General features: G+C 34.9%; 45 protein-coding genes and 1 pseudogene. 29 read left to right on the plus strand and 17 right to left on the minus strand.

Annotated features, from left to right (window positions below):
• Positions 1 to 3,075, plus strand: a 3,075-nt coding sequence (locus tag ACKI44_RS06260) for an Ig-like domain repeat protein (RefSeq protein ID WP_407422613.1), incomplete at its 5' end; no start/stop codon positions are given.
• 343 nt (positions 3,076 to 3,418) lie between these two features.
• On the plus strand, positions 3,419 to 4,393 hold the full coding sequence (locus ACKI44_RS06265; protein WP_407422615.1) for an ABC transporter substrate-binding protein: 975 nt from the start codon (positions 3,419 to 3,421) through the stop codon (positions 4,391 to 4,393).
• A 29-nt stretch (positions 4,394 to 4,422) separates the two neighbouring features.
• On the opposite strand, the gene ACKI44_RS06270 is transcribed toward ACKI44_RS06265, so the two are convergent.
• Both ACKI44_RS06270 and acs read right to left on the minus strand, forming a co-directional pair.
• On the minus strand, positions 4,423 to 5,049 hold the full coding sequence (locus ACKI44_RS06270) for a DUF447 domain-containing protein (RefSeq protein WP_407422617.1): 627 nt from the start codon (positions 5,047 to 5,049) through the stop codon (positions 4,423 to 4,425).
• A 165-nt stretch (positions 5,050 to 5,214) separates the two neighbouring features.
• Positions 5,215 to 7,311, minus strand: a complete 2,097-nt coding sequence (gene acs, locus ACKI44_RS06275) for an acetate--CoA ligase alpha subunit (RefSeq protein ID WP_407422619.1) — start codon at positions 7,309 to 7,311, stop codon at positions 5,215 to 5,217.
• Between the two features lie 253 nt (positions 7,312 to 7,564).
• Here acs and ACKI44_RS06280 point away from each other — a divergent pair, with 253 nt between their 5' ends.
• Positions 7,565 to 8,479 (plus strand): DUF2121 domain-containing protein, encoded by a 915-nt coding sequence (locus tag ACKI44_RS06280; RefSeq protein ID WP_407422621.1) that lies wholly within the window; start codon positions 7,565 to 7,567, stop codon positions 8,477 to 8,479.
• A gap of 10 nt (positions 8,480 to 8,489) precedes the next feature.
• A complete protein-coding gene (locus ACKI44_RS06285; protein ID WP_407422623.1) occupies positions 8,490 to 9,419 on the plus strand; it encodes an MBL fold metallo-hydrolase in 930 nt (309 codons plus the stop codon).
• On the opposite strand, the gene aroC is transcribed toward ACKI44_RS06285, so the two are convergent.
• Complete coding sequence (aroC, locus tag ACKI44_RS06290) at positions 9,416 to 10,510, minus strand: chorismate synthase (protein WP_407422625.1); 1,095 nt, start codon at positions 10,508 to 10,510, stop codon at positions 9,416 to 9,418. The genes ACKI44_RS06285 and aroC overlap by 4 nt on opposite strands.
• A 38-nt stretch (positions 10,511 to 10,548) precedes the next feature.
• On the opposite strand from aroC, the gene ACKI44_RS06295 reads away from it, so the two are divergent.
• Genes ACKI44_RS06295 through ACKI44_RS06305 form a run of 3 tightly spaced genes read left to right on the plus strand, consistent with a single transcriptional unit; the run spans position 10,549 to position 13,140 of the window.
• Positions 10,549 to 11,244, plus strand: a complete 696-nt coding sequence (locus tag ACKI44_RS06295; RefSeq protein WP_407422627.1) for an endonuclease III domain-containing protein — start codon at positions 10,549 to 10,551, stop codon at positions 11,242 to 11,244.
• Between the two features lie 19 nt (positions 11,245 to 11,263).
• A complete protein-coding gene (gene hemB / locus ACKI44_RS06300) occupies positions 11,264 to 12,268 on the plus strand; it encodes a porphobilinogen synthase (RefSeq protein WP_407422629.1) in 1,005 nt (334 codons plus the stop codon).
• A complete protein-coding gene (locus ACKI44_RS06305) occupies positions 12,265 to 13,140 on the plus strand; it encodes a triphosphoribosyl-dephospho-CoA synthase (RefSeq protein WP_407422631.1) in 876 nt (291 codons plus the stop codon). The genes hemB and ACKI44_RS06305 overlap by 4 nt, the downstream gene beginning before the upstream one ends.
• Positions 13,141 to 13,174: 34 nt before the next feature.
• Here the strand turns inward: ACKI44_RS06305 and ACKI44_RS06310 are convergent, their stop codons facing one another.
• Positions 13,175 to 13,396 carry a hypothetical protein gene (locus ACKI44_RS06310; protein ID WP_407422633.1) on the minus strand — a complete coding sequence of 74 codons (222 nt, stop codon included), beginning with the start codon at positions 13,394 to 13,396 and terminating at the stop codon, positions 13,175 to 13,177.
• A 108-nt stretch (positions 13,397 to 13,504) separates the two neighbouring features.
• Between ACKI44_RS06310 and ACKI44_RS06315 the strand changes: the two are divergent.
• Positions 13,505 to 13,615 (plus strand): annotated as a pseudogene (locus ACKI44_RS06315) (triphosphoribosyl-dephospho-CoA synthase); the annotation flags it as partial.
• Between the two features lie 34 nt (positions 13,616 to 13,649).
• Here ACKI44_RS06315 and ACKI44_RS06320 read toward each other — a convergent pair.
• The 3 genes from ACKI44_RS06320 to ACKI44_RS06330 all read right to left on the minus strand — a co-directional run bounded on the left by ACKI44_RS06320 (position 13,650) and on the right by ACKI44_RS06330 (position 17,047).
• Positions 13,650 to 14,597 (minus strand): coiled-coil domain-containing protein, encoded by a 948-nt coding sequence (locus tag ACKI44_RS06320; protein WP_407422635.1) that lies wholly within the window; start codon positions 14,595 to 14,597, stop codon positions 13,650 to 13,652.
• Between the two features lie 228 nt (positions 14,598 to 14,825).
• The gene (locus ACKI44_RS06325) at positions 14,826 to 15,620 is read right to left on the minus strand and encodes a hypothetical protein (protein ID WP_407422637.1); all 795 of its coding nucleotides are present in this window, start codon (positions 15,618 to 15,620) and stop codon (positions 14,826 to 14,828) included.
• A gap of 65 nt (positions 15,621 to 15,685) precedes the next feature.
• Positions 15,686 to 17,047, minus strand: a complete 1,362-nt coding sequence (locus tag ACKI44_RS06330) for an MATE family efflux transporter (protein ID WP_407422639.1) — start codon at positions 17,045 to 17,047, stop codon at positions 15,686 to 15,688.
• 131 nt (positions 17,048 to 17,178) lie between these two features.
• Between ACKI44_RS06330 and ACKI44_RS06335 the strand changes: the two genes are divergently transcribed.
• The 4 genes from ACKI44_RS06335 to ACKI44_RS06350 all read left to right on the plus strand — a co-directional run bounded on the left by ACKI44_RS06335 (position 17,179) and on the right by ACKI44_RS06350 (position 20,703).
• The gene (locus ACKI44_RS06335) at positions 17,179 to 17,469 is read left to right on the plus strand and encodes a hypothetical protein (RefSeq protein ID WP_407422641.1); all 291 of its coding nucleotides are present in this window, start codon (positions 17,179 to 17,181) and stop codon (positions 17,467 to 17,469) included.
• Between the two features lie 204 nt (positions 17,470 to 17,673).
• Positions 17,674 to 19,215, plus strand: a complete 1,542-nt coding sequence (locus tag ACKI44_RS06340; protein ID WP_407422643.1) for a phenylalanine--tRNA ligase subunit alpha — start codon at positions 17,674 to 17,676, stop codon at positions 19,213 to 19,215.
• Positions 19,215 to 20,012 carry an exodeoxyribonuclease III gene (locus tag ACKI44_RS06345; protein WP_407422645.1) on the plus strand — a complete coding sequence of 266 codons (798 nt, stop codon included), beginning with the start codon at positions 19,215 to 19,217 and terminating at the stop codon, positions 20,010 to 20,012. The genes ACKI44_RS06340 and ACKI44_RS06345 overlap by 1 nt, the downstream gene beginning before the upstream one ends.
• The gene (locus tag ACKI44_RS06350; RefSeq protein ID WP_407422647.1) at positions 19,999 to 20,703 is read left to right on the plus strand and encodes a TIGR02253 family HAD-type hydrolase; all 705 of its coding nucleotides are present in this window, start codon (positions 19,999 to 20,001) and stop codon (positions 20,701 to 20,703) included. The genes ACKI44_RS06345 and ACKI44_RS06350 overlap by 14 nt, the downstream gene beginning before the upstream one ends.
• Here the strand turns inward: ACKI44_RS06350 and ACKI44_RS06355 are convergent, their stop codons facing one another.
• Positions 20,704 to 21,387: a DNA polymerase domain-containing protein gene (locus ACKI44_RS06355; RefSeq protein ID WP_407422698.1), complete on the minus strand. Its 684-nt coding sequence runs from the start codon at positions 21,385 to 21,387 to the stop codon at positions 20,704 to 20,706.
• A gap of 182 nt (positions 21,388 to 21,569) precedes the next feature.
• On the opposite strand from ACKI44_RS06355, the gene ACKI44_RS06360 reads away from it, so the two are divergent.
• The 8 genes from ACKI44_RS06360 (at position 21,570) to ACKI44_RS06395 (ending at position 27,755) form a co-directional block, all read left to right on the plus strand.
• Entirely contained in the window at positions 21,570 to 21,914 is a 345-nt protein-coding gene (locus ACKI44_RS06360; RefSeq protein WP_407422649.1) for a hypothetical protein, read from the plus strand.
• 8 nt (positions 21,915 to 21,922) lie between these two features.
• Positions 21,923 to 22,189, plus strand: a complete 267-nt coding sequence (locus tag ACKI44_RS06365; RefSeq protein WP_407422651.1) for a hypothetical protein — start codon at positions 21,923 to 21,925, stop codon at positions 22,187 to 22,189.
• Positions 22,190 to 22,217: 28 nt separating this feature from the next.
• Positions 22,218 to 22,574 carry a hypothetical protein gene (locus tag ACKI44_RS06370; protein WP_407422653.1) on the plus strand — a complete coding sequence of 119 codons (357 nt, stop codon included), beginning with the start codon at positions 22,218 to 22,220 and terminating at the stop codon, positions 22,572 to 22,574.
• A gap of 173 nt (positions 22,575 to 22,747) precedes the next feature.
• Positions 22,748 to 23,125 carry a 30S ribosomal protein S8e gene (locus ACKI44_RS06375; RefSeq protein WP_303735954.1) on the plus strand — a complete coding sequence of 126 codons (378 nt, stop codon included), beginning with the start codon at positions 22,748 to 22,750 and terminating at the stop codon, positions 23,123 to 23,125.
• A gap of 282 nt (positions 23,126 to 23,407) precedes the next feature.
• Positions 23,408 to 25,486, plus strand: a complete 2,079-nt coding sequence (locus ACKI44_RS06380; protein ID WP_407422655.1) for a hypothetical protein — start codon at positions 23,408 to 23,410, stop codon at positions 25,484 to 25,486.
• 186 nt (positions 25,487 to 25,672) lie between these two features.
• The gene (hypE, locus tag ACKI44_RS06385) at positions 25,673 to 26,692 is read left to right on the plus strand and encodes a hydrogenase expression/formation protein HypE (RefSeq protein ID WP_407422657.1); all 1,020 of its coding nucleotides are present in this window, start codon (positions 25,673 to 25,675) and stop codon (positions 26,690 to 26,692) included.
• Between the two features lie 10 nt (positions 26,693 to 26,702).
• Positions 26,703 to 27,104, plus strand: coding sequence for an RDD family protein (locus ACKI44_RS06390; protein WP_407422659.1), 402 nt, complete (start codon positions 26,703 to 26,705; stop codon positions 27,102 to 27,104).
• A 9-nt stretch (positions 27,105 to 27,113) separates the two neighbouring features.
• Complete coding sequence (locus tag ACKI44_RS06395) at positions 27,114 to 27,755, plus strand: hypothetical protein (RefSeq protein WP_407422661.1); 642 nt, start codon at positions 27,114 to 27,116, stop codon at positions 27,753 to 27,755.
• 9 nt (positions 27,756 to 27,764) lie between these two features.
• On the opposite strand, the gene ACKI44_RS06400 is transcribed toward ACKI44_RS06395, so the two are convergent.
• The gene (locus ACKI44_RS06400; RefSeq protein WP_407422663.1) at positions 27,765 to 28,448 is read right to left on the minus strand and encodes a PD-(D/E)XK nuclease family protein; all 684 of its coding nucleotides are present in this window, start codon (positions 28,446 to 28,448) and stop codon (positions 27,765 to 27,767) included.
• 12 nt (positions 28,449 to 28,460) lie between these two features.
• Positions 28,461 to 29,045, minus strand: a complete 585-nt coding sequence (locus ACKI44_RS06405) for a hypothetical protein (RefSeq protein WP_407422665.1) — start codon at positions 29,043 to 29,045, stop codon at positions 28,461 to 28,463.
• 77 nt (positions 29,046 to 29,122) lie between these two features.
• Here ACKI44_RS06405 and ACKI44_RS06410 point away from each other — a divergent pair, with 77 nt between their 5' ends.
• The gene (locus ACKI44_RS06410; RefSeq protein WP_407422667.1) at positions 29,123 to 30,394 is read left to right on the plus strand and encodes a DEAD/DEAH box helicase; all 1,272 of its coding nucleotides are present in this window, start codon (positions 29,123 to 29,125) and stop codon (positions 30,392 to 30,394) included.
• Here ACKI44_RS06410 and ACKI44_RS06415 read toward each other — a convergent pair whose 3' ends face one another.
• Genes ACKI44_RS06415 through ACKI44_RS06440 form a run of 6 tightly spaced genes read right to left on the minus strand, consistent with a single transcriptional unit; the run spans position 30,395 to position 36,089 of the window.
• The gene (locus ACKI44_RS06415) at positions 30,395 to 31,198 is read right to left on the minus strand and encodes a winged helix-turn-helix transcriptional regulator (RefSeq protein ID WP_303735946.1); all 804 of its coding nucleotides are present in this window, start codon (positions 31,196 to 31,198) and stop codon (positions 30,395 to 30,397) included.
• Between the two features lie 49 nt (positions 31,199 to 31,247).
• Positions 31,248 to 32,849: a DHHA1 domain-containing protein gene (locus tag ACKI44_RS06420; RefSeq protein ID WP_407422670.1), complete on the minus strand. Its 1,602-nt coding sequence runs from the start codon at positions 32,847 to 32,849 to the stop codon at positions 31,248 to 31,250.
• Between the two features lie 5 nt (positions 32,850 to 32,854).
• Positions 32,855 to 33,124: a signal recognition particle subunit SRP19/SEC65 family protein gene (locus ACKI44_RS06425; protein WP_407422672.1), complete on the minus strand. Its 270-nt coding sequence runs from the start codon at positions 33,122 to 33,124 to the stop codon at positions 32,855 to 32,857.
• Positions 33,124 to 34,218 (minus strand): UDP-galactopyranose mutase, encoded by a 1,095-nt coding sequence (gene glf, locus ACKI44_RS06430; protein ID WP_407422674.1) that lies wholly within the window; start codon positions 34,216 to 34,218, stop codon positions 33,124 to 33,126. The genes ACKI44_RS06425 and glf overlap by 1 nt, the downstream gene beginning before the upstream one ends.
• 4 nt (positions 34,219 to 34,222) lie before the next feature.
• Complete coding sequence (locus tag ACKI44_RS06435; RefSeq protein ID WP_407422676.1) at positions 34,223 to 35,326, minus strand: glycosyltransferase; 1,104 nt, start codon at positions 35,324 to 35,326, stop codon at positions 34,223 to 34,225.
• Positions 35,316 to 36,089, minus strand: coding sequence for a uroporphyrinogen-III synthase (locus ACKI44_RS06440; RefSeq protein ID WP_407422678.1), 774 nt, complete (start codon positions 36,087 to 36,089; stop codon positions 35,316 to 35,318). Before ACKI44_RS06440 ends, ACKI44_RS06435 begins: the two co-directional genes overlap by 11 nt.
• 423 nt (positions 36,090 to 36,512) lie before the next feature.
• Between ACKI44_RS06440 and ACKI44_RS06445 the strand changes: the two genes are divergently transcribed.
• Together ACKI44_RS06445 and ACKI44_RS06450 are read left to right on the plus strand one after the other, a co-directional pair.
• Positions 36,513 to 36,980: a flavodoxin gene (locus ACKI44_RS06445; protein WP_407422680.1), complete on the plus strand. Its 468-nt coding sequence runs from the start codon at positions 36,513 to 36,515 to the stop codon at positions 36,978 to 36,980.
• Position 36,981: 1 nt separating this feature from the next.
• Positions 36,982 to 37,497: a flavodoxin family protein gene (locus ACKI44_RS06450; protein WP_407422682.1), complete on the plus strand. Its 516-nt coding sequence runs from the start codon at positions 36,982 to 36,984 to the stop codon at positions 37,495 to 37,497.
• Positions 37,498 to 37,542: 45 nt separating this feature from the next.
• Here ACKI44_RS06450 and ACKI44_RS06455 read toward each other — a convergent pair whose 3' ends face one another.
• On the minus strand, positions 37,543 to 38,973 hold the full coding sequence (locus tag ACKI44_RS06455) for a hypothetical protein (protein WP_407422684.1): 1,431 nt from the start codon (positions 38,971 to 38,973) through the stop codon (positions 37,543 to 37,545).
• Positions 38,974 to 39,208: 235 nt separating this feature from the next.
• On the opposite strand from ACKI44_RS06455, the gene ACKI44_RS06460 reads away from it, so the two are divergent.
• From ACKI44_RS06460 to ACKI44_RS06485, 6 genes are all read left to right on the plus strand, one after another.
• A complete protein-coding gene (locus tag ACKI44_RS06460) occupies positions 39,209 to 39,400 on the plus strand; it encodes a hypothetical protein (protein WP_407422686.1) in 192 nt (63 codons plus the stop codon).
• A gap of 2 nt (positions 39,401 to 39,402) precedes the next feature.
• Positions 39,403 to 39,543: a hypothetical protein gene (locus ACKI44_RS06465; RefSeq protein ID WP_407422688.1), complete on the plus strand. Its 141-nt coding sequence runs from the start codon at positions 39,403 to 39,405 to the stop codon at positions 39,541 to 39,543.
• Positions 39,544 to 39,746: 203 nt separating this feature from the next.
• The gene (locus tag ACKI44_RS06470) at positions 39,747 to 39,914 is read left to right on the plus strand and encodes a hypothetical protein (RefSeq protein ID WP_407422690.1); all 168 of its coding nucleotides are present in this window, start codon (positions 39,747 to 39,749) and stop codon (positions 39,912 to 39,914) included.
• A gap of 33 nt (positions 39,915 to 39,947) precedes the next feature.
• Positions 39,948 to 40,352 (plus strand): hypothetical protein, encoded by a 405-nt coding sequence (locus ACKI44_RS06475; protein WP_407422692.1) that lies wholly within the window; start codon positions 39,948 to 39,950, stop codon positions 40,350 to 40,352.
• Between the two features lie 55 nt (positions 40,353 to 40,407).
• Positions 40,408 to 43,938, plus strand: coding sequence for an SNF2-related protein (locus ACKI44_RS06480; protein ID WP_407422694.1), 3,531 nt, complete (start codon positions 40,408 to 40,410; stop codon positions 43,936 to 43,938).
• A 141-nt stretch (positions 43,939 to 44,079) separates the two neighbouring features.
• The coding region (locus tag ACKI44_RS06485) for a TIGR04255 family protein (protein ID WP_407422696.1) at positions 44,080 to 44,722 on the plus strand (643 nt) is incomplete at its 3' end.

A 44,722-nucleotide genomic window follows, 5' to 3' on the forward strand; every position in this document is an offset into this window, starting at 1 on the left:
CCTGCTTCAGATTCAACTACTGTGGATGTTCCTAAGATCGATGATTATTCAATTACTATTGATTTAGATGGTGATGATGAGATTGTTGTTGAATTGCCTGAGGATGCTACCGGTAATGTAACAGTTTCCATTGACGGTAAAGAGCAGGTTGTTCCTGTTGAAGACGGTAAGGCTGTTGTTGATCTTTCCGGTTTAGAACCTGGTAAACATGCTGTTGAAGTTACCTATTCTGGTGATGATAAATACGCTAAAGCTTCCAACGCTACTGTCGTTGAAATTCCTAAAGTTGATGATTATGAAATCACTGTTGATGCTGTGGTTGACGGTAATTCAGTTGATATTACTGTAACTTTACCTGGTGATATTACTGGTCCGGTTCTTATTGATGTTGATGGTGTTGGTTATTATGCTAATGCTACTGGCGGTCAGGCTAAATTGCACTTGGATGACTTATCCAAAGGAGACTACAATGTTGTTGTGACTTATCCTGGTGATGATAAATACACATCTAACGGAAATACTACTTCATTCACTATAGATGAGAAAGAGACTCCTGTAAACATTGAAATTGGTGATGATGAGATTGTCATTGAATTGCCTGAGGATGCTACCGGTAACGTAACAGTTTCCATTGACGGTAAAAACCAAACTGTACCTGTCAAAGGAGGTAAGGCTGTTGTGGACATTTCCGGTTTAGAACCTGGTCAGCACACTGTTGATGTAAAATACTCTGGTGATGACAATTATGGTCCTGCTTCCAATTCAACTGTCTTTGAAGTTCCTAAGATTGATGATTATCCAGTTACTATTGATTTAAATGGTGACGATTTAGTTGTAAATGTTCCTGAGGATGCTACTGGTGATGTAATAGTTACTATTGACGGTAAGGAGCAGGTTGTTCCTGTTAAAGACGGTAAAGCTGTTGTGGACATTTCCGGATTAGAACCTGGTAATCACACTGTTGAAGTGACTTACACTGGTGATGATAAATACGCTAAAGCTTCCAACGCTACAATCGTTGAAATTCCTAAGATTCCTGATTATCCATTTGATGTAAACGCTGAAGACATTAAGGTTGGGGATAGAACCAACATAACTATCAACTTGCCTGAAGACATTAACGGTCCTGTATTAGTAGACATTGATGGAATCGGATACTACGTGAACGTAACTGACGGTGTTGCTCATGTAGACTTACCAATTAATTTAAAACCAGGATCTTATGATGTTGTTGTAACATTCCCTGGAAACGACAAATACGAATCAAAAACAGTTAAAGACACATTCATTGTCTATGAAAAAGAAACTCCAATTAGTATTGAAGTTGGTGATGATGAGATTGTCATTGAATTGCCTGAAGATGCTACAGGTGATGTAAAAGTATCCATTGACGGCAAAGAGCAAACAGTTCCTGTTAAAGACGGTAAGGCTGTTGTGGACATTTCCGGTTTAGAACCTGGTAATCACACTGTTGTTGTAAACTATCCTGGAGATAGCCAATATCCTCCAGCATCCAATTCAACTACATTCGAAGTTCCTAAGATTGATGATTATTCAATTGACATTAATAAAGATGGAAACAATTTAGTCGTTACAGTTCCTGGTGATGCTACTGGTGACGTGGTTGTAAATATTGCCGGTAAAGATTACACTGTTCCTATTAAGGATGGTAAGGCTGTTGTGGATATTTCCGGTTTAGAACCTGGTGATTATCCTGTTGTTGTCAATTATGCTGGTGACGACAAGTATGCTCCTGCATCAAATTCAACTACTGTGAATGTTCCTAAGATTGATGATTATTCAATCAACGTTACTGAAGACGGAAACAATTTAGTGGTTAATGTTCCTAGTGATGCTACTGGTGATGTAATTGTAAATATTGGTGGTAAAGATTACACTGTTCCTATTAAGGAGGGTAAGGCTGTTGTGGATATTTCCGGATTGCCTACTGGAAGCTATGATGCTAAAGTTACCTATCCGGGTAATGACAAATATGCTTCAAAAACCATTGATGCTATAATCAACAAGACTAGATCTCTTGTAATAACTGCTCCTGATGTAATTAAATATTACAGCGGACCTGAAAGATTCATAGTCTATTTAAGAGATGACAGCGGCAATAACCTTAGTGGTTTGGAAATAAAAATAACTATCAACGGTGTAACATACACCAGAACCAGTCAGGACGGTAGAACTTCAATGGCTCTTAATCTGGAAAGCGGCAATTACACAGTTAAAGTAGAATTTGCAGGCGACAGTGAGTTTAAACCTCAAACATTAACTTCTCATGTTGAAATACTGCCTACAATATATGCAAATGACGTACTTAAAGTATTCAGAAACGGAACTCAGTACTATGCATTGTTCCTAGACGGTGAAGGTAATCCGTTAAAAGATACTGATGTCAGCTTCAACATTCACGGAGTATTCTACACAAGAACTACAAATGCAACCGGTTGGGCTAAACTCAATATTAACCTTGAACAAGGAGAATACATATTGACTGCAACCAATCCTGTAACCGGTGAAATGAAATCAAATAAAATCACTGTATTTACCTTAATCGAATCCAGTGATTTAACCAAACATTTCAGAAATGATTCACAGTTCATAATTCGTGTACGTGGAGCAGACGGTAACTGGGCTAAAGCAGGTGAAGAAGTAACCTTTAACATACATGGTGTATTCTACACAAGAACAACAAATGAAACAGGACATGTCAAATTGAATATTAACATTGAACCTGGTGAATACATCATTACAACTTACTACAAGGACTGTGCTGAAAGTAATATTATTAAAGTGCTTCCTAGATTGGTTACTTCCGATTTGGTCATGAAGTATGGTGACGGATCCGCATTTGTTGCAAAAACTTTAGATGAACAAGGAAATCCTTATCCTCATCAGGAAGTTTCATTCAATCTCTTCGGAATATTGTACACACGTACAACAAATGATCAGGCTGAAGCAAGAATCAATATAAACTTGCCTGTGGGTGATTATTCAATCACATCTTACTATGACTTTGGAAATGGCGTTGAAACCGAATCAAACAAAATTAAAATAGAAGCTTAATGCTTCTATATTTTTACTTTTTTTAAAAAATTAACTAATTCATCTACATATATTAAAAGCTTTTTTATCTTTTATCAACTTCTTTTAAAATAATTATTTCTCCGATTAATTATTCGTTACTTTTATCTTCTAATTACTTAAATTATTATTGCTTTCTTGCAGTATATTGATTTAAAATTTCACTCTGTTTCTTGATGAATTTTAAATTCACTAACTTTATATATGGTAATATTAAATAACTATGATTAGAATTATAAAAAATTCTTGTTTTTTTCATATCTTTACCTCAATTGGTTAAGGATTGAAAAAAATATAACTATTGTTATAAATATATGGTGATTTAATGAATAAAAAGATAGGCGTTATTTTGGCTGTAGCTTTAATCGCTTTACTTGCAATGGGAACCGTCAGTGCTGGATGGTTCGACTTTTTAGGCGGAGGAAGCTCAGACAATAAAGTAACTATTGGTTATTTACCTTCAGATCATGATGCTGCATTGTTTGTAGCAGATCAGCAAGGTTTATATAAGGCTAAAGGTATTGAAACTGAACTCGTACAATTTAATAATGGTGGAGACTTAATGACTGCTATGGCAAGTGGAAAAGTCGATGTTGGATATGTCGGAATTTCTCCTGTATTGTCATCAGTGGAAAAAGGTGTTCCTGTAAAAGTTATTTCAGCTGCTCAAAATGAAGGTAGTGGAATCATAATTTCCAACAATTCCGGAATTTCTGCTGCTTCCGATTTAAACGGTAAAAATGTTGCAACTCCTGGAGAAGCATCTATTCAATATGTTTTATTAAACTTATACTTGAAAAACAACGGTTTATCAATGGATAAAGTTAATGCATCAGCAATGAAAACTCCTTCAATCAACGATGCAATCAACACCAATACAATTGATGCCGGTGTAACTTTCCAACCGTTCGTAAGTACTTCTGAAGCAAACGGTAACAAAGTTTTAGCAACTTCCAGTGATATATTGGCTGGTCACCCATGCTGTGTTGTTGTAGCATCCCAGGACTTGATTGATAAAAAACCTGATACCGTAAAAGATATCGTAGCAATCCATGAAAACGCTACCAAATTTATCAATGACAATGTCAAAGAAAACGCAAGTGCTGTTGTAGACTTATTACCTTCAGACATTGTTTCTAATAAAACTGTTGAAGCAAGTTCATTAGCTAGTTTCCCATTCCTTTCAGGATTAAATGACACTTACAAAGCTAATGTTGATGCTTTCATGCAATTAGAAGTAGATTTAGGTATTTTAAACAATACCATTCCACATGAAAAATTATTCTGGGAAGGAAAATAATTCCTCCCAAAAATTATTTTTTTTAAAAATCAGTATTTTTCATACTCTTTGGTGAGTATATCCATTGCCTTTTTAGTATTTTCGTCTGAAACCTTTTCAATAATTCTCTTGTTTTCTTCAAGACGGTCTTTATAGTACTTTTTCTTTTCGCCATCGACTATCTTGTAGCGGCTGCAGTTAACCAGGGATTCAATAAGTCCGGAAAATCCTCTGTTGAATGCCTGTGCGGTTTTATCTTTAACAACAAAGTCTTTAATTGTCCCGGTTATGAAATAGATGTTTGTATCGTTTTTAATCGGGAAGTCTTCAGGTGTTTTCATTTCTATTTCATCAACATCAATGACCAGATATGCGCCTGCATCTTTTAAAATGGCAATATCTTCATCATCGGTATAATATTCGTCTGAAAGCCTGTCGATTGTTGAAAGAGTAAATATCAATGGGTCCTGTGTAATGTTAACAACGTACTTTTTTGTTTCCTGAATGTTTTTTAGGCTTTTTGATCCTTCAAAGATTCTGCACATTACTTTGTCTTCACCTAGGTAAATGAAGGCAAATGCTGCAGAATTTTTTTCTCCTTTGGAGTTAATTGTTGTAGTAATGCATTCATATTGCAAGTTCATATGTATGCCAACACTTGTCAAATCATATTTCATATCATCACACCATTATTCTTATAATTCTCATAATTTATTTTGCATGTTTTATATATAAATTATATTTTAATTAAGCATATTTTCGTTTAAACTGTGGTCTGAAAAATTTCTAGAATTTGAAAAAATGATAAAAATAAAAAAAGAGTTAATTTCTCGTTAGAGAAATTATAATTTGATTTTAATATCTAATGCACTTGAACCTTCTTCGTAAACGAATATTGGGTTAATGTCAAGTTCGGATATTTCTGGGAAGTCTAAAGTTAATCTTGCTACTCTTTTAATAGCTTCTTTTACTTCTTCAACGTCACATGGAGCTTCTCCTCTGTAACCTGCAAGTAATTGTGAAACTTTGGTTGAATCAATCTGCTCATCGATTTCTTCAGAGGATAAACCTTTAGCCAATTTGAATGATACGTCTTCAATGAGGTTAACGTATATTCCACCCATACCGAACGCAATCATTGGTCCGAACTGTTTGTCTCTGATCATACCTACAATGACTTCTTCACCGGAATCCATCATTTTCTGTACTTCCACACCGTCAGGGACAATGTCTGGGTGAGCAGCTTTTGCATTAGCTATGATTTCTTCATAGGTTTCTTTAGCTTCTTCAGCGCTTGCGATTCCAACTTTTACTCCGCCGATATCTGACTTGTGTAAAATCTTGTCTGATGCAATTTTGAGCACAACCGGGAATTCCATTTCTTCAGCCAATTCAGCAGCTTCTTCAGCGCTTGTTGATAATTTGATTGGTGCTGCGGAAATTCCATATGCTTCTGCAACAGCGTAAGCTTCACTTCCGAGCAATGTGTCTCTTCCGTCTGCTTTCACTTTATCGAATATTGCTTTAACTGCATCTTTGTCAACATCTGAAATCTTTTCAACAACATCGTCATATTGTTTATCGCCTAATTTAGCAAATTTGGTCATTGCAGCAAGTGCATCAACTGCGGTTTCAGGGAAAACATATGTTGGAATGTGGTTTTCTCTTAAGAGTTCATTTGCGTCTTCAAATGTTGGACCGCCCATGTTAACAACAATAATCGGTTTTTTGGAGTCTTTTCTTCCATCTAAAATTGCCTGTGCAATTCCGTCAGGGTCTGCTGAAGCGGTAGGACAAACCATAACGATTAAACTGTCAACTCTGTCATCGTGCAATACGATGTCGAGTGATTCCTGATATCTTTGTACCGGTGCATCACCCAATACGTCAATAGGGTTGTTTGCACTACCTTCGTCAGGAATACATTCTTTCAATTTGGCAGTGGTTTCTTCATCGAATTTAACAAGGTCTAATCCTGCTTTTTCCATAGCGTCTACGGTTAAAACTCCTCCTCCACCTGCATTGGTAATGATAGCCACATTACTTCCTTCCGGGAGAGGTGCTTTGGAGAATGCTAAACCTAAATCGAATAATTCTGCCATGGTTTCTACACGCATAATTCCGGATTGACCGAATGCTGTGTCAAATGCCAAATCACTTCCGGCAAGAGCACCGGTGTGTGAAGATGCAGCTTCTGCTCCAGCACTGCTTGATCCGGATTTAAGAACGATAATCGGTTTTTTGACTGCGGTTTCTCTCATGGTTCTTACGAAGTCATCGTCATCTGAAATAGATTCTAAGTAACAGATAATAACATTGGTTTCATCATCTTCAGCCAAATATTGTAATAATTCTATTTCGTTTACTCCGGCTTTGTTTCCAAGACTGATTACTTTACTGAATCCAATTCCTGAAGTTATACTCCAATCGATAATTGCTACCATCATTGCTCCACTTTGTGAGATGAATGCAATGTTTCCTTTTGGTGGCATCATTTGTGAAAATGAACCGTTTAACGGTGTGTGTGAGTCAGTAATTCCTAAACTGTTTGGTCCAATTATGTTAATACCATATTTTTCACCAAGTGCAGTTAATTCTGCTTCTAATTTAGCTCCTTCTTCACCAACTTCTTTAAAACCGGCTGTAATTACAACCATGTTTTCTACACCAACTTCACCACAGTCTTTTACTGTATCATTTACAAAGACTGATGGAATTGTGATTATTGCTAAATCTACTTTTTCAGGGATGTCTTTTATGCTTGCGTATGCTTTTTTACCTAAAATCTCTCCACCTTTCGGATTTACAGGGTAAATTGCACCTTCAAATCCGTCATTAATCAAGTTGTCGACAATGATGTATCCAACTTTTCCTGGGGTGTTTGAGGCACCAATAACTGCCACAGATTCAGGTTTAAACATCTTATTGAGATCTTTCATAAAATTTTCTCCTTTGTGTTTAACATTATTTATAATGATAAATAATTAACAATTATTTATGTTGTTATATTTCGATTTATTATTATATAAACATATTGTTGAATAATTAATTTCAATGCTTTATATTTCATTTTAATTATTTTTAAAGGATTTTTTTATTAAAAATATTGGCCAATTATGAAAATGATTTAATATTAGAATTAATATATCTATATATAAATATTTTATAAATTTGATAAAAGTGAGGAGGATTATGAGTTTAATCATAGCATATGTAGGTAAAAAAGGTTGTGTCATGGCTAGTGACAAAAGGCGCATTGCTTATTTTGGCAACAATAGACAGGCCTTGGAAGACGAATTATATAACGGAAATATTACAACAGATGAAGAACTATATGAAAAATCAAGAGAGCTTGACGTTCCAATTAAATTAACTGATGACGCTGATAAATTAAGGATTGTCGGAAATACCGTTAGGGGTGAAGTTAGTACTAAAGGGACTCATGAAACAAAACGTAAAAGGATTTACGGAACAACTAATGGTTATCAAATTGTAGAATTAATCGGTTCAGAAGTCAAATCACGTCAGGCTGGTGAAAAAGGCATTATCTTATTTGGAAATGACTTTGCTAAAAAACAAGCTGAAATTTTAATTAAAAGAAGATGGAAAGCTTCACACAGTTTAAGGCTGATGGGAGATATCTTTGAGGAAATATTGTCAGATATCGCTAAAAAAACCCCTACCATAGGTAAGGACTTTGACGTTTTAATCCAGCAGCCTAAATTCGATAAGTCTGAAGCTCAAAAACATCTTAACATTACAATTGATGCTGATATTAAAGTTTTAACAAAATATCGCCAGCAGTTAACAGAAGAAATGATTCAAAAAACTAGGGAAATCGAACTGGCTAATAAAATCATTGATGACGGACCAATAGGCAATGTTGAATCAATTGACGGAAAAATGATTGAGGTTAAATTAAACAATAAGACTCAGGCATTTAATTTCAACTGGAAACCTTTGGCAGGTCCTAACGATAACGTAATAATGTTCTGTGATACTGAAGATATAAAAATCGGCGATAAAGTCGTTATTAAAGATGAGGTTTTGTGTCTTAAGAAAAATAGTTCCCCTCTGACATGTAATATTATCCTATGTTCATTATGAGGAATATTAAATGAAGATTATATTCTTGGGTACAGGCGGAGGACGATTTTCCGCCATAAACCAAAGAAGAATGACCGGTGGATTTAGGATTGATAATCTAGGCGGAAAGAATTATCACATAGACCCTGGACCTGGTGCTTTAGTTAGAACATATCAGTTCGGTCTTGATCCGAGAAATATTGATGGAGTATTTGTTTCTCATGCACATACGGACCATTATAATGATGCTGAAATATTGATTGAATCCATGACTAAGGGAATGACCACCAATTACGGTCATATTATGGGTGCAAAAAGTGTTATTTCAGGTTATGAATCCTGGGGACCATGCATTTCATCATATCATCAAAGCAAATCTAAGGTTTTTGCTCTTGAAGAGGGTGATGTCAGATATTTTGACAACTGCTTAATTAAGGCAACACCTACACTTCATGGTGACCCGAAGGGTGTCGGTTTTCAGATTGAATTCAGGGATTTCAAAATATCCTATACGTCCGACACTTCTTATTTTCCGGAACTGTCCAAAGCTCATGAGGGTGCAGACGTGTTCATAGCCAGCGTGTTGCGTCCGGGCGGTAAGGCCATAAAGGGACATTTGTGCTCTTCAGGTTTCATCAGATTATTGAAAGAAATCAAGCCTAAATTGGCTATAATGACTCATTTGGGTCTTAAAATGATTTCAAATAATCCTATAGGTGAGGCTAAAAGAATTACCAAACTGACTGGTGTAAAGACTTTGGCCGCATTTGACGGTATGTCACTTGACATTAACTTCAACAATCCTGCCAAGGCACGTATTGTCTCACTGAAGGATGTTGATGCACCGTATCACGGTTCAAATCCTAATTTGTCTGGTTTTGAAAGAAGAAATACAAATAAGCTTGCAATGAAGCATGGGGAAACTGACGAATTTGTTAAAATGAGAAAACACAGGTATTAGTCATCCAAATTGCTTGGATGAATAAATCCTGAACGAATCATATGGTCTGCAAGAACGATTGCGGTTGATGACTCGGCCACAACAGTTACTCTTGGACATATGCAGGGGTCATGTCTTCCCTTTATTTCTATTTTTTTATTTTCCATTCTTTCCAAATCTATGGTATTTTGACATTTGGAAATGGATGGGGTAGGTTTTATAGCAATTCTGGATACTATAGGCATTCCATTGCTCATGCCACCAATAATGCCTCCTGAATTGTTTGTTTTTGTTTTGACAACATTGTCTTCAATTAAATATTCATCGTTAATTTCAGAGCCCGTTTTTTCTGCTGCTTCAAATCCCAAGCCGATTTCAACACCTTTAACGGCACCGATGTTCATTAAAATTCTTGCCAAATCACCATCAAGGCGTTCAAAGACAGGTTCGCCCAATCCTGCAGGTACATTAACTGCAACTGTTTCAACGATTCCTCCAACGGAATCTCCTTCAGCTTTTTTGGCCAAAATCAGCTCTTCCATTTCTTTTGCAGCTTCCAAATCAGCGCAGCGAACCGGATTTTTTTCTATATTTTCTTTTATTTCATCAAAAGAAAGTTTTGCTGCTTTAACGTTGCCAATTTGGATTACATGAGAAATAATTTCAATATCTTTTGTCTTCAATAGTTTTTTGGCAACCGCTCCGCCAATGACATGGCCGATAGTTACTCTTCCGCTTCCACGGCCTCCTCCGTTGTAGTCGTAGTTTCCGTATTTTGTCATCCATCCGAAATCTCCATGTGAAGGACGTGGCGTTGACTTGAACATTGAATAATCTTTGGAATGCTGGTTTTTATTAAAGACAATACCCGTTATTGGTGTTCCGTCTGTTTTTCCCTCAAAAATCCCTGACAAAATCTGGACCTCATCGGATTCCTTTCTAGGTGTGGTAACACTGCTTGTACCAGGTTTTCTTTTATCCAACTCTTTTTGAATATCTTCTGCGCTTAATTCAAGATTTGCAGGACATCCGTCTATAACGGCACCTACGGCAGTTCCGTGGCTGGAACCGAAACTTGTAATTTGAAATTTTTCCCCAATTCTATTTGACATAATAATCTATATTTAATTTAAACTATTAATACTTAAATATGGCTTTTAATGAAATTTTTAAAAAATTGCTGGATGCCTATTCATATCAGGGCTGGTGGCCAATTACAGATTACGAAGGAGAAAACCCGACAAAAACAGGTTCAACTCAAGGCTATCATCCGAAAGATTACTCTTTTCCAAGAAATTCATCCGAACAGTTTGAAATAATTGTCGGGGCAGTTTTAACCCAGAACACTTCATGGCCTCAGGTTGAAAAGTCAATAGTCAATCTTAAAAAGCTAATTAACCTAAATCCTTTAGAAATCCTTGATTTGGATGAAGATGAATTCAAGGCAGCCATCAGGCCTTCAGGTTATTTCAATCAGAAATATGAGTATTTGAGAAATATTTCTGAGTTTTACATATCCCTTGAAGGTCAGGTTCCCGAAAGAAAAGACCTGCTTTCAGTTAAGGGTGTGGGTCCAGAAACCGCCGATTCAATACTTCTTTACGCCTACAGTGAAAAGGAGTTTGTCGTTGACGCATATGCCCGCAGAATTTTTTCCTATTTGGGATTGATTAATGAAAAGGATTCCTATAACAAAATAAAAAAGCTGTTTGAGGATAATTTTGACGGGGATGTTAATGACTATCAGGAATATCATGCGCTGATTGTAGAGCATGCCAAAAATCATTATTTCAAAAAACCCTATGGAGCAAATGATAATATTTTAAATAATTTCAAAGTGAAATGATAATACAAGGTGAAATAAGATGCAGTTTCCAATTACTAGAATGAGACGATTGAGGAAAAATTCAAAAATTCGAGATATTGTACGTGAAACAAAACTTCAAAAGGAAGATTTAATCTATCCGATTTATTTTAAACAGGATTTGAAAGGAGATGAAAAAGAAGAAATCTCATCTCTTCCCGGAGAGTTCAGATACTCTTTAAAAAGCGGTGTGGAATTTGCTAAAAAACTTGAAGCAAAAGGATTAAAATCAATCATTGTCTTTGGAATTCCTCCTGAAGATGAAAAGGATGAAATAGCAACTCCGGATTATGCTGACACAGGTATTGTTCAAAAGGCAATCCGTGAACTTAAAAAAGAGACCAATCTTGTTGTTATCAGTGATGTCTGCCTATGTCAATACACATCCCACGGCCATTGCGGTTTGATTGAGGAAAATGCCGATACCGATGACGGAATCGAAATATTGAATGACGAGTCACTTGAATATATTGCCAAAGTGGCGCTGTCACATGCCCGTGCGGGAGCAGATATTGTAGCGCCCTCAGACATGATGGATGGAAGAGTTGGTGCTATAAGACAGGCTTTGGATGAAAATGGATATTATAATGTAATGATAATGTCTTATTCGGCCAAATATGCGTCCGCATTTTATGAACCATTCCGTCAGGCAGCCTGCTCATCACCTCATAAGGGAGACAGAAAAAGTTATCAGATGGATCCTGCAAATGCCGTTGAGGCAATACGTGAATGCGAACTTGATGTGATTGAAGGCTGTGACTTTTTAATGGTAAAACCTGCTCTGCCTTACCTGGATGTTGTAAGGTCAGTTAGGGATGAATTCATGTTGCCGTTAGTCGCCTATAATGTAAGCGGTGAATATGCAATGATTATGGCAGCTATTGAAAAAGGATACTTGACTGAAAGGGCAATAATGGAAAGTTTGCTTTCAATCAAAAGGGCAGGAGCCGACTTAATAATTACGAACTTTGCACCTAAGGTGCTTTTGGAGGACATGATAGAATGAACGCTGAAGAAATTGCAAAAATAGCTCAAATCGCATCAGCACTTGAAGTCAGCGGATATCCAAAACCAGGTAATGTCCACAGGACCCGTGACTATGATGACATGGTATTTGAAGACTTTGTCATTAGTGGAATTGTAATTGGAGACACCATCCGTGAAGCATGCAGTGATGTTGATGTTGAAAACCCTCTATTGGGTAAATACATCCTCCAGGCAGTTGCTGAAACTGACAGGTGGATTAAAAATAATACTAACTTGGGTATCGTGATGATGACAACCCCGATTGCTGTTGCAGCAGCCATCAGTGATAATTTTGATGAAATCCGTCAGAATGTGGTCAAGTTAATGGCCAATACATCAGTCGATGACGCATGCGATTTATATGATGCAATTAACATTGCAGATGCAGGAGGAATGGGAGATCAGGATGAATACGATGTCGCATCAGACAATGCAAAACAGGAACTGAGGGACAATAATCAGACAATGTATGATGTTTTAAAAATATCAGCCCCTTGGGACATGCTTGCCCGTGAAATGACATCAGACATGCCTGCAGTTTTTGAATTGGGATATCCTACATACCATGAACTAAAAGAGGAAAAATCTTTAAATGATGCCTGTGTATTAACATTTTTGACAATCTTATCACAAGTGCCGGATACTCTTATTTCAAGAAAATACGGCTCAGATGAAGCTTTAAAAATATCCATGATGACAAGGGATTTGCTTAAGCTAAATGATTCCGATGATTTTTCAGAAAAGCTTCAGGAATTTGATGATTATTTATATGATAATGGTTATAACCCTGGAACGACTGCTGATTTAACTGCAGCATCAATTTTTGTAAGTAATTTAAAATCTAATTTTTAAATGGTTTTTGAAATAGAATATTGGTGATAATATTCTATTTTCCATTTGCTTTTTCTTTCAATATTTGAATTTCCGCTTCAAGGTCAGCAATTTTTCCATTTGCTTTTTCTAGTTCATTGTTTTGTTCTTCTATGGTGTTATTTGCGGCTGCCAAATTTTCTTCCATTTGTTCTTTCATATATTTAATGTCTTCCAATAGGTATTCTTCTAAACCAAATTTTTCTTTACTTTCTTTGAATGTATTGTCGTTCATCATGTTTATCAGCTAATTGTATTTATTTTCATCGTCAAAATATGCATCAATCATAATTGTAATAACAGAATATAAAATATATTCTATTAAGGTTCCGATGATTTTATAGTAATGCTTCAGGAATTTGATGATTATTTATATGATAATGGTTATAATCCTGGAACGACTGCTGATTTAACTGCGGCATCAATTTTTGTAAGTAATTTAAAATCTAATTTTTAAATGGTTTTTGAAATAGAATATTGGTGATAATATTCTATTTTCCATTTGCTTTTTCTTTCAATATTTGAATTTCCGCTTCAAGGTCAGCAATTTTCCCATTTGCTTTTTCTAGTTCATTATTTTGTTCTTCTATTTTATTGTTTTGTTTTTCTAGTTCATTGTTTTGTTCTTCTATGGTGTTATTTGCGGCTGCCAAATTTTCTTCCATATGTTCTTTCATATAATTAATGTCTTCCAATAGGTATTCTTCTAAACCAAATTTTTCTTTACTTTCTTTGGAGGTATTGTCGTTCATCATGTTTATCAGCTCATTGTATTTATTTTCATCGTCAAAATAGGCATCAATCATAATCGTAATTACTGAATATAAAATATATTCTATTTTAAATTCCAATTTTGCAGAAACTTTTAAATAAAGATTTACCACTTTTTCAATATTTTCATAAGCTTGGGTGCGTTGTGTGTAGAGTACAATTATGCCCAGATTCAAAGCATCTTCTATATTTAAGTGTTGGTTACTATTGATTTTTCTACTAAGACTATTTAATCTTTTTGAAATGTTTTCTTCACCTAAGTCCAGAAAATATGGCTTTGTAATGTCTGATGGTAATCTTTTAAGTAGATTTTTTGATTTTTCTTCGTTTAGGTGTGATGCGATAACTATGAATGTAGGTAAGTTCTCATCAGCTACAAGTTGAATGTCATAATCACCAATTTTTGATAGTTTTGAATCGTTAATGGGGGTTGACTGGTGTTCTAGTGCTGTTGCAACTCTTTCAAAAAGTATTTTGTCATCAGGATCAGCTATATACGCTGAATCCATTTTGCCGGTGCTACCATTTTTTAAATGCACTCTTTGATTAATTCTTTTTACATATTCCCCCGGAACTCCAAGTGCTTTGGTATATTGCGATGGATATGCGTTGAACATTAAACTGTGGGCTAAATCAAAGTGTTTTGCGAATTTTCTTTTCCTAATCATAATATTCACCTTTTTTTCAAAAATCTTCTGTTCAAGTACTCCATGTTTTTAACAGAATTTTGTATTAGTCACTAATGATTAGGTTTTGGGAGTATAAAAAAACTTTTAAAGTGCGACAAAGCACAAAAGCACAAAAGCACAAAAGCACAGAAGCACAGAAGCACAGAAGCACAAAAGCACACTTGCAAAAGCTTTAAATACTAGGTTAAAAAATCAGTTAAAATAACTTTAATCTTTATTATTTTTTTCAATAAGTTCTTTTAATTCATCTATTTTTTTATCATATTCCTCTAATCTTTTAGAGAAGTATCTTATTAGAATTCCTGCAGCTAATGTGGCTGTAGCTACTCCGGATAACAGATAACCTCCCCAAACTAAAACCAATGAGTTTAGTTTTCCGGCAACACTTTTACCTAAAACGGCATATCCGTTACTGGTAAATGCATTTGACACCATGACTATGGAATCTAGAGGATTAACATTTTCAACAATCTGGGTTATGAAAAAACTAATGAATATTATTGAAAATAATAAGATTACAGCTATTCCGAGCCCATTTGATTTGGTATACTCTCTAAATTTGTTGTAATAGACTTTCATGAAGTACATGAATACGGGGATATGAATTAGGTCAATCAAACCACTAAGTGTATCGCCGAACACGATGTAGGTTAGAGACCCATATGGAACCAATAATATCAATAGGATTTTGTTTTTAAGTGAACTTTTGTCTAATGTGATTGCAAGATACAGGGAGATTATAATATCAAATAGCGCAAGATGAACCATGTCTCTATGGATTAGTGTATATATTATGATTATAAAGAACAATCCCATCATTATCAGGAAATATATCTGTCTTAGGGAGTGCAATTCCTCTTCGGGGAAATATTCCTGGGGATTTAATATTTTAATATCGTTTGTTTTAAGTTTATCATGGATAAATCTTCCCACAAACATTAAAACTATGAAAAGTATTATTTCAAGTATAAACTGTGAAATCCTAATTAACTCCATATCCATTTCTTTACACCATTATATATTATTAATTTCAAGCTTAAAATAACTATTCATGCTATTGAATAATTTCAATTAAAATAATCCCTGTGCTTTTTAAGATAATAATTGAGGTAGAAGTATGAAACAACAGAACCTACGGCCATTCCGCACACCAAACCTGCATATATTCCAATATCTTTCAATCCAAATACAAATCCGAATAGTCCTGCAAAGATTATTTCAAGAAGAAGTGCCCTCAATATTGTGAAGATTAATGCTATTGTTCCTTTTCCCATACTTTGGAATAGGTTTCCGGCTATTATTCCAAATGGCATTAACAGTAAAAAGAAACATAGGATTTGGATTGCTTCCGTTATCCTTTGGGATAGTACAACGCTATTGGCTGAATATGCAAATATGTGGGATAAAGGCTCTGCAAAGACAAAGCAGAGTAAACAGATTGCCACGGATGAGATTAAACCCACTTTGATTCCATAATTTTCAGCGGTTTTCATGTTTTCGTAATTTTTAGCTCCGTAAGCCGCTCCGGCCACAGTCAGTGATGCCACTCCAATACCGATTAACGGTGCAAATCCGACTGAAAGCAGTCTCCATGTTGCGGTATATGACGCCACGGCTATTGTTCCTGAAAGCAATGTTAACCAGTAATTCATTAAAATTGATACAAAAGAGAGGACGAACTGTTCCAGACTGGCAGGAACACCTACAACCAGAATGTCCTTATAAATGTTCAAATCTCTTTTATACTCCTTCATTTTAATTTTTAAAAAGACATCCCTTTTGATAAACATCCAGTAAATCATTTGAAAGAGAGGTATTGTTGCTGCTATTACAGTAGCTATTGCAGCGCCGGTAATGCCTAGATTCAAGACATAAATAAAGATAGGGTCCAAAATCATGTTGATGATGGCAGTATACATTAATGGATATGATGCGTATTTGATTTTTCCCTGTGCTCTGAATATTGCAGATAACATTGCAGGCAAGAAAAGGGAATATGATCCGGCCATTACTATATATCCGTAGTTGGAAGCATCCGTTATTACTTCTCCCGCTCCCATCTGGTATAATAATGGCTTTAAAACAATTAAAATAATTATTGTGGTTATTATGGTAACGATAATGCTTAGCATGATTGAATGGATCGCACCGTTTCCCGCCGATTCATATTTTTCGGCCCCGATGTGTCTTGCAATCAAACTGTTGGAACCTGCTCCAAGACCGTTTGCAAAACCGACCAGCGTTAAAAATAGTGGGGTTACAAATCCTATTGCAGCCAATGGACCGGCTCCAAGTCCGGCAACCCAGATTCCATCAATAATGTTATTCAATATCATAAATAGGTTACTTATGATAATTGGAATAGCCAGTTTGTTTATTGCCTTTTTCGGATGATTTACAATCAAATCAATATCTTCATTCGCTTCCATAACAATCAAACCTATTTTTATATTAAAAAATATTTAAGTATTATTAAGAGTAATATTTAAATAATTAACCTTATTCCATTTTGAAGTTACTTCTTGTATTTTAAAGGTTTATAAATTTTTGGGGTGATATATTGTATGGTCCTAGATTAATGGAATTTGTTCGGTCTATGGAACCTGCTAAAGAAATGTTTACAGCCGAAATTTTGGAGTTTGCTAAACAATATGATTTTTTAGGTGAGATGACTATTGACGAAATGCCTGATTTGGAAACTTTGGATTATCTATATACTTTTGAAGTTTTGAATGGTACTTCTAAAGAAAAAGTTGATTCAACATTAGTTGAAATATATGATCATATGGAATATTTTACAAAGGAAAATGGTATTTATGGATTCTTTTTCAATATGGCTATTTTTTTGTAGGTTTTTCAAAAACCTTTAAAAGCTCTCAATTAAAGAAAATGAGTTTGCGGAAAAAATTTTTTAATCTAGAAAAAATTACCTCATCATTATAATATTTCCTTGAAAAAGTAAATTTTCCATTTTTCAGCTAGTTTTAGCATATCTTTATTAATTAATTAAAATATATATTATACTATTATTAATGATAATTACTATGGTGTTTAAATGAGTGAGGATATTACAAAAACCATTAATGAATTACATATTTATGAAAAGAAACTTTTAAAAGAATTGGAAGCTAATCCTGAAGCTACTCCGGAAGAAATTGCTGAAAATACTGGTATGGACATCAAATCAGTAATGAGTGCTGCAGGTTCCCTTGCTTCAAAGGATATTATTGAAGTGGACAAGGAAGTAAGCGAAACCTATTCATTAACTAAAGATGGACTTAAGTATGCTGAAGAAGGTCTTCCTGAACGTAAAATATTGGATGTCCTGGCTGAAAAAAGACAAATTCACATGAAGGATTTGGCTGATGAAGCAGGTATTGACAAAAAGGAAACCAATATTGCTCTTGGCTGGTTACGCCGTAAAGATTGGGCTCAAATCGATAAGGGCATAGTCAATATCACAGAATTTGGTAATGAGTTTACATCCAAATTAGGTGTCGATGAAGAAGTTCTCGAATATCTCAAAGCCAATGCTGACGGAGTCAAACTTTTCACTGATGATTTGGTTGACGGATTTAAAAAGCTTACCGGAAGAAAAAATATTTTAAATGTTAAAAAAGAAACCTCACATTCTTTTAAACTCCTTGATAAAGGTGAAGCTATTTTAAATGAAGGTTTTACCATACAAAAGCAAGCTACCCAATTAACTCATCAGCAATTAAAGGATGGGGAATGGAAAAGCTTACAGTATCGTCCTTATGACATTAATGCAGAAGCGCCAGTATTTTTTGCAGGTAAAAAACATCCTTTAAGAGTAATCATCGATGAAATCCGTGAAATCTTTTTGAACATGGGATTTTCAGAAGACAAGGGGGATTATGTTGAATCTGCGTTCTGGAACTTCGATTCACTTTTCCAGCCACAGGATCATGCTGCCCGTGAAATGCAGGATACGTTTTATCTCAAAAATCCTCTGACCTGTGACTTGCCTGACGCTGATTTGGTTAAAATAACTGCTGAAACTCATGAAAACGGTGGGGGAACAGGTTCTGTAGGTTGGCAATATGATTGGAGTGAAGACATTGCACGTCAAAGTGTTTTAAGAACCCACACTACCGGAATATCAACAAAACACTTATATGAATATGAACCTCCAATAAAAATGTTTTCAGTGGGCCGTGTATTCAGAAGAGAAACCTTCGATTACAAGCACTTGCCTGAATTCCATCAGGTTGAAGGACTTGTCTGTGATGAAGGCATAAGTTATCAAAATCTTTTAGGTACTTTAAAAGAATTTTATAAGAAATTAGGTTTTGAAGTAAGATTCAGACCTGCCTATTTCCCTTACACGTATCTATCTACCGAAACCGAAATATACCTGGAGGAAAAGGAAAGCTGGATTGAGCTTGGTGGAGCCGGTATGTTCAGGCCGGAAGTATTAAAACCATTAGGCATCGATAAACCTGCTTTGGCATTCGGTTTGGGTATTGAAAGATTGGCAATGATTAGATATGATGTATCTGACATTCGTATGCTTTACAAAAGTGATATCAAGTGGCTTCGTGAATTGAACTTGGCTAATGGAGTGAAATTATAATGTCTATCAAGTTAGTTTCTTGGAATGTAAATGGAATCAGGGCTGTGGCCAAAAAGGATGAATTCTGGGATTGGTTTGAAAATACTGATGCAGACATCATTAACTTTCAGGAGGTAAGGGCTACCCAAAAGGATATTCCAAAGAAATTAGCTGATGTCTGTGATTATGAATCACATTTCAATGAGGCCGAAAAAAAAGGATACAGTGGTGTTGGAACTTATTCCAAAATCGAACCGGTCAGTGTTACACGTGGGCTTGGCATTGAAGAGCTCGACAGTGAAGGAAGAGTTTTAAAAATAGAATATGATGATTTTATTCTTTATAACATTTACTTCCCGAACAGCGGCATGAATGCAAAAAGGCTGGATTTCAAAGTTGATTTCTGTGATGCCTTACTTGAAGAGCTTAAAGAGCTTAAAAGCCAGGGAAAAAATCTTGTAATAACCGGAGATTATAATATTGCCCACCACCCTATTGACGTTTACAATCCTAAAAATTGTGAAGGAAAATCAGGTTACCTTCCCGAAGAGCGTGCATGGCTGGATCAGCTTGAAGAAGCAGGCTTTATTGACACATTCCGTCTTTTCGATGAGGGAGAAAACAATTTCACCTGGTGGAGTTACCGTACCCGTGCCCGTGAAAGGAATGCCGGTTGGAGACTTGATTATTTTTATGTTAATGAAGAAATTAAAGACAATGTTAAATCAGCTGAAATTTTAAATGAAATTTACGGCTCAGATCATTGTCCTGTTACTTTGGAACTGGATTTTAATAAAGGAGGTAATGATAATGAATAGGAATGCTGATGACGACCGTGTTGTATTTTTTGATGTGGATGATACCTTATTGGACACTTCTACTTTCGCACAGACTGCAAGAAGAGCAGCTATTGAACTGATGGTGGACAATGGTTTGCCTTTAGATAAGGATGAAGCATATGGTGTTTTAAAAACCATCATTCGTGAAAAAGGTTCAAATTATGGTAAACACTTCAATGTATTGACTCAGGTAGTTTTAGGTCACGAAGACCCGATGCTTGTTGCTTTAGGTATGATTACTTATCATAATGTAAAAATGGCACTTTTAAGACCTTTCGCTGATACTATTGACACTTTAATTTATCTTAAAAGTCAGGGTTACCGTTTGGCGGTCATATCCAATGGTATTACAATTAAACAATGGGAAAAACTTGTTCGTTTAAATGTTTATTCCTTCTTTGATGCTGTTATCACCTCTGAAGAAGTGGGCAAGAAAAAGCCTGACAAGTTAATCTATGACGTTGCTTTAAGGAAAATGAATGGGGATCCTGAAAAGTCAGTAATGATTGGAAATAAATTTAGGGAAGACGCTTTAGGTGCGGTTAATGCGGGCATGAGTGCTATTCTGGTCAATTCCGATGTTACTGAAGATGACAGGCAATACATTAAAAAAGAACAGCTTGACATTACCATTATTGAAAATATCGGTGACGTAAATACGATTTTATAATTAGAAAAATGCATCAAGGCTTTGCTGTTTTTCACCAACAGACAAGTCTTGCAAATCTTTTTTTGAGTAACCCAATGGTTCCATTATACGACCGACGGCGGGAATTATCTGATTGTTAATGTAATAGTCTTTATCGTATGTTATGCCCTCACTGTATTCGTATGGAACTGCCCTTTGACTTATTGAACCTTTTCCTTTTTTTATTATGTATTGAATGATTGTTCCTCGTGTTACCTTGATTCCATGGTCTTCTATGATTTGGGCTGCAACAACGTGGGGTCCGACCTGTTTGTATTCGCTTAAAGGTTTGTTAATTTGGGTGTGGATAATCAGTTCCTTGTTTTCAACGTCTCCCTTTCGGATTCTTTTCAATACTTTTTTAACCTCAGCTATTGCTTTGTCGGAATCTCCCTCTTTTAATAAGGCCATAAGCACAGCTTCCTGTGTTTCTTTTACAATGGGAGCCCAGTCTCTTCTCACTAATTCCAGACCTTTGGCTATTATTTCCCCATCTTCAATGACAGCATATCTTTTTTTGGTTACAAAGAATCCTCTTCTATAAAATCCTTCATATTCAAGCTCCATACTTTCAGGCAGTGTTGAATTAAAATCTTTTAGAAAGATTTCGGCCTGTGATTTGATTTCTGATTCTAACCGGATTTGCTCTTCACTTTCCTTCATTATAAATAGTTTTTGATGAAAGTGTTTAAAATACTTTTCAGTGAGAACAATTTTTACCACATAAGGAAATTTTTATCACTTGTTAAACAGTTATTTACTTTAAATTTATCCATATTACTCTTCAAATGCTCTAGGAATTAATTTATATTACTGTTTGAATATAATATTGGTAGAGGTTTGATATTATGGAAACTAAAGAATTAATTTCAAGTTATGACAAAACGAATGATATCTTCGTCGGCAAGATATCTGAAACGAGAGGATATTGGGCAAACTATGAATTTTCAAAAGATATCTTTTTAAATATGGATAAGAATCATCTGCCGACTTCCATTCAAATCAATGGTGCGTCAGATGTATTGGACGTTAAAAAAAGTGTCCTTGAAAATTCCGATGTCTCAATATTGATTGAATGCAGCGGAGAAGAAATAGAATTTGAACTCTTTATAGCTGATGAAATGATTTTTAATAAAAAATCTTTGAATCTATTTGATATTCCGGACTTCAGCTATAGGATAAAAGCAAACTAGGTGATAAAATGAGTTATTTGAATGAACTGGACGATGAACTATTGGAAGAATTGGTCTATGAGTATGAGGAGGAACTTCAAAAGATGGATGTGGATGAGATAATATCCAATCTGAAAAATAATATTTCGGACTACATCTATGAAAATCCTGATGATCTGGTTCCTGAAGAACCTGATTGCGGTATCGACTTTGGATTTGATGACAGGCAGGGTCCTGATGAGATAATAGAAAAAATGGAACCTGAGGATAATATTTTAAAATTTGTGGGTAAATAATATAACTCATTACCCACATATTATTTTCATGGAAAACGAAGAGTACTACATTGAGGATAATGATTTGGTGAATCTCCTAAAAGAAGTCCTGGGGGATAAAATCACTGATGAAGATATTGAAAAGATTTTAAAGGCCAGTGAAGATGGTGATTTATCAGAAGATGATTATGACAATCTGGTTGATGAAATACTTTCACGTTCAAAAGACAATGCCGAATCAGCTAGTCCGGAACCTATCGTTCCTCGTGAAAGCAAGGGATTTGTGTATTTGTCAACTTCTCCGGATACCTGTCCGGTTTGTGGAAACTCACTTTTGGATGATTTCTACTGCCCGAACTGTAATTTAAAATTTTCTTTTGTCTCTCATGAAGACAAAAATCCTTGAAAAAAATAAAGTTTATATATAATGATAAAGAAATATCTTATTATCATTATTCATTAAGGCTCTTTTTTTGCTCTCATAATGTAAATTGTAATTTTTCTTGTCCTGCAGTTTACTGAAAAGAGGCTTATTGACAGCGATTATTAATTATTTATTATATTTATTTAGGTGAAATAATGGCAATTTCTCAAGGAAAATCAACTAGAAGTCCATCCGGTGCAAGAAATGTTGCAAACCGTGGAAAAAGGAAAGCAGAATTAGGAAGAGATCCTGCTGAAACTAGAGTAGATGAAAAAAGATTAAGAAAAATCCGTACTCGTGGCGGAAACGAAAAACTCAGATTAGCTAGTGCTAACAAAATCAATTTAACTGATGTTAAATCCGGTAAAACTCAAGTTACTGATATTTTAGGAGTAATCGAAAACGACGCTAACCCTAACTACGTAAGAAGGAACATCGTTACCAAAGGTGCAGTTGTAGAAACTCCTGAAGGTAATGCAAAAGTAACATCCAGACCTGGTCAGGATGGTGTTGTTAACGGAATTTTAATCTAAAGATATTAATTTATCTTTTCTCTTTTTTTACTATTTTTTTATAACTCTTTTTATTAATATATCTGATTTTTAGCCCATATGTTTCTTAAAACTGTTGTATATATCTTATTTTTTTAAATGCAAGTGTCCACTTGCGGATAATTTTATATGTTTCTTAGTGGATAGATAAATTTGTGAAGAAACTAGTAAAAAATATTTAAAAGCAATGGAGGCTTTTAAAAAATGATTTTTAATAATAAAAAATGTGTTATATTAATTATATGTATATTTATTTTAATTAACGTGTCCTCAGCATGGGCAAATAATGATATAAACGAAGTTGACAATTTCAATGAATCACCGGCCAGCATTGATAATATATCTGAAAATGATGTAGGGACTTTTGATGAATTAAGTGAAAACATTGCTAATCTCAAACCTGGAGACATTTATGATATTGATAGGGATTATTGCTTTTTTGGAAATGATTCCAAACCCAATCAGGGCATTATTATTGATGTGGACAACATTACCATCAATGGAAATGGGCATGTTATAGATGGAAAACATGCTTCTTCATTGTTTCTTATATATGGAAATGCTGTTAAAATCATTAATTTAACTTTCATCAATTCAAAATATCATGGAAATACAATAAAATGTATGGACAATCCCGCAATCTCCTATGAGTATATTGCCGATAGCAGTCCTGTTACATGGGTGGGTGATGACGGTCTGATTTCCAATTGTGAATTTTTGGCAAATACTGCACTAAACGGCGGTGCTGTCACATGGTATGGGAATAATGGGATAATTGAAAATTCTCAATTCATAAACAATACTGCCCGAGGTGTTGGCGGTGCAATATATGTTGTTGGGATGAATAATGCCATTAGAAATTCGACTTTCATTAATTCCGCTTCACTGTTATCCGGTGAAGCAATCTATCTTGATCGAAATCATAAAAATTGCAGTGTGTCTGGTGTTTTTAATGTTAAACCATGCATTAATGGTACAGCAACAAACATTGACGTAAACATATTGCATTATTCATTTAATTCCTTGATAGGGGGCATTAATGTCAATATCATTCCTCTTATTTATTCATCAATGATGGACAGCAGAATATTTTCCTATTGTGACAATTTAATATATTACTGCCAGTATAATGGAACTGACTTCATAATGAATTTTGCAAGAGCTTTTGATAATGGAAGTTTTATTTATGGAAGAAATTACCATTTCCGTGACCTTTCGACTTTGAATGATGTTTTTCTTTCTTTAATTAATATGAATTATGACAATGAATTGACATTTATTAAAAAGATTGTGGTTCATAACATTAATGATTATGAATTTGCACTTAAGACCTCTGCTTCTGTTTTTTTGGTCAGTCCTTCAATAGAGATTATTTTTAAAGACTGTGAAAACATGTCTTCCTTATCAATTTATAAGTCATTATTCATTAATTTTGCAGGAGAATATACTTTCAATTCCAAATCAACATGGTATCCGTCACACAGTGATTTTAATTATATATCCATTGATGGTAACGGTTCCAAGATTTCAGTTTCATCAGGAGACCGTGATGAAAATAAATGGGCTGTGATTGATAATGAAAAGACTATATTTAGTGTATCTAACCTGCAGATTGGCGGATTCAACACAGCTATTGAAAATTTGTGTGGATCCTGTATTTTAGACCATGTTACATTAACTGGCAACAGAATGAATTATCTTATTGAACGTGATTATGGTGCAGCTATCCGTAATTCAGGTGTTTGCACATGCAGTAACTGTACTTTTACTAACAATTATTGTAAATATGGTGGGGCAATCTTTTCTCAGGGTGTTTTGGAATTGAATGACTGTACTTTTAGAGGAAACACGGGATATGGTGCTGGAAATGATGTTTGCAATGCCGATAAAGGTACTGTAAAGGTTGACAGAATTCAAATTAATGATACTCAGGGCATTGTATATCATGCTGAAAGCTTGTCATATCACACAAGAACAATAATTTCCGTATTCACTCCGTTAATAGCTTTGGCCGCAGGTTTTGCTGCAGGTGCACTATGTGCCAATCCTTTGGTTGGTGCAGTGGTTGGTGCTGCTGTAGGTGCCTGTATCGGCACGACAGCCTCAGTATATGTCTGTTCAAATGTCTATGACATATCATTTTCCAGACTGGAAACTACATTTATATTGGTGGTTTCATGCACTGTGGCAGGAGCACTCGGAGGATTTGCATCAGGTTATCTGGTTGCTAACTATGGTGAAGCATTTGCAGGATGTTTGGAAGGAGGTCCTGATTTAATAGCTTATGATACTGAAAGTACACTCTCTTCACTCAGTGACAGTATAAGTGTTATTTCGGCCTAATTTGAAGTGCCACTTTGTTTGATATTGGAAACTGGGAAACGAAATTTCATTGTTTCCTAGTATGCCATATTCATTATTTTTGGTACTGGATTAATTACAAAAGGATATATTCACATATCCCAACATTTTTTTATAACTAATTTAATATACTTGTTTAAACATATACTTTTTATAAGGCGATAAAAAATGTCAGATGATAAAATTAATATGAATCATGGTGCTGGTGGAGAAGTGATGGCTAATCTAATCGCATCCACAATCTTGGATAATATCACGAAAAAGAGTGTTAACGGAGGTATTAGTTTAGATGCTCTGGATGACGGTGCATCAATACCTTTAGGCGATTATGAAATTGTCATGACTACTGATGGTCATACTATCGACCCATTATTTTTCCCTGGAGGAGATATCGGCAGAATTTCTGCTGCAGGAACAATTAATGACGTTTCAGTAATGGGAGCTAAACCATTGGCTATTTCCAATGCAATTATTATGCAGGAAGGTTTTCCTATAGAAGACTTGGATAGAATAATGAAATCCTTAAACGAAACCTGTGAAGAAGTTGATGTGGCTGTTATAACTGGAGATACTAAAGTAATGCCTCAGGATAAGCTTGACGGTATAGTTATGGTTACAACAGGTATTGGAATAGCTAAAAAAGGTGAAGTTGTCCGTGACAGCGGTCTTGAAGTTGGAGACAAAATAATCATTACGGGCAGTTTGGGAGACCATGGGATGAGTTTAATGTCATTCAGGGAAGGTTTCGGATTTGATACTGATTTGAAATCAGATGTGGCTCCAATGTGGAACATCATTAAAAAAGCATTGGATGTCGGTGGAGTTACTGCAATGAAAGACCCTACCCGTGGCGGTTTTGCTAATGCAATTAACGAAATGGCTTCCAAATCAGGAAACGGTATTGTTCTTGAACAGGATGCAATTCCAATTAGAGAAGAAGTTCATGCAGTGTCTGAAATGCTTGGTATCGACCCATTTGAAGTTGCAAACGAAGGTAAAGTTGTAATGGGTGTTAAAGCTGACAAGGCTGAAGAAGTTCTCGAAGCTATTAAAAGCGAAAAATATGGTGAAAATGCCGCAATTATCGGGGAAGTTGTTGAAGGCGAATACGTTATTGTCAACACTCCGATTGGTGGAGAACGTATATTGGAAGCCCCTATAGCTGATCCAGTTCCAAGAGTATGTTGAGGTGTTAAAAGTGGCTAGTTTATTTACAAGAAGAGTGCTTGCATATGTCATTGATTTCTTTGTAGTTTCTGCATTCATGTGGATTGTTTCTTACTTGCTTTCAGTATTCATCAATCCCTACGGTTCATTTCAAATTTACATGTATTTCCCATATGTTGTTCCTGTATTGATACTTGTTTACTTTATCGTTTTAGAAAAATCCAAAGGAGCAACAATCGGTAAAGCATTAATGTATTTACGTGTTATTTCAAGAAATGGCCGCAGAATCTCATGGATTCAGGCTGTCATAAGAAATTTAACAAAAATTTTCTGGTTCCCAATAATTTTCGATTGGGCTATCGGCAAGCTTTTAAGCAATGATAGAGTTTTTGGAGTATTTACAAAAACAATTGTAGTTAACGAAATAGAATAATTGATTCATATGATTAAAAGAGTTCAGGTTCTATGGTATTTAAACAAGGATGATTTGGAAAATTACTGCCTTGACTTTAAACCGTACAAATCACATAAACTTGATGGATATGAAATCTGTGAAGTTGATGAGGATTTAATATATGATTTATGTGACAGGGACCCTGACAGATTGGAGCCCCTGGATTACTTTATAAATCAAAAGGAAATTGAAAATTATCTTAGGGAGCATATTACCAACAATGAATATGACCTTGAAATTGATTCACCGGAACTTAACTCTAAAATCTCTGATGCAATAAAAACAATTGAATTTTCAGAGGAAGGATATTATATTTCAGTAGGTGACGGGGAAATTGGAGACAGCCAAAACGTAATCACCCACTGGTATGATGCACTTAAAAAAGAATATAACAGCTCTTCAAAGGATAATGTGTGGGTATTGATGGTAACCGGCTATGATCCATATGAACTCTCACTTACCGGAAGAACCCTTGCACATATATTATCTGATATTTTAAACATTAACGAGGCATCCCTTGATTCAATGATACCGAACAAGGGAAGAATAAGCGTTGAAGAATGGAACGAAATCCTGGATAAGATGTATAAGAAAAACAAGTTATATCTTGGATTGAACCGTGCTATTTAGATTAATTTTTCATAATTTGCATTTTTCACAGCAGTCACTGTATCTGCAGGATCTGCATTTGTTCGGATTTTTAGTGGCCATAAAAGGCTTTTGACCATCAAATAATGAGTGCATCCTGTTGATTGTAAAGCGGATTTCTTTTTCAGTGTCCCGGTCAAATTCCTCACTCCAGAAGATATTGTCAGTACCTCTTTGTCTCAGTGCTCCTTTAATAGGTCTTTCATCATCACTCATATTTTTAAATGCAAGGCAATATGCTCTTACCTGATTTATCGTTGATGGAAATGCCTTTGAACCGGGTTTATCGTCAATTATTACGATTTCGGTAGGTGTCATCCAGATTTCATCGATAAAACCTCTTATGCCGTCATCAGGTGATATTACAAAGCATTCCCTTGTGAGGGTCGCCTTTTCTTTTGACGTTTCAATCACTTCTTCAAATGTTGCAGGTTCGGCACTTTCTAGAAACTTTTCTTCCAGCTGGTTGTGAACGTCAGTTCCTTTTTTCATGGCTTTGGTTTCTGGTGTTTTTATGCCTTTCATGTACTGGAGATATATCTGGTATTCACAATATCCTTGTTGATTTAACCAGCTAATGGGGAAATTGTTTTTTCCTTCAATTATCTGTATACTTTCTATTGAAGGATGCTTTTTGAATGAGTACTTTTTGTATTTAATGACTTTGTTTTCCATCTTAAATTTTCCTTATTTTCTGGTAGGTCTTTTCAAAATAAGGCCGGTCAATTTTGTAATCTCTTCTAGGGGATAATTGTCTTTATACATGGTACGTGCTACTCTTTCAAGGCCTTGTTTTCTTCCTTCTTCAAGTCCTTGCTGATAACCTGCTCCTCCGCCTTCACTTTGAGCTTTTTCATATCCCGCTTCACGGCCGATTTCTATTCCTTCCTCTTTTCCTTTTTCATAGCCCTGTTTATAGCCGATTTCTATTCCTTCCTGGCGGCCCTGTGCAAGTCCGATATCAATTCCACGTTCGTTAATGGTTTCCCCATCTTCACGTGTGTATAATATTTCATCAACGTCTTCAATAACCTGTTCGGCCATTTCTTCAGCAAGTTTGACTTTAACTTGGTCTTCAACCTGCTTTTGAATGATTTTTTTAACCTCATCTGTCTGCATTCTTCTTTCGACTTCACTTTCAATATAATCGTCATATGTACCGGACTCAATTCTGGAGTCTATTTCGGATTGAATTTTAGCTTCGAGCTTTTCTTTAAGCATTTCTTCTGTGTTGATATCGTTAACTAAATTTTCAAGTGATGACTTATCCATATAAATTTCCCCATGATATAGTAATTATTATATTGTATTTGAAAGTATAAATAATAATCTTTTCAAATATTTAACTAATGAATTTTAATGATTTAAAAATAAATGATGATATAAAAAGTGCTGTCAGTAAAATGGGTTTTGAAAAATTGACTCCCATTCAAAATAAAGCTATTCCTGATGCTTTAGCCGGCAGGGACATTATTGGTCAGGCACAGACAGGTTCGGGTAAGACTCTTGCTTTTGGAATACCTGTTTTAAACAAATTGTTCACTCCAGACAGGTCTCCTCAGGCCATTATATTATGTCCGACTAGGGAACTGTGTGTTCAGGTGGCGGATGAGATTAAAAAACTGGCCAAGGATATGGATAAGGTGAAAGTGCTGGCCGTTTATGGAGGACAGGCTATTGGAAGACAGATCAGGGTTTTAAATAAGGGAGTTCATATTGTTGTGGGAACCCCAGGCAGGGTAATAGATCATATCGAGAGAGGGACTCTTGATTTGATTGGAATTGAAACTGTAGTTTTGGATGAGGCAGATGAAATGCTTGATATGGGTTTTAGAGAAGACATTGAACTGATTTTAAGACACACTCCAAAACAGAGACAGACTTTACTTTTTTCTGCAACAATGCCTGATGAAATCAAAAAGATTACTAAATTATATCAGAATAATCCAAAATTCATTAAAATATCAGATTCAAGAAAGACCATTCCTAAAATCAAGCAGTTTTCATTTAAAAGTGATGACCGGGACAAGATTGATGATTTGTGCAAATTGATTGAATTCTATGACTTCAATTTATGGCTGATTTTCTGCAATACCCGTCGTCGTGTTGACTTCGTATACCGCAATTTAAAAAGAAAGGGCTACAAGGTTGACAGCATTCACGGCGACATGACTCAAAAGGTCAGGGATAAGGTAATGAACAAGTTCAGAAACGGAAATATTTCCATTCTGGTTGCAAGTGACATTGCTGCCCGTGGAATTGATGTAAGTGAAATCGATGTTGTCGTAAATTATGACATTCCGCAAAATCCTGAAGATTATATCCATAGAATTGGCCGTACGGCACGTGCGGGGGAATCAGGCTATGCATTCAATATCGTTGTGCCTTATGAGGCACATGACCTGGTTAAAATAAGAAAAAAATATAATTTAAATGTAAAGTCAAAAAAGGTTCCGACTTTCGATGAAATCGAGCATATCAAAAATAAAAAAATAATGGATGATGTTAAGGTGTTGATAGAAAGTAACGATTTGAGCAGTTATGTAAAGGTCATAACATCATCTAAAATGGATACTGTAGAGATTGCAGCAGCATTATTAAAAATGATGAGAGAAAAATAGCTATTTTCTTCCATCGATAATGTTGTATTTGATTTTTTCTGCTTCAAGTTCACGTACGAATGATTTTGTCATGTCTCCGACACATAATGCCAAGACATTTAAACCTTTACGTGCGGCATTTGCAGTTGCCTGTGGAGCAGCGAATTCAATATCTATATTCAAACCTAGCTTTTGCGCAATTACTCTTGAAATTGTACCTGCTACAGCAATTCTATCGATTTTTGAACCGCTTTTAGTACCATTTTCATATACGTCTTTAATCAAGTTCAGGTCAGTGGTTTTAGATCCGCCTTCCTTAATGGTAGGCAGGTTAATGATGGTTGCTTCTCCAACAGTCATATCAATCAATCCTGTCAGATTGGTTAATGCAACATCTGAACCTTCTTCAGCGTCTTCCAAAACTATGCCATTTGCGTTTTCGTCACCTTTGTGGGCATATAAAACACCGTCTTCCATATAAAGACCAACAACCTGATCTTTTTTAAGGTCTTCACCGGCAACAGCAGGCCAAATGGTTTTATAATGATTCATAGTCTCTAAAACTGAATCAGAATATTTCCTTAAACTGATTGCATCTCTTTTTACTTTATCAATACCTTTTTGGGTTATTTTGTAAGGTGATCTTCCATCCTTCGATGTGATGTATTCTAACTCAATAAGGGTTTTTATGTTTTCCGAAACTGCCTGGATGGTGATACCTAATTTCTGGGCCAAATCTTTTTGTTTAAGATGCGGGTCCTGTTTAGATATCTCACTCAGGATTTGGAAGTGAGTTAGTGCACCTCTTTTTTTAAAAGCTTTCAATTTTCATTCCTCCTATTAAAATTAAAAATGCTTTGATAAATTTGTAAAATTACATTGATATTTTTTTATTTAATGATATATTAAACTTTTGTAAAAATTCATCTTTTTTTTCAAGAGGGATGTATGCACCACATGCCATTGCGTGGCCTCCGCCACTTCCGCCAACGTCATTTGACACTTCACGGATTATATTTCCGAAATGGATTCCGTCGTAGGATAAAAAGCGTGAACATCTAAGGGATACCTTTAATCCGTCAGAATCTTCAACCTGTGTAAATCCGATAATAGGTTTTCTCCAGTTACAGTGGCCTAAAATCATTCCTGTAATGGTACCGACAATTTCCGGCTTGATTCCTGTCCCGTCAAAGTACTGGAGGTTTTCAAGTTCAATAATATGTTCTCCGTCAGCAACTTTCTCCATTGACGTTGCAAGGTTATATCTATGCTTTCTGCTGATTTCTTCAAGTTCCACCAGTGCCCAGTCACGATTGCCTTTCAAAACTTCCATAGCTATTTTCTCTTCGTGATTTCTACCGCAGGCATTCATTGCAGTTGAAAACTCAGCACCGTCCCTTAAAAAACTTCCCGGATCTTCCAAAAGAAATGTATAGGAATCTCCAATCAGTACTTTAGGAATGTGCTCGTAGTATTTTGGCGGAACCTCATTGATAATCATTCGGTTCAATGCATTGTACAATTTGCCTTTTTCATCATTTGTCAAATCGGACAGGGTTTTTCTTCTGATTCTTTGCTGGGTCTGGTATAATATCATGAATTCGTCCTTTGATAAATAAGGGGGAAGGGTTCCTGCATTTTTAACTCCTTCGATTTCCTTATTCAGGATTGCACGGTCCTGTCTTGTCAGCGTATAATCTTTTCCGGCTTCACATAAAATGCCTATTTTTTCCAAAACCTCTGACTCTTCAGGTGTTATTCTTTTTAGTGTTGAATCAATACCCAATTCATCCAAAAGTGCTTTTGATTCATTCTGATTATTGGTTATTGGAAGCTTTACATCACTAAAGTATGATAGTGCGATAAATAATTCCCTGGTATTCCGTCCGTAGATGTTTAAATCGCTTTTAATCAAATCGAGATAACCTTCATTAATTGCATCATCCTGGATTATTTCGTTCAATCCTTCAAAATGGCCGCTGTGTGTATTTTGCATATCTCCAATTGCTGATAACACACCAATCCAGCTTAAATCAGTATATCCGAATTCCTTTGCAAGAAAATAACACAGACCTCCGCCGCAGACATAGTAAGACCCGTCAATGCCGTGATGAATAGGATTTATTTCAATGTATGTGAAATCCTTTGAATCTCCGTAATCAATGTCTCTTAAAGGTGGGTGGTGGTCCAGGATTAAAATGTTATTGTTTTCGCTTGCATTGGTGTCAATATGCTGGCCTGAACCCAAATCAGAAAAAATGGTCAGTTCATGATTCAAATCAATGTCATCAAGGACGTCAAGATTGACAAAATCAATTTCATGAGGTTTATTGAGTCTGTCAAGGATTGTTGAAAGAATTGCTCCTGAGCAGATTCCGTCACAGTCAATATGGGAATAAACCTTAATGTCTGATGATTTTTCAATCAATTCCTTTGCCTGATGGTATTTTTCAGCCATTAATGGTGGTATTTCCATTTAAATCAGTTCCTGATTTCTTTAATCTTTAAACTAATTTCTTTGATGAGTTCCAGTTTTGTCTTATCGTATTCAACCAGAACACGGCCGGACTTTTCATACCATTTTCCCGGATAAGCTCTTTCCTTTTGAACATTGTATGTAAATCCTAATCTTTTCAGTGCTCTTTCAATTTCAGCCATTGTAGGTGATGAAACAGCTATTTCCTTAGATACTTTTCTTCCTTCACTTAAAGTCAGGTCTTTATTTAAATATTGTGGCCAAATTGTAATCATTATTTAATCTCCTTTTCAAATATTTCCAGGGCATCTTTAACTACCAAATCCATATTGTAATATTTATATTTGGCTAAACGTCCTGCAAAAATAACGTTTTCCTCTTTTTCCATTTCTGCTTCGTATAATTTGAATTTTTCCAGATATTCTTCGGTCGGGTAAGGATAACATTTCTCGCCGTTAAAACCGGGATATTCTCTCATTATTGCGGTCTTGTCCTTAACTGTCTGACCGGTGAGTTTTTTAAACTCGGTAATGCGTGTAAAGTACGGGTCATTCGGATAGTTGACGACAGCAACTTCCTGGTATGAATCTTCATCAAGAATCTCATAAACGAAGTTCAGACATCTGTAAAGCAATTCGCCGTACTTGTAATCGTAAAAGTAATCAATAGGACCTGTATAGATCAGTTTTTTGGAATAGTTGATTTTATTTATGTATTGCTTGTAATCAGCTTTAAGGCCCACGTGAATATTGTCTGATTCAATCATGCGTTCACACATTTTGGTAAAGCCGTCTTTAGGCATTCCCTGATAGGCATCCTCGAAATACCTGTCATCATGATTGAAGCGGAATGGAATTCTTGATATTACTGAAGGACTTAGATTGGCGGCTGACGTTCCCCACTGCTTTTCAGTGTAGTTTTTAAAGAGTTTGTTGTAAATGTCACGTCCTGCGTTTGCCAAAACGACATCCTCTGAGGATTTAATCTCTTTAATGTCTTCCTTGTTTTCATCAATCCATTCATGCATAGACTCCTCATCCAAATCAAGGTCATACAACTGGTTTAAAGTGTCAATACAGATTGGCATCGGGACAAGCTTGCCGTCCACATAACTTAAAACACGGTGTTCATAATCAATCCATTCTGTAAACCTTGATAAGTAATCATAAACTTTCTTTTCTTTGGTGTGGAAAATATGAGGTCCGTATTTCTGGATTAAGAGACCATCATCATAAAAGTCATAGACGTTACCGCCTATATGGTCTCTTTTTTCAATTATCAGAACTTTTTCGTCAAGTTCATTGGCAATTCTTTCGGCTATCGTAAGACCGGAAAGTCCGGCTCCAACTATTACATAATCAAATTCCATCATATCACGCTTTTGAAGTAAAAATTGAGGTTTCAATTGCAGTTGTCATTGCAGACAAGAGCATTTTGGTTTTCATATCACTTTGATGTATTTTTTTAAGTCTGTTCACTTTTTTGAGCAGTAATCTGTTTTCTTCTTTTGTAAATGGAGACCCTTTCCATGTATTCATCCAGTGAAGCAGATGGGGATTGACAGAAACGATTTGGATTTCCTTTGAAAAACTTTCTGTCTGTTTTCTGCAGTAAATATAGGACTCCATCAAATCGTCAAGCAGTCTGACGTTGACGTTATTGGTAATTGACTTGTCGTCAGGCAAATCTCTGATGTAGTAATCATAACACATGAAATTGTTTAAATAAACAATGCCTTTAGCATTCAGCAATGTTTCCAGGGTGAATGCCATGTCGTCTCCTGAAATGAATGGCTGGAAACGAATATCATTGTCCATAATCAGTTCCCTTTTAAAGATTTTACTCCAGACGGAAGGTGCCATTTTCAATAGGTCAGGCTCCTGTTCGATATTGTCAATGATGATTGTATCAATCGGTCCGTCTCTTTTATATGTGACTTCAAGGTCCTTGCCGTAAAGGAATCTTTCGATGAAATTGTCCCATACAAAGTCGGATACATTTAAAAAATTAGGGTTTTCAAATGTTTCGTCGGGATAGGCATGTTCCAAATCGTCTTCATAAGGTGAATAGGACTTTTGGACATATCCTCCATATTCAAATATCCTTCTGAACCTTGCAAAGGCCATATCAGCATTATTTTCTTTGATCGCTTTGTATAAAGTTTCACAGCAGTCCGGTGTGTATCTGTCGTCCGGGTCTAAAAACATGATGTAATCGCCGGTACATGCATCAATTCCTGTATTACGTGGAGTAAAAGCTGCTCCTGAGTTTTTCTTATGGTGGATTGCAATGCAGCAGTCATACTTTTCGGCATATTCATCAATGATTTCGCCTGAACCGTCTGTTGAGCAGTCATTAACCATAATAATTTCTAAATTCTCATTTCCTATACTTTGATTTATTAAAGAGTCGATTCCTCCTCTGAGATGGTCACCAACATTAAAAATTGGCAGGATAATACTTATTTTATCTTCCATTAGAATCTCTCCATACTTTAAATAGCAATTCCATCATATCTGGAACTGTGTAAGTGTCAGGGTAAATATGTTTAACTTTATAGTCATCAAGGACATTTCCTGTTATTGGACCTATTGCAACGGTCAGCAACTTCTCTGATAATAAACTGATCAGTTTTTCTTTATCTTCAGATATCTTGAAGAAGTTATGTACCGTTAACGGGCTTGTAAATGTGATGGCGTCAATTTCTGAGTTTTCAATTTTAGCTATCAGTTCTTTTACGCTTTCATCATCCATTGGAAAGAGTGACTTGTATGCTTCAGCTAAGATAACTTTATTGTCAAGTTTTTCCAATCCTTCAGGCAGTGTTGCTCTTGCAGAAGCTGTTCTTGGAATTCCAATGATTTTATTTCTTATATCTAGCTTTGTAAATTCCTCAACCAGACCTTCAGCCGTAAAATCATCAGGCATCAGGTCAACTTCAACGCCCTGTTTTTTCAACAAAGATCCTGTTTTGTTTCCAATGACTGCAACTTTACAGTTCAAATCATCGAAAAAGTCCGGATAAAACAGATTGAAAGAATCAATTGTTGTTGGGGAGGTAAAAACAATCCAATCAAGAGAGTCCTTATTTTTTACCAAATCCTTTAGGGAATCTGTGTTTACAGGCTTTAAATCCAGTGTAGGTGCAAGAACTGCACTCCCACCAAGTTTTTCTACAATTTCACAAGCTTTTTTAGCCCTATCTGCAGGCCTTGTAATTGCAACAACAGGTTTTTTCATCATATTTACCTTCAATAACTTATAATGTTATATATTTTGATTTTGTTTGCTTATATTATTTGTGTAAATTTGAGTCTTTTTTGAAAGTGGAAATGTTTAAATATGATGTTTTAGTGGGGACAATTTTTACGAGTGAGCTCAACAAGCTTTAAATAGCCTTTTGTTTAAAGATTTAATAGAAAATAGGCCTCCAATTTAAAAAATGAAGGGGTGATTAAATTATGTTTTGTAATATTATTTACTAGAGATTAACTCTAATGAGTAATCTCGATATTGGGGATTAAATTAATGTCTACGGGGAATATTGCAGGTTTTTTCTGCAATATAGGCATTAATTATTTAGCTATTTTTTTAATGATTTTTCCAAATTAAATTTAAATAACTTTATATAATTAAAATAAAAATATTAATTTAGGTGAAATCATGTCAAATATTTTAGTCACATATTTTTCAGCAAGCGGTGTTACTAAAGGCATTGCTCAAAAGATAGCTAATGACAATGGGTATGATATATTTGAAATCGTGCCGGAAGAGATTTACACTCCAGCAGACCTGGACTGGACCGACAAGAACTCCAGATCAACTCTTGAGATGAACGACAAATCATTCAGGCCTCCTATCGTTGAAACTGTTGATGTAAGTGCTTATGATACTATCGTAATAGGTTTTCCTGTATGGTGGTATACCGCACCGACAATAATCAACACATTCATAGAAAGCGTTGATTTAAGCGGAAAAACAATTAAAGCATTCTGCACCTCAGGAGGCTCCGGAATCGATAAGTGCGTAAGCGACCTTTCAAGTACATATCCGGAACTTAACTTTGATAAGGGCTTAAGGTTAACCGGCAGGGAAAGTTCAGATAAAATTAAAGAATGGATAGGTGAGTAGTATGGCAAGAGATGTAGTAGTAATTAGTTCTTCACCTAGAAAAGGTGGAAACTCAGACACATTGTGTGACGAATTTGTAAAAGGAGCAACCGACGGTGGAAAGAATGCTGTAAAATATTTCCTTGAAGATATTGAATTTGACTCATGCAAAGCATGTATGGCATGTAAAACACCGGAAAAGGAATGCTATCAGGATGATCAAATCTCATTGATTCTTGATGAGATGATGGAAGCTGACGTAATAGTCTATGCAACTCCAATCTATTATTATGAAATGTGCGGAACCCTAAAAAGATTCTTTGACAGGTGCTATCCGATTTTCAATCATCTGGAGAACAAGGATTACTATATCATCACTGCAGTAGGCTCATCAAACGGTGATGCATTAACAGGTATCAGAAGCTTTATCGGATTTTCCAAAAATCCGACTGAAAAGGCAGTGTTTACTGTTGTCGGTGATGCTAAAAGTCAGGATGACTTACTAAAAGAAGTGTATGAAGCAGGTAAAAACTGCTAAATACTTATTTTATTTTTTTTAAAAAAATGAGGATAGAAAAGAGTTCTATCCTTTGTATTCAACACCATTAACCAGGAGTTTATGACCATTCAAGTTTATTGTTCCTGAATTTTCAAGGGAAGAGACATTACTGTCACCGGTTAATGACCAGGTTGAGCCGTTTTCAACAACAACTGTGGTGTTTCCGGTTGAGTTGATTGCACCGTCAAATGTAGTGCCTTTCAATGTGAAGTCTAAAGAACTGATTGAATCAACTATGATATCACCACTTAATTTTTCGCTAATTGCTGTTAAGTTGACGTCTCCGCCGTTTGATCCGACATTACCCCATTGGCTTTGGCCTGAAATGTCAAAGAGTATTCCGCTTCCGAAATTGAACTCGGATGATTCAAGGACAACGTTGGCCTTGGTATTGGTTACATGAAACATCGGTATGCTATCATAGTATTTTGATGATGAATCAACGGTTAATTTGGAGTTTTTACACATGAAAGTGGATGTTCCAACATCAGCATCTCCACTCATACTTTGATAGATGAATACACCTGCCAAGTCAACATAGTTGTCTCCATCCTTACGGTTTCCTTCTCCAAAACCGACCAATTGGGAATTTTCAACACTGATTGAGTTTTTACCTTCAATACATGCAATCTGAGATACGTATGAAGTACCCTGTGAGTTAATGACGCTTATGTTTCCGGTAGAATACATCAACGGTGAACCCCGTCCGGATTCTTTGCTGACACCTGTGTTTAAAACGGAGTTTTTAACAGTGACATTACCTTCGCCTCTGTCGGTTGCAAGAGCAGCGCAGCTGTTTCCGTCGGTGTTGATTATCACGTTTTCGGCATTTATGATACCGCCGAATGTTGCATCAAGTCCACGGGATTTGTCCTGATGGGTTGTAATTTTAACATTTTTTATGTTTGCTACGGTTTCGTTTGCTTTCTGTTCGTCTTTTTTCAATTCTTCAGGAGGTTTTTCAGGTGCGGTTCCGTTTCCTCCGTCAGGAGGTGTTCCTCCACCCATTCCGCCTTGACCCTGGCCGGAATCAGTATTGGTTACAAAAATACCGTTTGATCCTTTGGAATTGGTATTGACTTCACAGTTTTCAATATTTAACCTGCCTTGATCTTTAACCAAAACTGCAGAGTTAATTCCATAAAAGTCTGCATCATCGCCTGAACTTTGTGTATCTCCGGTTTTGTTGATTATTGAATTCGTAAGCTTTAAGATACTTGAATTGTTAACAAAAATACTGTTTTCATCACTTGCAGTTGATTTAAAAAATCCTTTATCTTCATCCTGCGTTTTACTGTCTAATTTCAATACTCCTTTTTCGGTTAAGGCATTTGCATCAATACTCTGGGTATCTACATTAATTTGGGTTGTTCCAGGTTGTAAAAATGCAAAATAGCCTATTACAGCCAATATTATAATAGCTATTATTCCTATTATTAAGTGAATTTTCTTCATGTGGATTGTTATATTGTTTACTGTTAAATAATTTTTTCATTGTTATATGAATATTGCTTTATTCGAGTTAAATTTTAATGTTAGGTCAATATTTACTTTACTTTGTAAAAATAACTTCATACATAAGTTAAATTTATATTTAATGAAGTTTAATATGTTTATATCGATTATAAAATCATTAAATCTTTTTTTAATGTTTTTATATTTGATTACAACAATTAAATGAGTGATAAAAATGACATCTGAAGTACTTATAATGAATAAAAATGCAATAGCGATGGCAGCGGATAGTGCGGTAACTGTAAATAATAGAAAAACTTACAATGGGGCAAATAAATTATTCATGTTATCAAATGAACCTCCAATGGGAATTATAATCAAAAGTTTAAATAGGGGTATTGTAAATAAGATAATTAAGGTTGTGTAAATATGAAAAGCTATATTTCAAATAATAATGTTAAAAGCGATTTTAAATATACAAGAGAATATTTCATCAATTGGGGTAAAAAAGTGGCTGAAGAGTCTCTTGAAATCCTTAGAAATGATTTAAAATCTCCGGATGATGATTAGTTCTTTATTTGTCATTTTTTTCTGCTTTCTGACTTGAAATATTCTATCCCTTATATTTTTTTAAAATGTTATTTTTAGGTTTAATAATCCATATTTGTGAATAATTATCTGTTTAATGTCTAAAGTTGATTTTCAATGGATTGATTATACAAACGGTTAAAATTTAAATAATATAAGAAAATAATATAAAATTAGGTGTAATTATGTGTGCTTTAGCAATTTTTAAAAGAAGAACTGGTCGTACACATTTTGAAAAGAAAGTTCGCGTTCCGGGCAAACAAGGTCGTGAGGCCGCTATTCGTCATGGCGAAATTCTTCGTCAAAGACGGGAGGATCGTAGAAAAGAGCTTTTAAAACAAAATGCCGGATAATTATTAGTATATTATTAACCATAAACCATTAGTTTGAAGAAGATACATGTTAGAATCTTAAGATTACTATATATTTTGGAAAAATATTGCTTCGGATTATGGCGAGAATTAAATCCTGGAGATATTTCAATGAATCAAAAAATAGAAAAAAGAAGTCCTGTTTTGGAAAATATGGAACATCAAGCTTTTTTAAAAGGTTATAATAAAGCATATTTTGAATCATATATTGAAGGGTATGTTGAGAGTTATTTGGAAACTGCTGAATGTAAACTTAAAGTTCTAAATGATATTGCAATGGATTCTAATAATGATTTAACGCTTGAAGAGTTATCCAATAAATGTGGATTTGATGTGGATGAAATATTAACGCTAAGAGTTAATCAAAGGACTATCGCTAAATTATTAATTTCATTGATGAAATCCTTAGATTTTATTTAGAATGACAAAAAAATGTTGAATAAAAGAATCACAAATAGATAATTGGTATAAGATTATGGCAAAAAGACAATTTACAAAAACATGGTGGGGCGAAAAATGGTTGAATGCCCTTGAAGGAGTATACTGGACTAATAGAATTGGTCGTGGAAGAACATATGCAAATACTGGACGTGTTTATGATATTAAAATTAATGATAATGTTGTAACGGCTAAAGTTAGAGGTAATTATCAAAACTATTATGATGTCATGGTTGAATTCAAGCAGTTAAGCGGTAATGAAAAAGAAAAGATTTTAAATATTATCCACAAAAATCCTTCTGTTCTGTCTGCTTTGTTAAATCATAAATTGCCTATTGAATTATATGACATGCTTAAAAAAGCAAAAATCAATGTTTTTCCAACATCACACAAGGATATGTATTCTTCCTGCAATTGTCCAGATTATGCTTTAATATGTAAACATATTGCAGGTCTTGTTCATATGATTGCTCTTGAAATTGATAAGGATCCTTTTTTAATTTTCAGGCTCAGGGGTTTTGATTTGCTAGAAGCCCTGAACTATTCTACTAAGGATAATACAATCAATATTAGGAGTGTTGATGATTTATTCATGCATGATGATACTGGGTTAAAAGAATGTAATGATGTTGATTTTTCTAAAATACCTGAGTTACATGATAGAATTTTCCTTTTGTTAAATGATAATCCAGTATTTTTCAAAAAGAATTTCAAAGCTATTTTAAATAATGTTTATAAATCCATGGCTCGTTTTGTTAAAAAACATGTTGAAGATTATATGAGATATCAAATTGATGGTGGTTATAATCCATTTTATGATTATTTCCCGGAATATGAACCTTTCAGTGGTGATGAAGATGATTATGATGATTATCTTGAAAATATTTTCCTTGAAAGGTGGGGAATGCCTAATCAGTGGAACAGATTAAAAATCAATCTTAATAAGAATTACGATATTTCAAAATTTGATATTGATAAAAAAGCACTTTTAAATCAAGATAAATCTTCTAAGGCATTGTTTGCATTTTTCACTGAATTATCACAAAGTCCCATAGACAAGTTTTGTGCAGATATCCAATTTTTAAATCTGATTTATAGCTTCACTTTGGAACTGATAAAAAAACATGCCATTGTCCCTGAACTCTTCAAAACTGCTGATTATTATAAAATCCGCTGGATTCCTGCAATTTTTGATAAATCAATATCTCAACTGATTGATGATTTGTCTTATACATGTCCCGACAATCTTTTGAAGTTTAAGAATCGAAAAATTTCCAGAAAAGACCAGATTATTGCTCTGTCAAGCCTTTTCATTGACGGATTTTTCAACGATTATTTGAGGCATGGTGCTTCAAGCACTGTTCGAAACAATTATTCCGAGAGTATATTTCAGCTATTCTTCTTTGAAGGACAGGAATTGGATATCAATACTGCTGAATCAATCAATCAATGGTTATCCAAGTTTATTTTAAATACAAGAGATTATGATTTGTATTTGGTTGTTGAACAAACCAGCAATTCATTCAATGTTGATATCAAGGTCAATGATGAGATGTCTCCAATCAATGAGGTGATATTGAATACTGAAGATATGGGTCTGAAAGTAAATCTGCTTAAGGACATATACATTATCAATGAAATTTTTCCGGATTTCAATAAATCACTTGATTTGGGTGAAGACTTGGAGTATAATCTTGATGATTTCACACAATTCTTTTTGAATACTTTACCATTATTTGAATTAATGGGCATTAAAATCATCCTTCCAAAATCTCTTCAGAAAATATTCAAACCGAAACTTGTTCTGGATATCAAATCAAATAATGAAGATTCATATATCAAATTTGAAGATTTGACTGATTTTGATTGGAAAATTGCAATCGGAAATACAACCTGTACTTTATCAGAGTTTAAAAATCTTGTGGAAAAATCAAAGGGTTTGGTCCGCCTGGCAAACGAATTTGTCATGCTTGATGAACGGGAAGTAAAGTCTCTTATAAAACAAATAGATAAACTTCCTGAAAAACTGAACAAGCATGATTTGATGAAGGCACTGCTCAGTGGTGAAATTAATGATGCTGATGTAAATGTTGATGCTGAGTTGGATAGGCTGATTAGTGAAATCAAGTCATTCGGTCAAGTTGATGCTCCAGACAATGTATATGCAGATTTAAGGGACTATCAAAAGACCGGATATTCCTGGCTTGTTCAAAACATATCTTCGGGATTTGGATCAATACTTGCAGATGACATGGGTCTTGGAAAAACATTGCAGGTTTTGGCTACAATACAGTATTTAAAAAACTGCGGTTATTTGGAAAAGGAAAAGGTTCTAGTAATTGCTCCAACAAGTCTTCTTACTAATTGGGCTGAGGAAATTAAAAAATTCACGCCGGATTTAAGTGCATTCATATATCATGGATCAAATAGAAGATTTCCTAAAAATGAACATGACGTCTATTTAACGTCTTACGGTCTAATTAGGCAAGATTTAAATAAATTTAAAAAGAAGAAATGGTTCTTAATTGTTGTTGATGAGGCACAAAATATTAAAAATCCTGATACAAAGCAAACAAAAGCGGTCAAATCAATCAAATCAAAACATAGGATTGCAATGTCTGGAACACCGGTTGAAAATAGGCTGGCTGAATACTGGAGCATTTTTGACTTTATTAACAAGGGATATTTGAAAAGCCTTAAAAGCTTTAGGAAAAACTATATTGCTCCAATCGAAAAGGAAAGAAATGCGGATATTTTAGATAATTTCAAACAGATAACTCAGCCATTCATACTAAGGAGACTTAAAACAGATAAAAAAATTATAAATGATTTGCCGGATAAAATTGTCAATGATGTTTACTGCAATCTGACCAGTCAGCAGATTGCCCTATATAAGGAGACATTGGATGTGTCCATACAGGACATTGAGGCAAATGAAGGGATGAAAAGAAGAGGAATAGTCTTGAAATTGATTAATTCCCTAAAACAGATTTGTAATCATCCATCACAGTTTACAAAGTCCAAAAATTACTTTGTAAATGAATCGGGAAAGCTGGAAGTACTAATGGATATCCTGTCAAATATTTTAGATAACAATGAAAAAGTTTTGATTTTCACACAATATGTGAAAATGGGTGAAATAATCCAAAATTTAATCGAAAAAACATTCAAAGAGGAAGTTCTATTCTTGCATGGGTCTTTGTCCCGTAATAAAAGAGATGAGTTGGTTAAAAAATTCCAGAATAATCCTCAAAATAAAATATTTATAGTTTCTCTAAAAGCCGGGGGGACTGGCTTAAATTTGACAGCAGCCCAAAATGTAATTCATTATGATTTGTGGTGGAATCCTGCAGTCGAAAACCAGGCAACTGACCGGGCATACAGAATCGGCCAGAAGGAAAACGTGATGGTTTACAGATTCATCACAAAAGGTACCTTTGAAGAGAAAATCAATGAAATGATTCACTCCAAAGAGGAACTTGCCAAACTGACTGTCGGAAACGGCGAAACATTCATAACCGAAATGAATACCGATGAGCTGAAAGAAATGATGGAATTGCGGAAATAATAATTTTTCATCCACAGGTAAAAATTGATTTAACCTTATTAAATTGATTTAATTGCATAAACAAAAGATTTATAAAGCCCAAATCAAATTTAGATAAGTTTATATAATTATTAAAGTAAATACAAAAACAAGGTGTTTTTAATGAAATATTCAAAGAATCAATTGCACGAAGTTATTTTCGAAATTAAATTTCCAATTATATTAAAATTATACACAGACCGAGAAGATGCCGCATCAGAGTTTCAAGAGCAAGTCAAATCTGAATTTCCAAATGTGGATTTTGAAAAAAAGAAAAAAACTTCAATTATACATGAAAATACTGGAGGGTCAAGTGAAGTTAAAACCAAAGACGAATATTTAACCTGGATTTTTTCAAATGGAAAAAAACAAATTCAATTAACAGGGAAAAATGTGCTCTTGGTCTGTAAAGGAGAATCATATACAAATTTTGAGGAATTCATGCAGGATGTCCATATAATTTTAAAAGCATTAAGGGAATATGATTTAAAAATAACCACCTTCACTGGCCTGAGATTCATAAATCAGATTAATATTGGAAACGAAAAGCAAATAGATGAATATATCAATCCAAATCTACATTTAATAAATGAAGAATTTGAAAATGACAACCTCATACAGTCATTAACTAAAACAGAACTTGAAATAGAAGGATACAATCTGATATTTACTTATGGCCAATTTAATCCGGATTATCCAAGCACCTCTTCAAAAAAAGAGTTTATCTTAGATTATGACTGCATTTCAGTATATGATGAGAAAATAG

Origin of the sequence: Methanobrevibacter sp. (assembly GCF_045646205.1) — an archaeon.
Lineage (GTDB): Archaea > Methanobacteriota > Methanobacteria > Methanobacteriales > Methanobacteriaceae > Methanocatella.

What these genes read in the sequence shown, in the direction of transcription:
- ACKI44_RS06265 (WP_407422615.1), top strand. Translation starts at nt 3,419, where the DNA reads ATGAATAAAAAGATAGGCGTTATTTTGGCTGTAGCTTTAATCGCTTTA.
- ACKI44_RS06270 (WP_407422617.1), bottom strand. Translation starts at nt 5,049, where the DNA reads ATGAAATATGATTTGACAAGTGTTGGCATACATATGAACTTGCAATAT.
- acs (WP_407422619.1), bottom strand. Translation starts at nt 7,311, where the DNA reads ATGAAAGATCTCAATAAGATGTTTAAACCTGAATCTGTGGCAGTTATT.
- ACKI44_RS06280 (WP_407422621.1), top strand. Translation starts at nt 7,565, where the DNA reads ATGAGTTTAATCATAGCATATGTAGGTAAAAAAGGTTGTGTCATGGCT.
- ACKI44_RS06285 (WP_407422623.1), top strand. Translation starts at nt 8,490, where the DNA reads ATGAAGATTATATTCTTGGGTACAGGCGGAGGACGATTTTCCGCCATA.
- aroC (WP_407422625.1), bottom strand. Translation starts at nt 10,510, where the DNA reads ATGTCAAATAGAATTGGGGAAAAATTTCAAATTACAAGTTTCGGTTCC.
- ACKI44_RS06295 (WP_407422627.1), top strand. Translation starts at nt 10,549, where the DNA reads ATGGCTTTTAATGAAATTTTTAAAAAATTGCTGGATGCCTATTCATAT.
- hemB (WP_407422629.1), top strand. Translation starts at nt 11,264, where the DNA reads ATGCAGTTTCCAATTACTAGAATGAGACGATTGAGGAAAAATTCAAAA.
- ACKI44_RS06305 (WP_407422631.1), top strand. Translation starts at nt 12,265, where the DNA reads ATGAACGCTGAAGAAATTGCAAAAATAGCTCAAATCGCATCAGCACTT.
- ACKI44_RS06310 (WP_407422633.1), bottom strand. Translation starts at nt 13,396, where the DNA reads ATGATGAACGACAATACATTCAAAGAAAGTAAAGAAAAATTTGGTTTA.
- ACKI44_RS06320 (WP_407422635.1), bottom strand. Translation starts at nt 14,597, where the DNA reads ATGATTAGGAAAAGAAAATTCGCAAAACACTTTGATTTAGCCCACAGT.
- ACKI44_RS06325 (WP_407422637.1), bottom strand. Translation starts at nt 15,620, where the DNA reads ATGGATATGGAGTTAATTAGGATTTCACAGTTTATACTTGAAATAATA.
- ACKI44_RS06330 (WP_407422639.1), bottom strand. Translation starts at nt 17,047, where the DNA reads ATGGAAGCGAATGAAGATATTGATTTGATTGTAAATCATCCGAAAAAG.
- ACKI44_RS06340 (WP_407422643.1), top strand. Translation starts at nt 17,674, where the DNA reads ATGAGTGAGGATATTACAAAAACCATTAATGAATTACATATTTATGAA.
- ACKI44_RS06345 (WP_407422645.1), top strand. Translation starts at nt 19,215, where the DNA reads ATGTCTATCAAGTTAGTTTCTTGGAATGTAAATGGAATCAGGGCTGTG.
- ACKI44_RS06350 (WP_407422647.1), top strand. Translation starts at nt 19,999, where the DNA reads ATGATAATGAATAGGAATGCTGATGACGACCGTGTTGTATTTTTTGAT.
- ACKI44_RS06360 (WP_407422649.1), top strand. Translation starts at nt 21,570, where the DNA reads ATGGAAACTAAAGAATTAATTTCAAGTTATGACAAAACGAATGATATC.
- ACKI44_RS06365 (WP_407422651.1), top strand. Translation starts at nt 21,923, where the DNA reads ATGAGTTATTTGAATGAACTGGACGATGAACTATTGGAAGAATTGGTC.
- ACKI44_RS06370 (WP_407422653.1), top strand. Translation starts at nt 22,218, where the DNA reads ATGGAAAACGAAGAGTACTACATTGAGGATAATGATTTGGTGAATCTC.
- ACKI44_RS06375 (WP_303735954.1), top strand. Translation starts at nt 22,748, where the DNA reads ATGGCAATTTCTCAAGGAAAATCAACTAGAAGTCCATCCGGTGCAAGA.
- hypE (WP_407422657.1), top strand. Translation starts at nt 25,673, where the DNA reads ATGTCAGATGATAAAATTAATATGAATCATGGTGCTGGTGGAGAAGTG.
- ACKI44_RS06395 (WP_407422661.1), top strand. Translation starts at nt 27,114, where the DNA reads ATGATTAAAAGAGTTCAGGTTCTATGGTATTTAAACAAGGATGATTTG.
- ACKI44_RS06400 (WP_407422663.1), bottom strand. Translation starts at nt 28,448, where the DNA reads ATGGAAAACAAAGTCATTAAATACAAAAAGTACTCATTCAAAAAGCAT.
- ACKI44_RS06405 (WP_407422665.1), bottom strand. Translation starts at nt 29,045, where the DNA reads ATGGATAAGTCATCACTTGAAAATTTAGTTAACGATATCAACACAGAA.
- ACKI44_RS06410 (WP_407422667.1), top strand. Translation starts at nt 29,123, where the DNA reads ATGAATTTTAATGATTTAAAAATAAATGATGATATAAAAAGTGCTGTC.
- ACKI44_RS06420 (WP_407422670.1), bottom strand. Translation starts at nt 32,849, where the DNA reads ATGGAAATACCACCATTAATGGCTGAAAAATACCATCAGGCAAAGGAA.
- ACKI44_RS06425 (WP_407422672.1), bottom strand. Translation starts at nt 33,124, where the DNA reads ATGATTACAATTTGGCCACAATATTTAAATAAAGACCTGACTTTAAGT.
- glf (WP_407422674.1), bottom strand. Translation starts at nt 34,218, where the DNA reads ATGGAATTTGATTATGTAATAGTTGGAGCCGGACTTTCCGGTCTTACG.
- ACKI44_RS06435 (WP_407422676.1), bottom strand. Translation starts at nt 35,326, where the DNA reads ATGGAAGATAAAATAAGTATTATCCTGCCAATTTTTAATGTTGGTGAC.
- ACKI44_RS06440 (WP_407422678.1), bottom strand. Translation starts at nt 36,089, where the DNA reads ATGAAAAAACCTGTTGTTGCAATTACAAGGCCTGCAGATAGGGCTAAA.
- ACKI44_RS06445 (WP_407422680.1), top strand. Translation starts at nt 36,513, where the DNA reads ATGTCAAATATTTTAGTCACATATTTTTCAGCAAGCGGTGTTACTAAA.
- ACKI44_RS06450 (WP_407422682.1), top strand. Translation starts at nt 36,982, where the DNA reads ATGGCAAGAGATGTAGTAGTAATTAGTTCTTCACCTAGAAAAGGTGGA.
- ACKI44_RS06455 (WP_407422684.1), bottom strand. Translation starts at nt 38,973, where the DNA reads ATGAAGAAAATTCACTTAATAATAGGAATAATAGCTATTATAATATTG.
- ACKI44_RS06460 (WP_407422686.1), top strand. Translation starts at nt 39,209, where the DNA reads ATGACATCTGAAGTACTTATAATGAATAAAAATGCAATAGCGATGGCA.
- ACKI44_RS06465 (WP_407422688.1), top strand. Translation starts at nt 39,403, where the DNA reads ATGAAAAGCTATATTTCAAATAATAATGTTAAAAGCGATTTTAAATAT.
- ACKI44_RS06470 (WP_407422690.1), top strand. Translation starts at nt 39,747, where the DNA reads ATGTGTGCTTTAGCAATTTTTAAAAGAAGAACTGGTCGTACACATTTT.
- ACKI44_RS06480 (WP_407422694.1), top strand. Translation starts at nt 40,408, where the DNA reads ATGGCAAAAAGACAATTTACAAAAACATGGTGGGGCGAAAAATGGTTG.